The organism is Pedobacter mendelii (genome assembly GCF_014635725.1).
Classification (GTDB): domain Bacteria; phylum Bacteroidota; class Bacteroidia; order Sphingobacteriales; family Sphingobacteriaceae; genus Pedobacter; species Pedobacter mendelii.
The window spans coordinates 173,015-230,685 of sequence record NZ_BMDJ01000002.1 but is presented as its reverse complement, the minus strand read 5'-3'; the positions used below and the strand labels follow the sequence as shown (position 1 = coordinate 230,685).

Annotated in this window: 47 protein-coding genes (2 of these 47 running past the window's edge); 31 read left to right on the top strand and 16 right to left on the bottom strand. The window is 34.1% G+C overall.

Features of this window, described 5'->3' with window-relative positions:
• From IEV50_RS04480 to IEV50_RS04460, 5 genes are all read left to right on the top strand, one after another.
• Positions 1–2,734: the 3' portion of a SusC/RagA family TonB-linked outer membrane protein gene (locus IEV50_RS04480; RefSeq protein ID WP_188412048.1), read on the top strand. The gene continues 572 nt to the left of window position 1, outside the view; 2,734 of the gene's 3,306 nt are visible here — the last part of the coding sequence; its start codon lies beyond the left edge, outside the window; its stop codon occupies positions 2,732–2,734.
• A gap of 1 nt (position 2,735) precedes the next feature.
• On the top strand, positions 2,736–4,106 hold the full coding sequence (locus tag IEV50_RS04475; protein WP_188412047.1) for a RagB/SusD family nutrient uptake outer membrane protein: 1,371 nt from the start codon (positions 2,736–2,738) through the stop codon (positions 4,104–4,106).
• 70 nt (positions 4,107–4,176) lie between these two features.
• On the top strand, positions 4,177–5,109 hold the full coding sequence (locus IEV50_RS04470) for an ABC transporter ATP-binding protein (RefSeq protein WP_188412377.1): 933 nt from the start codon (positions 4,177–4,179) through the stop codon (positions 5,107–5,109).
• Positions 5,106–7,409, top strand: coding sequence for a Gldg family protein (locus IEV50_RS04465; protein WP_188412046.1), 2,304 nt, complete (start codon positions 5,106–5,108; stop codon positions 7,407–7,409). The genes IEV50_RS04470 and IEV50_RS04465 overlap by 4 nt, the downstream gene beginning before the upstream one ends.
• A gap of 83 nt (positions 7,410–7,492) precedes the next feature.
• Complete coding sequence (locus IEV50_RS04460) at positions 7,493–7,855, top strand: alpha/beta fold hydrolase (protein ID WP_188412045.1); 363 nt, start codon at positions 7,493–7,495, stop codon at positions 7,853–7,855.
• 194 nt (positions 7,856–8,049) lie between these two features.
• Here IEV50_RS04460 and map read toward each other — a convergent pair whose 3' ends face one another.
• Together map and IEV50_RS04450 are read right to left on the bottom strand one after the other, a co-directional pair.
• Complete coding sequence (gene map / locus IEV50_RS04455; RefSeq protein ID WP_188412044.1) at positions 8,050–8,847, bottom strand: type I methionyl aminopeptidase; 798 nt, start codon at positions 8,845–8,847, stop codon at positions 8,050–8,052.
• An 88-nt stretch (positions 8,848–8,935) separates the two neighbouring features.
• On the bottom strand, positions 8,936–9,325 hold the full coding sequence (locus tag IEV50_RS04450) for a DUF6680 family protein (protein WP_188412043.1): 390 nt from the start codon (positions 9,323–9,325) through the stop codon (positions 8,936–8,938).
• An 82-nt stretch (positions 9,326–9,407) separates the two neighbouring features.
• On the opposite strand from IEV50_RS04450, the gene IEV50_RS04445 reads away from it, so the two are divergent.
• Positions 9,408–9,581 (top strand): hypothetical protein, encoded by a 174-nt coding sequence (locus IEV50_RS04445; RefSeq protein WP_188412042.1) that lies wholly within the window; start codon positions 9,408–9,410, stop codon positions 9,579–9,581.
• 8 nt (positions 9,582–9,589) lie between these two features.
• Here IEV50_RS04445 and IEV50_RS04440 read toward each other — a convergent pair whose 3' ends face one another.
• From IEV50_RS04440 to IEV50_RS04430, 3 genes are all read right to left on the bottom strand, one after another.
• A complete protein-coding gene (locus IEV50_RS04440) occupies positions 9,590–9,874 on the bottom strand; it encodes a hypothetical protein (protein ID WP_188412041.1) in 285 nt (94 codons plus the stop codon).
• Positions 9,875–9,950: 76 nt separating this feature from the next.
• Positions 9,951–10,115 (bottom strand): hypothetical protein, encoded by a 165-nt coding sequence (locus IEV50_RS04435; RefSeq protein ID WP_188412040.1) that lies wholly within the window; start codon positions 10,113–10,115, stop codon positions 9,951–9,953.
• 4 nt (positions 10,116–10,119) lie between these two features.
• A complete protein-coding gene (locus IEV50_RS04430; protein WP_188412039.1) occupies positions 10,120–11,049 on the bottom strand; it encodes an IS1595 family transposase in 930 nt (309 codons plus the stop codon).
• Between the two features lie 197 nt (positions 11,050–11,246).
• On the opposite strand from IEV50_RS04430, the gene IEV50_RS04425 reads away from it, so the two are divergent.
• Together IEV50_RS04425 and IEV50_RS04420 are read left to right on the top strand one after the other, a co-directional pair.
• Positions 11,247–11,549: a hypothetical protein gene (locus IEV50_RS04425; RefSeq protein ID WP_188412038.1), complete on the top strand. Its 303-nt coding sequence runs from the start codon at positions 11,247–11,249 to the stop codon at positions 11,547–11,549.
• Positions 11,536–12,213, top strand: a complete 678-nt coding sequence (locus IEV50_RS04420; protein ID WP_188412037.1) for a hypothetical protein — start codon at positions 11,536–11,538, stop codon at positions 12,211–12,213. Before IEV50_RS04425 ends, IEV50_RS04420 begins: the two co-directional genes overlap by 14 nt.
• Positions 12,214–12,281: 68 nt before the next feature.
• On the opposite strand, the gene IEV50_RS04415 is transcribed toward IEV50_RS04420, so the two are convergent.
• Positions 12,282–12,503 (bottom strand): hypothetical protein, encoded by a 222-nt coding sequence (locus IEV50_RS04415; protein WP_188412036.1) that lies wholly within the window; start codon positions 12,501–12,503, stop codon positions 12,282–12,284.
• Positions 12,490–13,251 carry a TIR domain-containing protein gene (locus IEV50_RS04410; protein ID WP_188412035.1) on the bottom strand — a complete coding sequence of 254 codons (762 nt, stop codon included), beginning with the start codon at positions 13,249–13,251 and terminating at the stop codon, positions 12,490–12,492. Before IEV50_RS04410 ends, IEV50_RS04415 begins: the two co-directional genes overlap by 14 nt.
• A gap of 107 nt (positions 13,252–13,358) precedes the next feature.
• Between IEV50_RS04410 and IEV50_RS04405 the strand changes: the two genes are divergently transcribed.
• A complete protein-coding gene (locus tag IEV50_RS04405) occupies positions 13,359–13,697 on the top strand; it encodes a hypothetical protein (RefSeq protein WP_188412034.1) in 339 nt (112 codons plus the stop codon).
• 222 nt (positions 13,698–13,919) lie between these two features.
• Here the strand turns inward: IEV50_RS04405 and IEV50_RS04400 are convergent, their stop codons facing one another.
• A complete protein-coding gene (locus tag IEV50_RS04400) occupies positions 13,920–14,096 on the bottom strand; it encodes a helix-turn-helix domain-containing protein (RefSeq protein ID WP_188412033.1) in 177 nt (58 codons plus the stop codon).
• A 137-nt stretch (positions 14,097–14,233) separates the two neighbouring features.
• Here IEV50_RS04400 and IEV50_RS04395 point away from each other — a divergent pair, with 137 nt between their 5' ends.
• Both IEV50_RS04395 and IEV50_RS04390 read left to right on the top strand, forming a co-directional pair.
• On the top strand, positions 14,234–14,806 hold the full coding sequence (locus IEV50_RS04395) for a hypothetical protein (protein ID WP_188412032.1): 573 nt from the start codon (positions 14,234–14,236) through the stop codon (positions 14,804–14,806).
• 10 nt (positions 14,807–14,816) lie between these two features.
• On the top strand, positions 14,817–15,062 hold the full coding sequence (locus tag IEV50_RS04390; protein ID WP_188412031.1) for a hypothetical protein: 246 nt from the start codon (positions 14,817–14,819) through the stop codon (positions 15,060–15,062).
• Between the two features lie 83 nt (positions 15,063–15,145).
• Here IEV50_RS04390 and IEV50_RS19730 read toward each other — a convergent pair whose 3' ends face one another.
• Positions 15,146–15,274 carry a hypothetical protein gene (locus IEV50_RS19730; protein ID WP_262890400.1) on the bottom strand — a complete coding sequence of 43 codons (129 nt, stop codon included), beginning with the start codon at positions 15,272–15,274 and terminating at the stop codon, positions 15,146–15,148.
• A 330-nt stretch (positions 15,275–15,604) separates the two neighbouring features.
• Here IEV50_RS19730 and IEV50_RS04385 point away from each other — a divergent pair, with 330 nt between their 5' ends.
• Positions 15,605–15,751: a hypothetical protein gene (locus IEV50_RS04385; RefSeq protein WP_188412030.1), complete on the top strand. Its 147-nt coding sequence runs from the start codon at positions 15,605–15,607 to the stop codon at positions 15,749–15,751.
• Here IEV50_RS04385 and IEV50_RS04380 read toward each other — a convergent pair.
• Entirely contained in the window at positions 15,737–16,294 is a 558-nt protein-coding gene (locus IEV50_RS04380; RefSeq protein ID WP_188412029.1) for a hypothetical protein, read from the bottom strand. The two genes, IEV50_RS04385 and IEV50_RS04380, sit on opposite strands and share 15 nt — an antisense overlap.
• 287 nt (positions 16,295–16,581) lie before the next feature.
• Between IEV50_RS04380 and IEV50_RS04375 the strand changes: the two genes are divergently transcribed.
• The 18 genes from IEV50_RS04375 to IEV50_RS04290 all read left to right on the top strand — a co-directional run bounded on the left by IEV50_RS04375 (position 16,582) and on the right by IEV50_RS04290 (position 46,916).
• Positions 16,582–20,625 (top strand): hybrid sensor histidine kinase/response regulator transcription factor, encoded by a 4,044-nt coding sequence (locus tag IEV50_RS04375; RefSeq protein ID WP_188412028.1) that lies wholly within the window; start codon positions 16,582–16,584, stop codon positions 20,623–20,625.
• Between the two features lie 45 nt (positions 20,626–20,670).
• Complete coding sequence (locus IEV50_RS04370; RefSeq protein ID WP_229746624.1) at positions 20,671–21,039, top strand: family 43 glycosylhydrolase; 369 nt, start codon at positions 20,671–20,673, stop codon at positions 21,037–21,039.
• Between the two features lie 318 nt (positions 21,040–21,357).
• Entirely contained in the window at positions 21,358–22,704 is a 1,347-nt protein-coding gene (locus IEV50_RS04365; protein WP_229746623.1) for a BNR repeat-containing protein, read from the top strand.
• 1 nt (position 22,705) lies between these two features.
• Positions 22,706–24,880 (top strand): glycoside hydrolase family 43 protein, encoded by a 2,175-nt coding sequence (locus IEV50_RS04360; protein ID WP_188412026.1) that lies wholly within the window; start codon positions 22,706–22,708, stop codon positions 24,878–24,880.
• Positions 24,880–26,004 carry a glycoside hydrolase family 88/105 protein gene (locus IEV50_RS04355; RefSeq protein WP_188412025.1) on the top strand — a complete coding sequence of 375 codons (1,125 nt, stop codon included), beginning with the start codon at positions 24,880–24,882 and terminating at the stop codon, positions 26,002–26,004. The genes IEV50_RS04360 and IEV50_RS04355 overlap by 1 nt, the downstream gene beginning before the upstream one ends.
• Positions 26,005–26,020: 16 nt before the next feature.
• Entirely contained in the window at positions 26,021–27,274 is a 1,254-nt protein-coding gene (locus IEV50_RS04350) for a DUF2264 domain-containing protein (RefSeq protein ID WP_229746622.1), read from the top strand.
• A gap of 589 nt (positions 27,275–27,863) precedes the next feature.
• Entirely contained in the window at positions 27,864–30,872 is a 3,009-nt protein-coding gene (locus IEV50_RS04345) for a SusC/RagA family TonB-linked outer membrane protein (RefSeq protein ID WP_188412024.1), read from the top strand.
• Positions 30,873–30,883: 11 nt separating this feature from the next.
• Positions 30,884–32,587 (top strand): RagB/SusD family nutrient uptake outer membrane protein, encoded by a 1,704-nt coding sequence (locus IEV50_RS04340; RefSeq protein WP_188412023.1) that lies wholly within the window; start codon positions 30,884–30,886, stop codon positions 32,585–32,587.
• A 33-nt stretch (positions 32,588–32,620) separates the two neighbouring features.
• Entirely contained in the window at positions 32,621–35,719 is a 3,099-nt protein-coding gene (locus tag IEV50_RS04335) for a SusC/RagA family TonB-linked outer membrane protein (protein WP_188412022.1), read from the top strand.
• A 10-nt stretch (positions 35,720–35,729) separates the two neighbouring features.
• Positions 35,730–37,472, top strand: a complete 1,743-nt coding sequence (locus tag IEV50_RS04330; protein WP_188412021.1) for a RagB/SusD family nutrient uptake outer membrane protein — start codon at positions 35,730–35,732, stop codon at positions 37,470–37,472.
• A 106-nt stretch (positions 37,473–37,578) separates the two neighbouring features.
• Positions 37,579–38,694: a glycoside hydrolase family 43 protein gene (locus tag IEV50_RS04325; protein ID WP_188412020.1), complete on the top strand. Its 1,116-nt coding sequence runs from the start codon at positions 37,579–37,581 to the stop codon at positions 38,692–38,694.
• A gap of 104 nt (positions 38,695–38,798) precedes the next feature.
• Entirely contained in the window at positions 38,799–40,628 is a 1,830-nt protein-coding gene (locus IEV50_RS04320; RefSeq protein WP_188412019.1) for a glycoside hydrolase family 35 protein, read from the top strand.
• 10 nt (positions 40,629–40,638) lie between these two features.
• The gene (locus tag IEV50_RS04315; RefSeq protein WP_188412018.1) at positions 40,639–41,487 is read left to right on the top strand and encodes a glycoside hydrolase family 16 protein; all 849 of its coding nucleotides are present in this window, start codon (positions 40,639–40,641) and stop codon (positions 41,485–41,487) included.
• Between the two features lie 11 nt (positions 41,488–41,498).
• Positions 41,499–41,813: an L-rhamnose mutarotase gene (gene rhaM / locus IEV50_RS04310; protein ID WP_188412017.1), complete on the top strand. Its 315-nt coding sequence runs from the start codon at positions 41,499–41,501 to the stop codon at positions 41,811–41,813.
• Positions 41,814–41,846: 33 nt separating this feature from the next.
• Complete coding sequence (locus IEV50_RS04305) at positions 41,847–43,817, top strand: glycoside hydrolase family 127 protein (protein ID WP_188412016.1); 1,971 nt, start codon at positions 41,847–41,849, stop codon at positions 43,815–43,817.
• A gap of 158 nt (positions 43,818–43,975) precedes the next feature.
• Positions 43,976–45,019: an NAD(P)-dependent alcohol dehydrogenase gene (locus tag IEV50_RS04300; protein WP_188412015.1), complete on the top strand. Its 1,044-nt coding sequence runs from the start codon at positions 43,976–43,978 to the stop codon at positions 45,017–45,019.
• A gap of 174 nt (positions 45,020–45,193) precedes the next feature.
• Positions 45,194–45,397 carry a twin-arginine translocase TatA/TatE family subunit gene (gene tatA / locus IEV50_RS04295; protein ID WP_188412014.1) on the top strand — a complete coding sequence of 68 codons (204 nt, stop codon included), beginning with the start codon at positions 45,194–45,196 and terminating at the stop codon, positions 45,395–45,397.
• A gap of 454 nt (positions 45,398–45,851) precedes the next feature.
• Entirely contained in the window at positions 45,852–46,916 is a 1,065-nt protein-coding gene (locus tag IEV50_RS04290; protein WP_188412013.1) for a T6SS phospholipase effector Tle1-like catalytic domain-containing protein, read from the top strand.
• Positions 46,917–47,009: 93 nt separating this feature from the next.
• On the opposite strand, the gene IEV50_RS04285 is transcribed toward IEV50_RS04290, so the two are convergent.
• The 4 genes from IEV50_RS04285 to IEV50_RS04270 all read right to left on the bottom strand — a co-directional run bounded on the left by IEV50_RS04285 (position 47,010) and on the right by IEV50_RS04270 (position 51,888).
• Positions 47,010–47,729 carry a 3-keto-disaccharide hydrolase gene (locus IEV50_RS04285; RefSeq protein ID WP_188412012.1) on the bottom strand — a complete coding sequence of 240 codons (720 nt, stop codon included), beginning with the start codon at positions 47,727–47,729 and terminating at the stop codon, positions 47,010–47,012.
• Positions 47,730–47,830: 101 nt separating this feature from the next.
• Positions 47,831–50,188, bottom strand: a complete 2,358-nt coding sequence (locus IEV50_RS04280) for a hybrid sensor histidine kinase/response regulator (RefSeq protein WP_188412011.1) — start codon at positions 50,186–50,188, stop codon at positions 47,831–47,833.
• A 94-nt stretch (positions 50,189–50,282) separates the two neighbouring features.
• Positions 50,283–51,482: a sugar transferase gene (locus IEV50_RS19585; RefSeq protein ID WP_188412010.1), complete on the bottom strand. Its 1,200-nt coding sequence runs from the start codon at positions 51,480–51,482 to the stop codon at positions 50,283–50,285.
• 1 nt (position 51,483) lies between these two features.
• The gene (locus IEV50_RS04270) at positions 51,484–51,888 is read right to left on the bottom strand and encodes a response regulator transcription factor (RefSeq protein WP_188412009.1); all 405 of its coding nucleotides are present in this window, start codon (positions 51,886–51,888) and stop codon (positions 51,484–51,486) included.
• Positions 51,889–52,624: 736 nt separating this feature from the next.
• Here IEV50_RS04270 and IEV50_RS04265 point away from each other — a divergent pair.
• A complete protein-coding gene (locus IEV50_RS04265; RefSeq protein ID WP_188412008.1) occupies positions 52,625–56,065 on the top strand; it encodes a PAS domain-containing hybrid sensor histidine kinase/response regulator in 3,441 nt (1,146 codons plus the stop codon).
• Positions 56,066–56,140: 75 nt separating this feature from the next.
• Here the strand turns inward: IEV50_RS04265 and mgrA are convergent, their stop codons facing one another.
• Together mgrA and IEV50_RS04255 are read right to left on the bottom strand one after the other, a co-directional pair.
• Positions 56,141–57,139, bottom strand: coding sequence for an L-glyceraldehyde 3-phosphate reductase (gene mgrA / locus IEV50_RS04260; RefSeq protein ID WP_188412007.1), 999 nt, complete (start codon positions 57,137–57,139; stop codon positions 56,141–56,143).
• 112 nt (positions 57,140–57,251) lie between these two features.
• A protein-coding gene (locus IEV50_RS04255) for a metallophosphoesterase (RefSeq protein ID WP_188412006.1) crosses the window boundary here: on the bottom strand, positions 57,252–57,671 show its end. It continues 807 nt past the right edge of the window; 420 of the gene's 1,227 nt are visible here — the last part of the coding sequence; the start codon falls outside the window, past its right edge — the gene reads right to left on this strand; its stop codon occupies positions 57,252–57,254.

The window sequence follows — 57,671 nt, the reverse complement described above, 5'->3', positions numbered from 1 at the left end:
CAGACTTATTCCGAAGGCAAATGATTTGGAAGAAGTTAAAATTGTTATTGGTTATGGCACAACAACCAAAAGAACAAGTACAGGTAACTATTCGATGATAACTAGCGAAGATATCGAAAAGCAACCAGTTGTTAATGTACTTCAGGCTTTGCAAGGAATGGTGCCAGGTTTAACAGTTAACCAGGCTAGCGGTTTTGCAAGTGCATCTTTCAATGTTAAACTGAGGGGGCAAAATACAATTGCTGCCAATATTGGAGATGGTATTAATAACCTTAGTGAGCCATTATTTATATTGGATGGTGTGCCGATAATATCTTCAGGTAATTCGACGAATTTGAATTTTGGCGTTAACAAGGGCGGGTTAAGAGGGCCAAGTGAAGGGCAAAGTCCATTGTATGGCATCAATCCGGCTGATATAGAAAGTATATCCATTTTAAAAGATGCCGATGCAACTGCAATATATGGTGCCCGAGGCGCAAACGGAGTGGTACTAATTACAACAAAAAAGGGAAAGGCAGGTGTAACAACGGTTACCGCAAATGTATATTCAGGATTGAGTTTGCAAACCAGAAAATTGGATTTAATGAACACAGCCGAATACCTTGAAATGAGAAACAGGGCATTTGTTAATGATAACATTATACCAACAACTGGTAATGCTTACGACCTTAAAACATGGGATCAAACCAAGGATACCGATTGGCAGAAAGAATTACTTGGTACCGCTCATACAACAGATGCACAATTAAGTCTTTCTGGTGGCGATGAAAAGACAACATATAGGATAAGCGGTGGATTTAATAGTGCCTCACCTCCTTTTAAAGGTGATTATACAGAAAGGCGTTCATCCAGCTCGCTCGCATTAACCAATGTGGCATTTAATAATAAACTACATACCACAGTTACAGTAAACTTTTCTTCAACAAACAGTAACTTACCTGCAAGTGATTTAACCAGATTAATTTTTCTGGCACCAAATGCACCGGATTTGCTCAATGCAAATGGCAACTTAAATTTTGCTGCATATCCATCTTTTGGTTTTCCATCAGATGCAATAGCGCTAAAAAGAGTTTATTCTGCAAAAACTAAAAACCTGATTAGTAACCTTTCTTTAAAATACAATATAATCCCTGGCTTGGATTTTAGTTCTTCGTTTGGCTACAACATCAGTAAACAAGATCAACTTCAAACAGCTCCCTACGGCTCTTTTGATCCAAACTCAACCTCTACCGCTTTCTCCATCTTCGGAAATAACGATAGCCAATCATGGATAATTGAACCCAATTTAACTTATCAAAAAACCTTTGGGAAACACAATTTATCTACGCTGTTAGGTACTACATTTCAAGATACAGAAATAGAGGGAAACAGTATTACCGCAAATGGCTACGCAGATAATGCATTTTTGAGTTCATTAGCCTCAGCATCAACATATAGTAATCCGATTACTTTTTACACAAACACAAAATTTGAATCTGTTTTTGCCAGAATTAGCTACAACTACGATCAAAAGTATTTATTGAATTTAAACGGAAGACGGGATGGTTCTTCACGTTTTGCGGATGGTAAAAAGTTCGGAAATTTTGGTTCTGTTGGTGCAGCGTGGGTATTTTCTCAAGAAGAATTTATAAAAAATAAGCTAAGCTTTCTTTCTTTCGGGAAAATAAGAGCATCATACGGCTTAGTTGGTGGAGATAATTTGAGGGATTATCAATATCTGTCGAGCTTAACAACAGGGCAAAATACTTATCAAAGTACAACAGCATTTCAGTTAAGCAGGTTGGCCAATGATCAGTTCAGCTGGACAACCAATAAAAAGCTGGAAGCTGCCATTGCCTTAGGTTTTTTAAAGGATAGAATTACAACAGAGTTTTCTTGGTACCGCAATCGTTCTGGTAATCAACTTGTAAGTTCTCCATTACCAATTACTACAGGATTTACATCAATTGTAGAGAATTTGCCAGCAGTTGTTGAAAATAAAGGGGTGGAATTTACCTTACAAACACAGAATATAAAAGGCAAAAATTTTAGCTGGAGAACTGATTTTAATATTTCCAGAAACAGGAATAAACTCGTTTCATTTCCTGGTCTGGAAACTTCAACTTATGCTGGAAGATATGCAATAGGCAGATCGATTAATAGTTTGGGCCTTTATCAATATACAGGTGTTGATGCAGCCAATGGTCAATACACTTTTGCCGATGTTAATGGAAATGGCGTTGTAGATTTATTCGGTATTACTGACTTTGTTTATAAAGACAATACCCCTTCTTATTTTGGAGGATTAAGCAATAATTTCAATTATAAAGGTGTTCAGCTAAGTTTCTTTTTCACATTTACTAAACAAATGGGGATATTAAGACTATCTAATGTAGCACCTGGAGCACTTGGTAGCGGACTTGGAAATCAACTGATTTTAGCTGAACAATTAACCGGTAAGCCAGCCCTTGAAAATTTAACCACTAACGGATTCCGTAATGATAGATTTGCTTATTACGCTTCGGATGAGGTATTTGTAGATGCATCATACATCAGGTTACAAAATCTATTGCTTGCCTATAATTTACCATCTTCTTTACTACAAAAAGCGAAGCTGAAAAATCTAAAAGTTTATGTACAAGGTGAAAATTTATTAACCATTACCGGCTATAGGGGTACTGATCCGGCATCACCTGGTTCATTCTCCCTTCCCCCAAGAAAAATAATCACAGCAGGAATTCAAATCACACTTTAACATGAAACAGAAATTAATCATTATAAGTATACTCGTGGTAGGAATCACCACTATATTGAGCTGTAAAAAGTTTGTAGATGTAGATCCTCCAAAGACGGAAATTTTAACATCAGAGGCTTTTCTACAAGACAAATCAGCAACATCTGCTGTTCTAGGCATTTACGCTAACATGGTAAATGATAATAATTTCATCAATAGTGGTATTACTATCTATTCGGGTGTAGCTGCAGATGAATTTGCATCTGCTCAAGACCCTGAAGGACTCCAGTTTGAAAAGAATCAAATATTACCAACAAGTTCAATTATAAATTCGATGTGGACTGGCGCTTACAGAAATTTAGCGCAAATTAACACCTGCATAACTGGTTTAGAAGCCTCAAATACACTAACTCCAGCTGTGAAAGCACAATTACTTGGCGAGGCTAAGTTTAGTAGGGCTTATACTAATTTTTATCTGGTAAATCTGTTTGGTAATGTACCATTGGTTACCGGACTCGACTACAAACAAAATGCAATAATTGCTCAAAGTAATTCTACTGATGTTCATAAAGCTATTATCGCCGATTTATTAGATGCACAATCTCAACTAAGCAATACATATCCAACGAGTGGTAAAGTAAGACCAAATAAACTGGCGGCGACTGCCTTACTTGCAAGGGCTTATTTATATGTTAATGATTATGCAAATGCCGAAATTCAGGCATCCGCGGTTATTTCATCAGGAACTTATGGCCCATTGCCAACTTTAACCAACACATTTTTAAGGGGTAGTATTGAAACAATTTGGCAATTATTGCCGCTTAGTAATTATTCTGCTACGCAAGAAGGTTATATTTTTTTAAGACAGGCCACAACTGGTGGTGGTTATTATTTTACAAGTGATTTGTTAAATAGCTTTGAAACTGGCGACAATAGAAAAACGGCCTGGATTGGCACAGCAACTGCTTCGGGTGTAACTTATAATTATCCGTTTAAGTATAAAGATGTTGGCCAATACTTACCTGCAACGGTAACTGAAAACTATATTATGTTGCGCTTAAGCGAGCAATATTTAATCAGAGCAGAGGCGAGGGCACAGCAAGGTAATTTAACCAATGCTTTAAGCGATATAAATGTTATTCGCAGCCGTGCCGGATTACCCAACTTCAATACTACGGATAAGGTTACTTTGCTTACCGCAATTGCAAACGAAAACAGGCATGAATTTTTTGCAGAATGGGGACATCGCTGGTTGGATTTGAAGCGTACCGGAACTGTTAATGCCGTATTATCTGCAAAGAAACCAACCTGGAAAGCAAGTGCAGCACTTTTCCCTATACCCCAATCTGAAATTATTGTAAACAAAAGTTTAGTTCAGAACCCGGGATATTAATTATAAACATAAAGACACTGCTGGAGCGAATATTTTAAATTCGCCCAACCGTGTTATGCTTAAATTTCTTATGAACAACCCAATATTAAAAATCGAAAATTTGTCTCACAAGTACAGTCGTGCCTGGGCAATCCAAAATATTAACCTTGAAATTCGTCAAACCGGGATATTGGGTTTGCTTGGCTCTAATGGCGCAGGAAAATCAACAACGATGAACATTATGTGTGGGGTACTGAACCAAACAGAGGGTAAAGTATTAATTGATGGCATAGATATGCGATTAGACCCGGAAACTGCGAAAATGAAGATTGGTTTTCTGCCGCAAAACCCACCGCTATACATGGATCTTACGGTTGATGAATATTTAACCCATTGTGCATGGTTGCGCTTAATGGAAAAGCAAACAATAAAACCAGCACTCGAAGAGGTGAAAGAGCGTTGTGGTATTGCACATTTTAGCAACAGGCTGATCAGTAACCTTTCCGGAGGATACCGTCAGCGCGTTGGCATTGCCCAATCAATAATCCACCGCCCTCAGTTGGTGGTTTTGGATGAGCCGACTAATGGACTCGATCCAAACCAGATTATTGAAGTTCGTGCATTGATAAAAGAAATTGCTTTAGATAGGGCTGTAATATTTTCCTCTCACATCCTTTCCGAAGTGCAATTACTTTGCAAAGATATTGTGATGATTGAAGGTGGAGAAATTGTTTTCACCGATTCTATACAAGCCTTTAATAACTATGTAGAGCCACACAGTTCACTGGTAACATTAGCCAACCCACCGGAAAAAAGCGAGGTTATGAAAATAGCTGGCGTAACCAGTGTCGATTACCTGACCAATAACCAGCTACGGATATTTTTCAATAAAGCAGAAGGTATAACCGAACGTATTGTTGAAACAAGTGTGAAAAATGGCTGGCGCCTTACTGAAATTAATCTGGATAAAACTTCGGTAGATGAAATTTTTGCTCAATTATCAAACAAATCCAAATTTAAATGAAAACAACCTTAAAAATAGCTAAACTCGAACTTAGTATCCTGTTTTATTCACCCATTGCGTGGTTCTTATCCGTCGTTTTTGTTTTCCAATGCGGATTATTTTATACTTCTATTATCGAAACACACCTAACCAATCAGGAAATAGGTGGTGGTATGTTACGTAGTCTTAATTATTTAACTTCAGGTGTATTTGGTATGCAGAGAGGTTTGTATGGAGATGTACTAAAAAAAGTTTATTTGTATTTACCCTTGCTTACCATGGGTGTTATCAGCAGGGAAATTAGTAGCGGTACAATCAAACTGCTTTATTCGTCGCCTGTTAAGATTTCTCAAATTATTTTTGGCAAGTTCATGGCCTTAATGACGTATAATCTGATACTCATCTTTATCCTGCTAATTTTTGTATTTACAGGCATTTTAAACATTAAGCAAATTGATATCGGGCTTGTTTTTACCGGATTATTAGCCGTTTACCTTTTGCTGTGTACGTATGCGGCCATTGGTTTGTTTATGTCGTGCTTAAGTAGTTATCAAATTGTTGCAGCCATTAGCACCTTAGTTGTTTTTGCAATATTAGCTTATGTTGGCACAATTTGGCAAAGTAGTGCTTTTTTTAGGGAGATTAGTTATTTCCTTTCCATTAACGGCCGGGCAGAAAAAATTATTTATGGTTTAATCAATACTAAAGATGTGGCTTACTTTATCATTATCATAGCCTTGTTTCTTGGCTTCAGTATGATCAAACTTCAGTCTGCAAGGACACCTAAATCAGAGATTTTATTTACCATAGGGCAGTATTTGGGCTTAACGATAATCGCTTTCCTACTCGGATATATTACTTCGTTGCCAAGTTTTATTGCTTATTACGATCCAACTGTTAATGAAACGCAAACGCTTACTCCAACTACTCAAAAAGTATTGAAAGAACTGGGCGATGCGCCACTTGAAGTAACATCATACATTAACCTGGTTGATCAGCGTTTTGGGATGGGAAACCCTGCCAGCAGAAACTACGATCGGGAGCGTTGGGAACCTTATTTGAGGTTTAAACCAAACATTTCCTTTAAATATGTTTACTATTATGATGAACCCAGTAAAGATCAAACTTTAAGTAAATTTTACCCCGGGAAAACATTAAAGGAAATTGCACAACAAAGCGCAAAATCGTGGAAACTGGATTTTAACGATTTCAAATCGCCGGCAGAGATTAGAAAAATCATTAACCTGGTACCAGAACAAAACCGTTACGTAATGCAATTGAAATATAAAGATCGCACTACTTTTTTACGTTTGTTCGATGATCAGATTCAGTTTCCAACGGAGACTGAAACCAGTGCGGCATTGAAGCGTTTAACAGTTAAGCTACCAAAAATATTGTTTGTTGTAGGGCAGTTTGAAAGGAGTAAAGAAAAACTGGGCGATAGAGACTACGGCTTTTTTGTAAGCATGATTACCAATAGGAATGCGATGGTTAACCAGGGTTTCGATACAGATACCATTAACCTGGCCAGGCAGGATATTCCCAATGATATCACATTATTGGTCATCGCTGATCCTAAAATTTCGTTTAAGGGCGAGGCTTTGGAAAAAATACATAAATACATCGAAAAGGGTGGTAACTTATTTGTCGCCGGCGAACCCGGAAAACAAGCTGTTGTAAATCCAATCATCAAACCTTTGGGTGTTAGCCTGATGGAGGGGATGCTGGTTCAAAAAAGTGATGATGCTGCACCTGAATTTTTAAAAGCCAAGCTAACCAGGTACAGCGCAAGTTTGTCAACAAACCTGAATTTCAATTTTAAGGAAAATATACAAGTGCGGATGCCAGGTAGTTCGGCTTTACTTTATGAAAAAAATTCGGCATTTACCATTAAACCTTTATTAATTTCAGATCAAAAAACATCCTGGTTAACAAAAAAACAAATCATATCAGATTCAACAACCCTTAAGTTCTCTTCGGCAAATGGTGATGTAAGTGGGGCATTCCCTGTAGCTTTATCCCTTCAAAGAAATGTTCAGGGGAAAGAGCAGCGTATCATTGTATCGGGTGATGCGGATTTTCTAAGCTCGGCCGAAGTGAGGGGCTGGGGTTCTGCTAACCGAGATCTTTATATGCCGCTAACAGGTTGGTTTACCAATGGCCAATTTCCAATTGATACTTCCAGGCCATTATCACAAGATAAACGGTTAAATCTTACAGCTGGAGGATTAACCGCATTGAAAGTTATGTATTTGGGTTTATTTCCTGGCTTAATTGTGCTGATTGGAACAGTTCTTCTTATCAAACGTAAAAGAAAATAGGTAAAATTTAGATTTAGTTAATGATAGCGGTTAGGGTGGATGCTCTGCCGCTTAATTAAAATTTAGCTTAGTAGGATTATCAGGTGGCCGCACTAACAGATGCGGGATATAGATGTATTAGTTATGACAGAAGAGGTTTCGGGAAATCTGATAAACCATTAACCGGTTATGATTATGACACCCTTGCCATGCAGGCAACATTGAATTCTACATTAGGTTGTGCTACAGTATTTTCATCAACAGATCTTCGAAGCGATATGGCTTCTATAAATGTGCCTGTATTTGTTATCCATGGAGATGAAGATCAAACCGTTCCAATCAAAGCAACCGGAGAGCAGGCAGCAGCTATGATTACCAATGCTGAATATATTGTTTATCAGGGTGAGCCACATGGGCTTTTTATTACATCAAAAGATCAGTTGAATGCTGATTTGATTAGTAAATAATATTTAATAAACTACGCTTATTTTACTAAACTAATTAGAGGTTGTATCGTAAATAAGATATATTCTGAATATTTTCAATAATTGCCATTTAAGCATTTTATTAAGTTCCAGCTCAGAAAATCTGGAGATAAATTGATTTATGATACCGCCTATTTACTATTAAATATATTTTGATTTGTAGTTAAGCAATAATATTATGCACTAAATATCAAATTAACATTATTTTTTTCTGCAGCCTCAATTGGTGCATAATCTGATAAAATAAATGCTTTTCCTTTTTTAATACATACATCATGCTCAAAATGAACTGAAGGTTTACCATCTGCAGTTTTAACCGTCCATCCGTCTTTTTCGATAAATACATCTTTTTTTCCAAGATTAATCATCGGTTCGATGGCTAATACAAGGTTTTCTTTAAGTAGTAATCCAGATCCTCGTTTTCCATAATTAGGTACTTGTGGGTCTTCATGCATGCTTTTTCCTAATCCATGGCCTACGAAATCTCTTACCACGCTAAAACCCTGCTTTTCATTATGATTTTGAATAGCAAAACCAATATCTCCTAATCGTTTACCAACAATTGCTTCTTCTATCCCTATAAAAAGTGATTCTTTTGTTGTTTTAACAAGCTTTAAAACTTCTTCGCTCGCATCACCAATTACGAACGTGTAGGCATGGTCGCCGTGATATTCATTTTTAATTACGCCAACATCAACGGTAATAATATCGCCATCTTTTAACGTTTCACTACCAGGAAAGCCATGTACAACTACATCATTAACCGAAGTAATAATATGATGGGGGAAGCCATTATAATTATAGAATGATGGTACTGCACCATTATCTAAAATAAATTCATTCGCTAATTTGTCAATTTCGATAGTAGCTAAACCCGGGCGTAGTATTTTAGCGATTTCTGAAAGAGTTTCGCTTACCAAAAGTGCACTGATTCGCATCAGTTCTACTTGTTCATCAGTTTTGTAAAAAATCATTGGTGCAAAACTACTAATAAGTTTTTAAAAGCTTTTATAGTTGAATGGTTAGAAATATTTTTGGTAACTCTTACTGAAATGGGACAAGTTAATTTTTAGGATTGAAGGTTATTAGATAATATTTGTCATCAATATCTTTAACCTCCATATTTAGATGTTTAAGCATTGCTTTAATCACCATTAACAGATTTCGATTTGAGGTATCCAAATCACAATTTCTAGTCATAATGCAATCATTGAAAATACAAAATTTTTCTATAACAGCGTTGTCATCATTAAACGCAAAAATAATTGAGTTAAGAGCCTTTGTAAATTCATCACCTTTCAGGTCATTTCTGTTGGCTATTAATTGCAAACAAATGTCCCTTTTGAATTTTATTCTCTCATGTTTAATAAAAAATCTATTTGATATAATCACCCCAACTAAGCCTGATGCTAATGAAGTTACTACTATAAATAAAACATTTAGTGTTTCCATCTAAATAAAATTTCGCTATGAATTAAAAATAAGGTACATAAATCAACAGTTCTAATTTATCTTAAAGCTAAAAAGTATTAATATGAAAAAATTAGGACGAATAGAAGTAGAAAAAGAATGGAATAGAATTTATGATACATTTGTAGCAGAAATGCAAACGTTATATAAGAAAACTAAAAATAATGATGCATTTATCATACGAACAGATGCTGGACAGAGCATTGGAACATTAGATATTTATTTTGAAAAGAAATAGCTTTTTTTTTAAAATGGTTCTCCCGTTATTTCAGAATGATTATCTGATACTTCCGTAGCAAATAATCTTTCTATAGTTGCACTACACCTCACAGCAGCATTTAATAACTCCCCTTTTGCTTGTTCAGGAGTTATATCCTGTTTAAAAAGGCAGGTATTTGGTAAATAATGAGATATAGAATTAATATCATAGGTATCATAATAACCTATTTCTTTCATCGCATCTTTTACAGCCTTGTTTTTGCTGTCACCAATATATGGTGTTTTAATGTCATAAGTAATGAGAACAGTCATATTTATTTAATTTAGAAATACCAATATAGTGATTTCTATAAAAAAAATAAGTAATTCAACAAAAAAGGTTCAACGTTTATTCTGAACCTTTTCCTTTATCCTCTTTTTGTTGTTTAGGTTTAATTCCTAAACTCACTTTTACTAAATCTTCAAAAGAAGAATTTATGACTATTTTTTCATTATACTTTTCTTCAAGTTGCTTTTCTTTTTCCTCTCTATTCTTGCCCTTCTTCTTTGACATGATATTATGCAGCTATATCTCGATATGTAATTTGTCCTTGATAAGATAATTTTATAGATTGCTCTAATCGTTCTTTATCAGATAATTTCCTAGTATTATATCTGAAACTAATCTCATCACAATAAGCCTGTAAATGTTTTCTGCTCATGTAATGGTGTGTTCCCATGTAACCCCTTTTTACCCACGTCCAGAATCCTTCCATTCTATTCGTGTTATAAGTATTGGTTACAGCAAATTTGTAATCGCCATTCTCATTATGTTTAACTCTTATGTGATTATAATGTTTATTTAAACCAATATAAGATTTATAAGCATCTGAAACAAAGGTAGCACCTTCTTCAACATTTTCCTTTACAATTTTCTGTAAAGTATTAGCTTCTGTATCTTTAACTACAAATGTACGTACAGTACCTTCATTAGTAACAAGTCCTAAAACTGGGACTTTATCTTTAGCTGCTCTACCTTGAACTCCTTTGTACTTTTTATCAGCATGTCTATTTTTATTTTTTCCACCTACAAAAGTTTCATCAGCTTGAACATGAGAAGTTAATTTATCGTGAGTCATCACCATAAACATGTTTCTGATTTTTCTCAACATAAACCAAGCGGTTTTATCAGAAACACCAATCATTTTAGCGAGTTGCAAAGATGAGATACCCTTTTTAAAAGATGTAGTTAGATACATTGCCGACAACCATGTACGAAGACTTACTTTGGTATGCCTGTAAATTGTTCCAGAAGTTACGGTGAATTTTTTGTGGCAATGCTTATCTGAACATTTATATCCACGATTAGTTTTATAGGCGTTGGTGCAACCACAATGTGGGCAAGAAGGTGTATCACCCCATAGATGATATTCTAAATATTTAACACAAATTTGTTCATCTTTAAAATAATCTAAAAATTGAGAGTAAGATTTAAATTCATTAAACATGACACAAATATAGCAAAACTTTTAGGAAATTCAAAATAAAATTTATAAAGTTTTCCTGTATTTATGCAAAAATGCACAACTTATCGCAGCAAAACGAACTTTGTAAGTTTTCGTATTATTACACATATTAAATAGTAATGACATTTTATAAATGATTTATCCTATTTTAGATTAAATTTATTTGGAAAATTAATTCTATGGCTAGAAATAGCAATCAATCTTATTTTGGCATTATAGTAATTGGAGTCGAGAAATTTATCATGTCGATGATAGGCTTTTTAGGTTTTATTATAGTTGCCACTTTTTTTGTTGTAAAATTCTATTGTAGGCAGGAATTTTTGGAGGAACTACACACTAAAGAGAGGGAATGTGATAGTTCAAAGGCGGCACTACAATCAAAAATTGATGCTTATGAAAACACTAAAAATATCGTTACTAAAGATGAACTAAAACAGTTTGAAGAAAATTTAATTAAAACTATAAGCAATGGAAAGAAATAAAAAGATGAGCAAAGCGAAGCTCATTGAGCTTATTACATTCCTTATATTTATTGGTTTTTTTATTTATTTCGGAATTTCAGTAATAAACGATTATGAAGATAGAATTACAAGGAGAGACCAAACGATTGACAGTCTGCAAAACGAAAACATTAAAACCTATAATTTTTATTCAAAGAAACTGGATTCAATTGTAACAATTGACAAAAAATATTCATACGTTCGAGGTAACAAAGAAGTAAGTATAGCATCTATTGTAAAATCTGCCAATGTGTGGTTCAATGAGAGAGAAAGATTTAAGTTAGAACGGGATGCTTATAAAGCTGATTTGATTAATGCTAATAAGGATTATAACCTTTTACACGAACAATATAATCAGCTAGTCAAAAATTATAACGAAGCCATTAGTAAAGCAAATTCTAATATAAAGGGTCTTAATTCTACTATTGATAAATATCACCCATATAAATATCAAGAATTAGACGCTTTTCGGTCTCAAATAGCGAAATACTATGGTATTGAATATAAGGTTACTAAAAATGTCGATTCTACGGTCACAATTCATCTTATTGGTAATTCGAAAATTGACACTGCACTAAGTATTTATGAGAATTTGAAGCATGATAAAAACTTCCGTATTGATAAAAAGAAAAAGACAATTGACTAATTTTAACCCCTTTACACATCTTCTAATATTCGACAAGATTCAATATATCTATTATTGAATCTTGGAAGCTATATAGATATCTGTCTTATCTTGGGTCGCAAATCATCCTTCTTACCCAATTCCTCTGCTAAAAAGGTATCAATTTGCTTCTCGCCAGATTTAGTAAGCCACCGGCATTCAACCTCATTAATGTGCATATATCTGTCAATGACTACCATCATAATCAAAGTATTGCTTAAATGATAAACCGTATCGCCAATTGCGAAATCTTCTATTTTATATTTCCCCATTTTGTTTATTGAATATTGGTGACAGTTCTCGTGATAAAGCTCCAAACGTAGCTTCAATCATACCCCTTGTGAAGGGTATATAAACTAATCCATGTATATTACTTGGAAGACTAGTGTTTTCTTCATATAACAAACATACATTTCTGAAACCGTATTTTCCCTGAAAAAATCCGATTTCATGCATTACATTTTCTCTTGCTCTAGGCTTATCTTCACCTTGCTCATCATCGCCAGTCATAACTATAATAGCATATCTGCATTTATCAGATTCCTCACCCAACTTTTGCATGATAGTTCGTCCTTGATTAGCTTCCTGGGCTAACTCTAAAGTTTTATAATTCAGCGTTTTTTCGAGATATGCCTGTAACTTATACCATTCAGTACTTTTTCCATGACTAATAAAAATTCTATTTGGCTTATCAATTGTAGTTTCTCCTATTCGACTATTGCTTCTAACTTCAAAAATGTAAGATAAATCTTCCTTAATAGTCCTTAAATAGGAAGATTCTATATACCCTCTTCTTTGACCATCATTAAGGGTATATTGAGCAGTTGGTATTTTTCTCACAGGAAGTTCAGAATATAATTCTGGAATCTCTTTAATCAATTTAGCCCGCAAGAAAATATATAGATTATAATATTCAATGACAATATCAGAATCGTAAGAAAGATTCCTTCTGGATAAAGTTAAACTAACTTTTTTATCTAATCCTGCTAACTTGGCAAATGTTATAGATGAATTATTCATTAAAGCAATATATGCTTTTTCTAATATTATTTTCTAACAGTAACATTATGGTTAAGATTTTTTAAATAGCATTTATAAGTTTTTCATTATGGGCGATATTTATAATCATGAAGAACATGAAAGGATTAAAAGAATTTAATGAAACTTTAAAATCTTTTTTAAAGACTAGAAATTTTGGTGATGGATTTAACATGGATTATAGTAGACATGATGACCCACAAAGGTTTTTCATTTGGGTTCAGGTTCATTTAGATTCACTTGGAATAGAATCAGCAAGATTTGATTTGATTGATGGAGAAATTGTTGTTTCGGATATAAAATATGAATCCACGCTAGGAACAGGAAAATTTGATTTTCCTTACGAAATTAAATACAATTCAGATATACACCAACCACAAAATATCATCGAAATTAAGGTAAACTACGACCCTACTGGATGCGTTTAACGTTCTCTTTTAAATCCATGTCCAAATCTGTTGACTCACCATTGTTTTCAAATGAGCAGTATTGATTTTTGATGTGGTCAAAAATCACAAACAGTTTTTTATTAAAAGTAGAATAATACACTTGATAGCCTAATATCACTTTATACTTAATCAGTTTTGGTGGTTTCTCGGGTTTACATTTATTATTGACCAAGCGAAAATTGTTTACGTATTGATAATTAATCATTCTTCTAAAAGTTTATCGATTGATATATTCAATGCATTTGAAATCGCATAAGCTGTACTAATCGTACAATTGACTTTTCCTCGTTCCACGGTGCTGATTGCACCTAATTCTACATCACAAAGACCAGCCAGTTCATTCATGGTTAACCCCTTGGCTGTGCGGTATTTTCGCACGTTATAACCAAATCGAATAATGATTTGATTGTTCCTTGGATTTTTGGTCGCCATAGAAACAAAAATATTTATATCATATTTTGAAACATGCACGACATGTCATACTTTTGAATAATAAACTATTTAAACAAATCTGTATGAAGAAAATTCTATTTGCTCTTGCTCTCATTGGTATTATATCCTGCAAGAAATCCAATTCAAACTCTAATGGAACACAACCTGAGCCTAAGCCAATTGTATTACACAAAGTAGGCGATAGCTTTGGTGGAGGTATCATAATTAGGGTTATCAGTGAAACTGGTGAACATGGAACTATTGTTTCGCCACAAGACCAAACTACAAGTGGATGTCAATGGGCTGTTGTTGGTAAATCTGGAAAACCTGATGTAGTGGGTGCTAATGGTGCATTAATTAACACCAACAAAATATTAGCATTTTATGGAAATAATGCAAATATCGCTGCTAAAATTGCCAAAGATTATAAAGGTGGTGGTTATTCAGATTGGTGTCTCCCAATGAATGTTGATTTACAAGCGATGTATAAAAACAGAAACTTACTTGGTTCTTATACTAGTCAATATTGGAGTTGTCAGGAAGGTGCAGACCTTAATCCATCATCATCTCCATATTTCTATAGCATGATATATGGAAACTCCTTAACTGGCTCGGGTGGTGCAGTAATTAATGTTAGAGCAGTTAGAGAATACTAATTATAAAGCTATGGAAAATACAGAACAACAGAAAACATATAAATCCTGCGCCATTGTACTTTTATTATTTCTATCTATTTGGGGTGGATGTTACTATATGATGGGGACCAGTGCCGATTGTATCAAAACGTTACCAGATGGTGCGGTAAGGTGCGAATGTGATTTTAAATCCAGTGATGATTGGCAAAGATTTAAAGAAGATACTCATGGAGCATGGGAAGCAGTTGTATTAGATGAAGACCCTTGTAGAAAATAAAACAAATGATAAAGCCCTTGATTCATCATCAAGGGCAGTCATAAATTTTTCATAAAATAAAATTAAACATCAAACTAAATAGACTACTTCTTCTTTGGAGTAGGGTATTTAATCTTTTCTACTTCTGTAGTTCTGGGGTGTTTAATTGTTTCCTTAATAGGAACAAATTGTCCATTACCAGAATCTCTACCAACTTTTCTTACAGTTGCCATGGCATATTGTATAATTTCAGAGTTTATTCTCTGCAAGTACAAATATACATTCAGCTAATATATTTAGTTATATGAATTTATTAACATTCTATCGGTCAATACATTACTAACAATCATAGTAATGTCATAAGCCACCTAAAATTTTTTTAACTCATTGTTAAACAGCTATTTTAAAAATTAAAAGAGTGTTAACAAGTTATTTTAATTAGCTATTAATCAATACTTTACGGTTTCCCGTAATTATTGAAAATCCTGATAGTTACAAAACCATAATCTTTAAACCACAATTAGATAAAATTAACCTATCTTTAGATAACATAATCTAATAAAATGAATTTAAACTATCCAGACCCAGAAGAAAATCCAATTCCATCAGATGATAATGACTCTGGTTGGACAAGTATTCCTTCGGATGAACATGATTATATCGTAAAAGGTGATACGGAACCGAAAGGAATGTGCTTAGATGAAGACTAACACTAAATAAGTCAATAAAAATATTGCTGGTATGGCTGCTAGGATATATATACCATTCCTATAAATCAACCACTTTTTATTATTTATTATCATATTTTCTTCTATTCGTGTTTGATACCTTTCTATTTCGGAAGATAGTATAAATACGACTCTTTTTTCATCAGGTATATTCTTTTGGAAAAAATGGTCAACAAAAATTTTACGGGGTTGAGAACCTAATGCCATATAGGTTGTAGGTTTAATATTTTTTACCAAATAAATCCCACCTAAAATAAGGTATAAAATTAAAAACCAAACAGTATCACATATATTATTCTTTCCAAAACCTTCATCAATTTTAGAAATATTAAACCCAACCAATCCAGTTAAAATAGTAATTAAAAGAGCCAAAAGTGTGTTTGTTCTTTCAATTATGGTTTTATGAGCATCGATAACATCTACAAGAAATTTTTCTGCCTGTTCAAATATAAATCTTGCATCTTCTAATGTAAGCTTCTTTTTATTTTCAATATTTGCAACCCATGTTTGAGTTATTTCTGCCATAACTATTATTTTTATAAAAAACAATATAGTTATACCAGACCAGATATTCTATTACTTGAAATTTAATAATTACGGTATATCTTTATTTTGTCCCATTTCAGTAAGAGTTACCTTATTTTTTATTAAAATAACAAAAGCACTAAAAATTATGCACATCAATTTCGAACTTAAAAACAAAATAATTATTTTTATTAACGTTAATAATACGTTTATTGGTTTTAATCGGTTCCACTTCAATAAAAGTTGTATATTCGTTTATACCAAATATCTTCCTCTCTTATTATTTTATGCCTTTTGCTCACAAGATTTTAATTGGTTTTGCAACATATTTATGCCTGAGCGTAAGTTTCTGCTTTTCACAATTTCCAGTCTCAATAAAATATCTTGGCGTAGAAAGTGGTCTTTCTAACAATACGGTAAATTCACTTTATTTAGATAGTTTTGGGTTTATGTGGATGGGTACTTATGATGGCCTTAACCGATACGATGGCTACAATTTTAAGGTTTTCAGAAACAGCCATAATATCGAAAATTCTTTGATAAATAACCACATTACAGTTTTAAATGGAGATAATCAGAATAGAATTTGGATTGGTACTCAAAAGGGTATATGCTACTACAGTTACGCAGATTCGAAATTTCATAAATTGCTATTCTATGAAAACGGAAAGCAAAATACATTAACGGCATCAGTTAATTCCATCGCAATTAATCAAACCGGGTTGGTATATATATCAACAGATGAAAGTGGGCTTTTTGAATTTAAAAAAGGAACCAATATTGCCAATAAAATAATATTTAAGAAAAATAAAGATTATAATATAAAAGCGCTTTGTTTAGCTAAAGACGGAACATTATGGCTTTATATTAAAGATTTTGGCTTGTGCAGATACAATTCTGCAAAGGGTACAATGAAGCTTGTTAAGCCAGAATTAAAAAATGTAAGTAAAATTATCAGTGGTGAGGATAATATATTATGGATTGGTACCGAAAAAGGCCTTTATAAATATGATATTCTGGCTAATGCTTTAAATAAGCCTGAAGAATACCCAAATAGCGATAACATAATGAATTTGTTGCTGGACAGGCATAAGAAACTATGGATATCTACTGATGGCTCGGGGATTTATGTTTTTGATACTCAAAATAAAAAAATAAATCATTTATCGGCAGGTAAAGAGAAAGGTTTGCTCAGCAGTAATTCTGTGGCACAGGTTTACGAAGATAAAGAATCTAGAAAATGGATTGCTACTTTAAGAGGCGGTATAAATTTAATTGACCAGCAGAGTACGCAATTTCGAACCATTAAAAATGATGCAATAAAAAGTAATTCGTTAGTCAATAATTTTGTGCTTTCATTTAGCGAAGATGAAAATCAAAATATATGGATTGGAACAGATGGAGGAGGCTTAAGTCATTGGAATCGGAAACAGAATACATTTACTAATTATGTAAAAACTAACGATCCTACTTCACTTAAAAGTAACTTTATAACCAGTATTTTAAATGATGCGGAAAATAATATCTGGATTTCGAGTTTTAGCGGAGGTATCGATCGGTTTGATAAAAGAACTCAAAAATTCATTCACTACAACTGTTACAACAACATTAAAGGAGTAGAAGAAGCCAATATATGGAAGCTTTTTCAGGATAAAGATAAAAACTTGTGGGCAGGAACAACAAGAGGTGGAGCGCTTTACAAATACAATAAGCAAAGTGATAAATTTGATCTTTTTGATAATAACCTTAAAGATATTCATGCATTATTTCAGGATGGGGAAGGTAATTTTTGGGCAGGTAACTATACTCAATTAATTAAAATAGACCCCGTTAACAAGTTGCATGAATTTATAGAAGTTAATTTAGCCATAAGAACAATTAATCAAGACTCGAAGAAACGTTTATGGATAGGTACTGAAGGCGGTGGATTACTACAGTTTGATACAAGAACTAAAAAAATTAAAAAATATACCGAACGTGATGGATTGCCAAGCAGCTCAATTCTAAATATTTTAATCGATTCAAAAGATAATCTTTGGTGCAGCACCTATAACGGCTTATCTAAATTTGATATAAAAGAAAAAACTTTTAAAAATTACTTTACATCTGATGGTTTACAAAGTAATCAATTTAATTATAACGCGGCCTTAAAACTTAAAGATGGCGCATTTTTATTTGGTGGGATTAACGGGTTTAACCTATTTTATCCTGATAGCATAAAGGAAAATAAACGTATCCCAAAAATTGTGCTTACCGATTTCAGGATTAATAATATTCCGCTTGATCTGGATTCAAATTATAAAAACATATCAATCGTTAATCTGCAAAAAATTTCTGTTCCTTATAATTCTTCGATAACCATTAATTATGCCGCCATAGAATTTTCATTTCAAGAACAGATTTCTTATTCTTATTATTTAGAAGGATGGGATAGAGGTTGGAATGATGTAAATAAACTTACTACCGCATATTATTCTAGATTAAACGAGGGCGAATATAAGTTGCATATAAAAAGTACCGATACAGAGGGCTCCTGGAGTAATAATGAAAAGGTAATTATAATTAAAATTCTGCCTCCATGGTATCGAAGCTGGTGGGCATACGTAATTTATCTAATTGTATTTTCGGTAGGCTATTATGTTTTGCAAACTTATAGAAACAGACAGCGCAATCTTAAACACGAAGTTGAACTCACGAATCTAAAAATGGAGCGTGAAAAAGATTTAAATGAAAAGAAACTTAATTTTTTTACCAATATATCTCACGAATTAAGAACACCGCTGACGTTAATTGTAAACCCAATAAAGGATATTCTAAATAATAAAGAAGCAGGACAAGAAAAAAATGATTTAAATGTTGTTTATCGAAATTCTAGACGATTGCTTAGTTTGGTAGATCAATTGTTGCTTTTCAGAACAACAGAAAGTGAAAATGATATTTTGAATATAGTTAAAATTAACATTTATAAATTTTCTAAAGAGATTTTTCTCTGCTTTGGCTACCTGGCAAAAAATAATAATATTGAATATAGTTTTGAATGTGATAATGAAGAAGTAAACATTTATGCAGATAGAGATAAACTTGAAATTGTATTTTTTAATCTTTTATCAAATGCACTGAAATTTACGCCAAATGGTGGTTTTGTTAAGTTTAAAATAACAACACTTGATAGTCAGATAAAAATTGAGGTGAGTGATAGCGGACCAGGTATTCCCGATGGTGTTGGAGAAAAACTTTTCGATAAATTTTATAAAGTATTAAATAAAACCTCTTTGAAAATGGGTTTTGGAATCGGGCTTTATTTGGTTAAAAACTTTGTTGAATTACATAAAGGTAAAATTTACTTCTTATCTAATCATGGCTCAGGGACAAGCTTTTTTATCGAAATGCCTTTTGGTGAACCTTTAGAATTTGTTGATAATAAGGAAATGGAAAATGAACTCACCTATGTAAATGAATTGATTGCAAAGGAAGAGTTAGAAGAGGATTTAGCAGAAAAAGATAATATTGGAAATCTGGAGCTTTTAATATCTGATTTACATTCTATTCTTGTTGTAGATGATAATACTGAAATTGTAGATTACATTAACCAGATTTTTAAAGATAATTTTAAGATTTACAAAGCAGCTAATGGCGTTGAAGGTTTGAATACTTGCAAAGAATTTTTACCAGACGTTGTTATTTCTGATGTAAATATGGATGGACTTAATGGTATCGAGCTTTGTAGAGCCATTAAAGAAGATTCAGCTTTAAGCCATATTCCTGTTATTTTGTTAACAGCAGATCCGAATGATGAAATTAGATTAAAGGGTATAGAAGTTGGTGCTTATGATTTTATAAGTAAACCTTTTGATAAAGAGCTTTTTACTGCTAAAATCAATGGAATCATCAGAAACAGAACAAATCTGCAATCGTACTTTTATAATGAAATTACACTTAAATCTGATGCACATAAAGTTTCTCAGGAGGATAGCGGTTTCTTGCAGAAATGCATTAACATTATTGAAAGTAATTTAACAGAAGATAGCTTTAGTGTAAAAACGCTAGCTTCAGATTTAGGTATGAGCCATTCTAACTTGTATAAAAAAATTAAATCTACTTCGGGTCAATCTATAAATAGTTTTATTCGTTTTATAAGGTTAAGGAAAGCGGCTGAATTACTTATAAATACAAATCTTAACATTAACGAAGCCGCTTTTAGGGTTGGTATTAATGATATAAAGTATTTTAGAGAGCAGTTTCAAAAGCTATTTAAATTAACGCCATCTGAATTTGTAAAAAAACACCGCAGAACTTTTCATAAATATTACAACATCAATGCTCTGAATTAAACTTTTTTGCAACAATTAAATTGAAATCCTATTTAAATCATAAAAATGGTAAAACAATTAAAAGCATATAGCTTAGTTATACTTCTTTTCAATATTTACAGTAAGGCAAAAGCGCAGGAGAATATTATTGTTTCAAAAGGTAACCCTATAATAGCAGATAAATACACAGCTGATCCTGCTGCATTCGTTTATGGCGATTCAGTTTATCTATATACTGGGCGTGATGTAGCGCCGAAGACAAAAAATAGTTATGAAATGCACGAGTGGCTTTGTTACTCGTCAGCAGATATGATAACATGGAAAGTGCACAAATCACTGCTAAATGTAAAAGATTTTGCTTGGGATAAAGATGATGCCTGGGCTTCACAAGTAATAGAGCGAGATGGTAAATTTTATTGGTCTGTGGCCGTTTAACATGCAACAGTTAGTGGTAAATCAATTGGGGTTGCAGTATCTGATAATCCAAGAGGGCCATTTAAAGATACTTTGAGTAAGGCTTTACTGAAGGTGTAATAAAAATTAAATAACAAAATGATTTTCCAGTTTTCATTTTGTATGTTGTTTAGAAAATAAATTGAACAATTTCTTAAAAAAAAATCTAATTGTCCGCTGAATTATGTGGTTAGTTAGTATAATCGTATATCAATATCAAATCGTCCCCCTTCAAATATGATTTTCCCCCCTAAGCAAGTCTGTACAATTTCAGTACTTCGGTTAACCAAATATAAAAAATTGATTAATCCGAATTTCAAAACTAATTCTACTACCAGATATATTTTATTTTTATGTCTATCAGTGCTATTGGTTAATTTTACCTATGCACAGGAAAAAGAAATTACCACAATAGCCGAAAATGGCTGGGCAAAAAATTCCGTTAATGCTGTTGTTTTTCGTAAAAATTCATTGGTAACATTTAAAAATTACCAATATGCTGCTTATTATGATGCCGAACAATTTGTTGTTTTAGCAAAGCGAGCAACCGGAGCAAAGGTTTGGCAGTCCAAAAGAACACAATATACGGGTGATGCAACCGATGCACATAAATCGATAAGTATAATTATTGATGGTTCTGGTTTTTTGCATGTAGCCTGGGGTCAACATAATAACAGTTTAAATTACGCTAAAGGCATTTCTGTTGGTTCACTTGAGTTAGGTGAAAAATTATCAATGGTTGCTGAAAAAGAAAATAAAGTTAGTTACCCTGAATTTTATAAACTTCCAACTGGAGATTTACTTTTCTTTTATCGTGATGGTGGTTCGGGAAATGGTAATTTAATGATTAACCGTTATTCTGTTAAAAAAAAATCGTGGCAACGCATTCAGGATGGAATGATTGATGGTGAAGGAAAACGAAATGCTTACTGGCAGGTTGCAATTGATAAATCAGGTGCGCTTCATTTATCATGGGTTTGGAGAGAAAGCCCTGATGTAGCCAGTAACCATGATCTTTGTTATGCAAAATCTTTAGATGGCGGTTTAACCTGGCAAAAATCTACAGGAGAAAAATATCGTTTACCAATTATCGAATCAAATGCAGAATACGCTTTAAAAATTCCTCAAAAAAGTGAATTAATAAATCAAACATCAATGTATGCTGATGCATGTGGAAATGTATTTATTGCAGGTTATTGGAGAGATGTTCCTGATACAGTTCCGCAATATCATATTGTTTTTAATGATGGGCAAAGCTGGAAAGTAAATAACTTATCTTTCAGGAAAACAGCATTTAGTTTAAGTGGAGGCGGAACTAAGAAAATTCCGATTTCCCGACCGCAAATTATTGTTTGGCCAAATAATAAAAGGTATGCAGCCGGAATTTTGTTTAGAGATGCCGAAAGAGGCAATAAAGCTTCTATTGCCATAAATCAAGACATAAAAACAAATAAATGGCAAATTGAAGATTTAACAACGGAAAGTGCTGGCGATTGGGAGCCAAGTTACGATACCGAACTTTGGAAGGATAGAACAATTTTGAACCTTTACCTGCAAAATGTAATACAGGTAGATGGAGAAGGAAAAGCCGAATCTAAACCAACTGCGGTTAAAGTATTACAATGGAAACCGAAATTAAAAAATTAGAATGAAAAATTTTGGAATACAAAACCTGCTTAAAACAACTTGTTGTTTCTTGTTTTGGTTAAACCTGGCTTCAAATCAACTACTTGCTCAAGATAGTGTGGCTGGAAAAAATAAAAATGATGGCTATCTTTTTGTTTACTTCACCGGAAATGATAAAAAAGAAGAAGCAATACATTATGCCATAAGTAAAAATGGATATTCTTTTAATGCATTAAATAACGATGAGCCTGTTATATCATCAGAAAAAATAAGTTCTACTGGAGGTGTTCGCGATCCTCACATATTACGCGGTGCGGATGGTAAAACATTTTATATGGTTGTAACCGATATGGTTTCGGCCAAAGGATGGGATTCTAACCGGGCAATGGTTTTGCTAAAATCGACAGACTTAATCAACTGGTCTTCATCTATAATTAATATCCAAAAGAGATTTCCGGGTAATGAAAACTTACTGCGTGTTTGGGCACCTCAAACCATTTACGATAATGTAAAGCAAAAATATATGGTTTACTGGTCTATGAAACATGGAAAAGACCCCGACAAAATTTACTACGCCTATGCAAATGCAGATTTTACCGATTTGGAAACCGAACCAGAACAACTATTTTTTAGCCCTACAAATGGTTCTTGTATTGATGGCGATATCATTTACCATAACGGGAAATACAACCTCTTTTTCAAAACGGAAGGTAATGGCAATGGCATTAAAAAAGCCGTTTCGGATAAACTTACAGAGGGTTATGTATTACAGGATAAATATTTACAACAAACTACAGAAGCCGTTGAAGGTGCAGGTGTTTTTAAACTAAATAATAGTAGTGATTATATTCTTATGTATGATGTTTACATGAAAGGTAAATATCAGTTTACACGTAGTAAAGACTTAGAAAATTTTCAGGTAGTTGATCAGGCTGTTTCTATGGATTTCCACCCTCGGCATGGAACTGTTTTGCCTATTAACCAATTAGAAATGAAAAGTTTAGTGTCAAAGTGGTATACTGTTGAATCGGTTTTAAAATCGCCGCAATCTAAGTACATCAAAAAGAATAATATCGTTTTGGATAGTGCAGCTAAAAAGCTTTTTCTTCCTGTAGATTATGAAACAGACCTAAAAGATTTCGACCCTGAATTTCCAAGTTTTTCTGGGGTTAGTATAATGCCAAATGGAAAATCAGATTTTTCAAAAGGACCTAAAAAAATCTCAGTCAGCATTGCTGGAAAACCTGCTAAAACCTATGAAGTTAATTCAGGAATAAATAATAATCCGGTTTTAAAAGGTTATTATGCAGATCCGGAGATTTTATATGCCAATAAAACAAAAAAATATTACCTATATCCAACAAGCGACGGATTTACTGGATGGAGCGGAACCTATTTTAAAACTTTTTCATCTACAGATTTAGTAAACTGGAAAGATGAAGGTGTAGTATTAGATTTGGTAAAAGATGTAAGTTGGGGAAAAAGAAATGCCTGGGCACCTACAATTGCTGAAAAGATCATTAATGGAAAGTATAAATATTTCTATTACTTCACGTCTGCGCAGAAAATCGGTGTAGCATTTTCTGATAATCCTGCTGGGCCGTTTAAAGATAGCGGTAAAGCACTAATCGATAAAAAACCTTTAGGTATTAAAGGCGGTCAAGAAATCGATCCAGATGTTTTTACCGATCCAAAAACAGGGAAAAGCTATTTGTATTGGGGCAATAGCTATATGGCTGTTGCGGCTTTAAATCAGGATATGGTTTCCATTGATACCAATTCTATAAAAGTGATAACCATAAATAAAGATTTCCGTGAAGGTACAGAGGTATTTTATCGCAATGGCAAATACTATTTCTTATGGTCTGAAGATGATACTCGTAGTGAAAACTATCGTGTTCGGTATGGTTATTCTGATTCACCAACAGGAAAAATATCTATTCCTGAAAATAACCTGATTTTAGCTAAAGATACTCAGAATGGTATTTATGGAACCGGACATAATAGTGTAATTCAGATTCCTGGTAAAGATGAATGGTATATAGTTTACCATCGCTTTACCCTACCGGAAGGCATTACAATGGGTAGTGCTGCCGGTTATAATCGCGAAGTTTGTATCGATAAACTGGAATTCAATAAAGATGGAAGCATTAAAAAAGTAACACCAACACTAACCGGAATTAAACCTGTTAAATAATGAAGAATAAAACTTATATCAGTATTTGGATGCTACTTTTTATCGCAATCAATTTAAATGCGCAGAAACTACCATCAAAAAAAGAAGTCCTTAGCATTATTGATAAAGCGAATACCTATTGGCAAGCCAGTAATAAACCCGAAGTTCGTTCCTTTTGGGATAATGCGGCGTATCACACTGGAAATATGGAAGTAGTTACACTTACAAAAAATGAAACTTATCGCAAATATTCTGAAGATTGGGCTATTCACAATAAATGGATGGGTGCAAAATCTACAGATAAAAGCCAATGGAAATATAAATATGGCGAAACAGACGAGCATGTTTTATTTGGTGATTGGCAAATATGTTTTCAAACATATATCGATTTATACCACTTAATGCCCGAAGATTATAAAATTGCCAGAGCAAAAGAGGTAATGGAATATGAGATGAGTACTGCTCAAAGCGATTACTGGTGGTGGGCAGACGGTTTGTATATGGTAATGCCAGTAATGACAAAACTGTATAAAACAACTGGTAACACTAAATATTTAGATAAACTTTACGAGTATTTTACGTATGCCAATAGCATTATGTATGATGAGGAGGCTAAACTTTATTATCGTGATGCGAAGTATGTTTATCCGCAGCATAAAAGTTCAAATGGTAAAAAAGATTTCTGGGCCAGGGGCGATGGATGGGTGTTTGCTGGCTTAGCCAAGGTGCTTAAAGATTTGCCGAAAAATGATAAACACAGGCAGGAATATTTATCTAAATACAAAGGTATGGCTGAGGCTATTTTAAAAAGTCAGCAGGAGGAAGGCTACTGGACACGTAGCATGCTTGATGCTGAACATGCACCTGGTAGGGAAACCAGTGGAACGGCCTTTTTTACCTATGGCCTATTATGGGGAATTAACAATGGCTACCTGAATAAAAAAACTTATTTGCCTTCGGCATTAAAAGGTTGGAACTATTTAACCAAAACTGCATTGCAAGAAAGCGGTAAAGTTGGCTATGTGCAACCAATTGGCGAAAAAGCAATTCCAGGGCAAATTGTAGATGCAAACTCGACTGCAAACTTTGGGGTTGGTGCTTTCCTTTTGGCGAACTGCGAAATGTACAGGTACTTAAAAAAATAACCGAACTAAAATACTCATGAATATCCCTATAAAAAAATTATCGCTTACCGTATTGATGCTTGCATGCTTTTCAATAGCTGTATTTGCTCAGCAAAAGAAGACCAATAAAAAGACAGCAGTTTTAAGCGATAGACAATTCTGGCTGCAACAGATGGATAAAATGGTGAAACCGGTTTTGTATAATCTCGCAAAAGATAGTCTACGCATAAATATGCCAAAGGTTACCTCAATCCATATTGATAACAAAGAGCATAGAATTAAAGTTCAGTATGTTGAGGTTTTAGGTCGGGTTTTAAGCGGAATTGCACCCTGGTTACAGTTAGAAGGTGGAGATGCTGCTGAAGTTGCCTTAAGAAATAAATACAGACAGTGGGTAATTCAAGGTTTAAAAAATTCTTTGGATTCGAACGCAAAAGATTTTATGAACTATGATATTGGCGGTCAGCAGTTGGTAGATGCTTCTTATGTGGCATTGGCTTTTGTACGTGCGCCATGGTTATGGGAAAATCTTGATAAAAAACATCAGGAATTAATGATGAAATCTATAGTAACCACAAGAAGATTTAAGCCCGTGTTTTCGAACTGGTTATTGTTCTCCGCGATGAATGAAGCATTTTTAGCCAAATTCGGTTACCCCTGGGATTCCATGCGTGTTGACTATGCCTTACAACAAATGGAGCAATGGTATGTGGGCGACGGTATGTATAAAGATGGCAGCACTTATGCTTTTGATTACTACAATAGCTATGTTATTCATCCATATCTGGCAACGATATCAAGCATCATTGGTACAAAAACTAAGGATTACAACAACATGTTCGAAAAGATTAAAAAACGCAACGAACGTTATGCAATCATTCAAGAAAGATTAATAAATACGGATGGAACATATCCCGCAACTGGTCGTTCAATTGTATATCGTGGCGGCGCATTTCACCATCTGGCAGATATGGCTTTTAGAAAAGCTTTGCCAAAACAACTAAGTCCGGAGCAGGTTCGCTGTGCATTAACTGCTGTAATAAAAAAGACTTTAGAAAATACAACAACTTATAAAAATGGTTGGTTAACTATCGGTTTATATGGCGCTCAACCCGATTTAGGAGACTTTTACAATAACCAAGGTAGCCCTTATATATGTACTAACATTTTCTTGCCTTTAGGCCTACCATCTACAGATGCTTTTTGGGCAAATCCTCCAACAAAGTGGAGTTCACAAAAAATCTGGGCTGGCGAAGATTTCCCTAATGACCATAGTGCTGATTTAAGATAATTTAACTTTTCGGTTTTTACAATATCAAGTATTTTTTAATTAAATAAATAAACTTACTTTTTAAGTTTAAAATTTGCGACTTATTAATAAAAATTGTCTTTAAATATCTATTTCTGCTATAAAATAACAATTTATCCCCTATTAATTACCGTATTACCCCTCATAGGAAGTACTTTAATTATAGTTATTTGTTTTAACCAAATTTTAAAAAGCTTATGAGCAATAACCAAAACAGTAGGTTTATTTTATCTAACATGATATTATAAAGCAAATCGAAAGCACGAAACTAAATAAACTAACCAACGCCTTTTTACAGGCTTAACTTAACTAACCAAATTTGATATGATTAAAAATTTACTATTAAAGATTTTACACAAATCTTTAGCTACCCCAATTTCTATTTCTTACAGTTTCAAGTAAGCAGGAAAGCAAACTTTTTTTACGAAAAACTTAATTACAAGTTAATCTTGATTGAGCAACTGTATTGCTGCTAAATCAACAAGTCACAATCAATTTCATTTGATGTTATGCATGCTTACACCAAACTAAGCGTGTAATATACTGATGTAACTAACCTTTATAACTGATTATGAGTGAAAAAAAAATATTTAAGAATTTTAGGCTGTTCTTGGCCTTGTTATGCCTGAGCTACCCAGGTTTCGCAAATCAGGCTCCACAGCCCTCAAAACAAGACACTAGCCAGGTGAAGCTGATCAAGTTTCTTGTTTTAGATGAAAATGATATTCCCGTAAAAGGCGTAAGCCTTAATAACTTACGAATTAGTTCATCTGTTCAAACCGATAGTTTAGGTATGGCTCAATTAACCGGAACGATAAACGATGAAATTCAAGTTAGCCTTAATGAAACTTTCCTGAGAAAGTACTTAGTTGGTGCAAATCAATCGCAGATTATTCGTGTGAATGGAAAAAATCTGATGGTGATGCAACAGAAAGCAGTTGTATTAACAAATGATATCCTTATTTCGCCAAACATGACTACCGGATCTACCCAGTCTGTGTACAACTCCGATTTGGTGAAGTTCCCGGTAACCAGTATAAAAAATGCTTTGCCTGGAAGATTAACTGGTTTATACACTAATCAAACTACGGGAAGACCTTCAGTTGATGAAGCAAACGTACTTTTAAGGGGACAAAATCCAATTGTTTTAGTAGATGGAATTCCTAGAGATTTAACGAGGATAGATTTAGAAGAGATAGAATCGATAACTGTACTTAAGGATGCTGTTTCTACAGCTATGCTAGGCTTACGTTCTTCCGGTGGTGTTATAGCGATTACAACAAAAAAAGGAATAGTGGGAACTCAACAGATTACGTTAACCGCTCAAAATGGCTTACAAAGTAGCCTTAAAACACCAAAAACTTTAGATGCTTACAATTACGCTTTGTTGTATAATGAGGCTAGAGTTAACAGTGGTGATCTGCCAGTATATACACCGACAGACATAGAGGCTTTTCGAACAGGTTCTGATCCTATTGGACATCCAAATGTAAACTGGCAAGACGAAATTTTAAAAGAAAATACAAAATTTATGCGTTACGACTTGACCTTTAGGGGAGGAGGATCCGTTGCACGTTATTATGTTGGCGTTCAATATCAAAAACTAGGTGGCCAACTGGTAGAGAGTGACATAAATGCATATTCAACTAATAGTAGCATTAGTAACTATACAATCAGGTCTAATGTTGATATCAATTTAACTCCAAAAACTATACTTGGACTACATCTCTTTGGTAAAATTTCGAATAGCAATCATCCAGGGAATTTTGGTACAGATAATATTTTTAATTCAATATTGAACACACCAAACAACGCTTATCCAATTTTCAATGAAAATGGAAGTTACGGGGGAACAACTCAATTTCAGAATAATATTTACGCACAAACAGTAAGTTCTGGTTATAGTTTAAATTACCGGAGAGATATTATTACCGACTTAACACTTCGCAGAAGTTTAGATGAGGTTACTCCAGGGCTATGGGCGCAAGCTTTAGTATCATTTTATTCTGGAGTTTCGGAAAATACAAACCGATCTAAATCTTTTGCGGTTTATAAACAAACTGGAACGGGCGTAGCAGCTACCTATCAAATGTTTGGTACCAATGGAACTCAAGGTAACTCCACTGGAACAGATTTTCAAAATAGACAATCCTATCTAGAAGGTGCAATCGGCTATAAACGTAGTTTCGGTTTAAATAATTTTGATGCTCAAGTTAGGGTAACAAGTGATAATGTAAATAGTGGCAGTGAGTTGGGGTTAAATTATTATGGAGGTTCTGGTCGTGTATCCTACAATTTCGATGAACGTTACACTGCTGAATTTGTGGTAGGGCTTAACAAAACAAACAGGTATCCATCAAGCACACCAATGGGGTTTTTCCCAGCAGCAGGTTTGAGCTGGAACATTACGAAGGAAAAATTTATGCCGAAACTTTCCTGGTTAAATGATCTGAAATTGTTCGCGAGTTATGGAAGGACAGGTAACGATGCCTCAGGATATTTTGTATTTCAACAGTTTTATGTTGGTAGTCCTAGTTCCTATTTCTTTGGAACAAGTGTAGCGAGTAATGCTGCTTTGCGTCAGGATGTGTTGGCAAATCCAAACGTAACTTGGGAAAAAGGCGATAAGTTTAACTTAGGTATAAAAACTAATTTATTTAATAATAAGCTATTCATTCAGGCTGAATATTTCAATAATAAATATTCTGACTTGCTAACTTCTGCAAACTTGTCAACTATTGTAGGTACATCGATTCGTAACCTCAACGTCGGCGTAAATCGTTACAATGGCTTTGAATTACAAATGAATTGGCAACAATCGTTTGGTAAATTCAGTTATTTCTTATCGGGTAATGTCAGTACTTTACAATCTAAAGTTGTTTTTCAGAATGAAGTGTTCAGACAATTTGATTATCAAAGTCGCACAGGGTTACCGGTGGGTACACCATTCGGTTATATTGCTGATGGTTTATTCCAGTCGCAAACCGAAATCAATGCATCTGCTAAAATTGCGGGTTATTCGCCAGTACCTGGAGATATAAAATATAAAGATCTAAACAGTGATGGTATTATTGACCAATTTGACCAAGCTAAGTTAGGTACAGATAATCCGTTAGTTTATTATGGTGCTACAGTTGGTTTTTCTTATGGAGGCTTGGATTTAAGCGTTTTACTTCAGGGTGTGGCCAATAGAAACCTGTTGTTGACTGGTAACAGTGAATGGGAATTTCAAAATGGAGGATTTGGACAAGCTTACGAACATAATTTAAACCGTTGGACACCAGCGACTGCCGCTACAGCAACTTACCCAAGAGTAACTGTGGGCAACAATTTCAATAATAATATTGTGTCGTCATTTTGGATGCACAGTGGAAATTATTTGCGCCTTAAAAATGTAGAGCTGGGTTATACAATTGCATCAAAGTTTACTGAAAAACTTAAAGTATCGTCAATTCGGGTGTTTGTTAATGGAACTAATTTATTAACAACTTCAGCGTTTGATCGGGTAGATCCAGAAACGTATGGAGGTGTCTATCCTATTCAGCGTGTAGTAAACGGTGGTTTAAGTGTTAAATTTTAATCGTTAAATAAATGAAAGCGAGAATAATGATTTTCATGATTGCCCTGATATGTATGGCAGCGTGCAAGAAATATGAACAAACACCTCTACAGGGATTGAAAAAAAATAATGTTTATGATCCATTGGATAAAAATGGTGATTATGCAAGACAAGTACTGTCCGATTTATATACTTCACTGCCAGATGGCTTTAATCGTGTTAAAGTCGACGGTGATGTCGTAGCGGGAGATTTTTTAGATGCAGGAAGTGATGATGCATTACCATCAAGATTAAATAAGGTTGTAGAATATTTTACTAACGGCCGATTAAATTCAACCAATAATCCTGATGACAACTGGGAGAATGCCTATCGTTCCATAAGAGCGGCTAATGATTTTCTGGCAAATGTTGATGTGGTTCCTGTTGATGCAAATGCGCCAAACACAATTCAGTATTGGAAAGCAGAAGCGCGCTTTATCAGGGCAATGAATTATTTCGAAATGATTAAACGTTACGGAGGCGTTCCTCTAATAGGCGATAAAATATTAACCCCTGATGATAACTTGCAAATTCCCCGCAATACGTTTGCACAGTGTGTTGATTATATTGTTAGCGAGTGCGATGCAATTAAAACGCTGTTGCGTTTGGAACCAGTGGTAGATACCGACCTTGGAAGAATTACACGTGGTTGTGCTTTTGCCTTAAAAGCCAGAGTACTATTGTATGCAGCTAGTCCGCTATATAATGGCGGTGGTATTTCTAGCGATCCAGTAAAGAAAGCACTAGCTGGTTACACAACATATGACGCTACAAGATGGACAACAGCTTTAAATGCGACACAGGATCTAATTAATTTAAATGCTTACTCATTGGTATCTACATTTAACGGCGTATTTCTGGCAAGAAAAAATACAGAAATCATTTTGGCGAAACAACGTGCTAAAACATTTGATATAGAAACCAATAATGCCCCAATGGGTTATACTACGCCTTTGAGTAATGGTTTTACAAGTCCGACGCAGGAACTTGTAGATGCTTTTCCGATGGCAAATGGTTTAAGTATTACCGATCCGGCATCCGGATATATTGCAAGCAATCCGTACGTTGGCCGTGACAAAAGATTGGATAACACGGTTTTCTACAATGGAATGAAGTGGCTGAATACGAGGAACGTAGAAACGTTTGAGGGTGGAAGAGATAAACCAGGAGGGGTTACCGTGCAAACCAGAACTGGCTATTATGCGAAAAAATTTATGGCTGATTTCTCTACTGCTACAGCCTACAGCACGCAAGATCATAACTTTCCAATCTTCAGATATGGAGGTGTATTACTTGATTATGCCGAGTGTTTAAATGAAGCAGGTAGAACAACAGATGCTTATGCGCCACTTCGTAGCTTACGCGCCAGAGCTGGGATTGTAGTTGGAACGGGAAGCTATGGAATCGCTAATGGCATGACTCAAGAACAAATGCGTACGTTCATTCAGAACGAACGCAGAATAGAAATGGCTTTTGAAGAGCAACGTTTCTGGGATATTCGCAGATGGAAAATAGCAGGTCAACTGCTTAATGGTGCGCTGCATGGAAATAAAATTACCAATACTACACCAGGAACTTTAACCTATACACCCTTTACGGTGGTAAACACCACGTTTAGCCCGAAGTTCTATATAATGCCGATTCCATACGCTGAAATTGTCAGAAATAGGAATTTGGTACAGAATGAAGGTTGGTAAGTATTCGTCAATAAATTAGAACTGAAATTATTTATGAAAAAATATATATTCCTTTTCGCATTTACCATCTTATCGAAGATGCTCTTTGCACAAAATGTTAATATACAAGGACAGGTTACTGATAACGATGGCGGAATACCTGGAGCAAGTATCTTAGAAAAAGATGTGCCTGGAAACGGAGCGTCTACAGGAGTGGATGGTAGATTTACCATCACAATGCGTGGACAAAGCAAAATTTTAATCGTTAAAGCCTTGGGATTTCTTACAAAAGAGGTCAATGTTGGTCAAGCAACAAAAATCACCATAACGCTGGAAGCAGACGTAAAAGGTTTGGATGAAGTGGTGGTTATCGGCTATGGAACTACGAAGAAAGCAACACTTACCGGAGCAATCAGTTCCGTATCTGGTGCAGACATTAGGAGAAATCCATCAGCCAGTTTGCAAAACACATTGGCGGGCCGTTTACCAGGTTTTAGCTCACAGCAAACCAGTGGACAGCCTGGTTCTGATGGCGCAACATTCTTTATTCGCGGTACGGGATCTTATACAGGCTCAAATCAGCCACTCATTATCGTGGATGATATTGAGTTTACGTATGCACAGTTTGCACGTTTAGATGCCAATGAAATTGAGAGCGTAAGTATTTTAAAAGATGCTTCTACAACAGCAGTTTATGGCATAAAAGGCGCCAATGGTGTAGTTTTAGTAACCACACGTCGTGGTGTTGTTGGGCCGCCTGCCATCACTTTTCGTAGCGAATATGCTATATCTCAACCAACAAGGTTGCCTAAGTTTTTAAATTCTTATGAATCGGCTCTATTATACAATCAAGCATTAATCAATGATGGAGCATCACCAACAGCACCAGGAAATAAATTTTTCAGTGCTTCAGATCTTGAGCATTACCGTACCGGTGACGATCCTTATGGGTTTCCTGATGTAAATTGGAAAAAAGTATTGTTTCGTGATTATAGTTACCAGTTGCGTACCAACTTTGATATTAGTGGTGGTAACGATGTGATTAAGTACTTTGCATCTTTAGGCATGGTTAATCAAAATGGTATTCTCAATGATTTTGGTAAAGATGAAGACATTAACAATAATTTCTACTACAAGAGGTATAATTATCGTTCAAACTTAGACATCAAGGCTACAAAAACACTAAATGTTAAAATAGATTTGTTTGGTAATATCGGTGAAAGAAACAATCCGGTTATTCCGAACATCAATGGTATAACAAACGTTTTCTACTTTTATAACAGTTACTTAACCTTATCGCCTCTTGCTTATCCAATTTATAATCCAGATGGAAGTTATGGCTATAGTAATAGGCAACCAGACAGATACAGTTCTCCAAACCTGGTACAGGCGTTAAGTTTAGGTGGTTACAGCAGGGATTTCGAAAATAACATGAATGTAAATGCTTCGGCGACGCAACGTCTGGATTTTTTGACGAAAGGCCTATCCATTAGAGGTGCAATTGCTTACGGAAGCACCTATACGTATACGAGAGGCTTATCTAGAGGAACATTTCCGTCTTTCATATACAATTCAACAACAGGGACATATACACCTAGAGATGCCAATGTTTTCAGAGTTGGGCCCTATACGCTAAACTATAGTCCTGGTGCAACTACAAGAACTATTAACCCCCAAGCTTCACTAAATTACGACCGTACTTTTGGTTCACACCACTTTACCGGTTTGGCGTTATACAATAATCGTAGCTTTTTTGGGTTGAGGGACCCAAATAATACCAATAGAATATTGAACTTTATTCCGGTACCAACCAGTGGATTTTCTGGACGTATTGGGTATGATTATAAAGGGAAATATTTAGCGGATTTTAACGTCGGGTATAATAAATCGGAAGTTTTTGCAGATGGAAAGAAATACGGGTTTTTTCCCGCAGGTTCAGTTGGATATAACATATCAGAAGAGCAGTTTTTTAAAGATCATGTGAAATTTGTTGATCGATTAAAACTTAGAGCATCCTATGGTTTAGTAGGTACTGATGATATAGGAAATTTTGCATACGCTTATTTACAAACGTACAATAATAGCGGAAGTGCTTCCTTCGGTAACTCACATAATGCCTATACATCGATTTATGAGGGACGTTTAGCTAATGGGGATGTAACTTGGGAAAAGGTTAAAAAGCTAAATTTGGGTGCTGATATCAGTCTTTTCAAAGGTCGTATTACAGGTAGTGTAGACGTTTTTAACGAAGATAGATTCGATATCCTTACCAATAGAGGAACCGTATCATTTGTATTTGGTCAGTCGCTTCCACCTGTTAATTTAGGTAAAACTAATAATAAAGGTTATGAAGTAGAAATGGCATACAACGATAAAGTTGGAAAAGACTTCACTTACAGAGTAGGCGGAAATGTTTCCGTTGCAAAAAATAAGATTACTTTCCAAGATGAGGCATTGCCGCTTTTTCCATATCAAAAATATACAGGTAATGCAATTAACACCCCAAAGCAATATACTTTTCTAGGGTTTTACAAAGATGCTACTGATGTAACTAGTAGTGCTAAACCACTCAATGGCGCTAAACCCGGAGATATTAAATACGCAGATTTAAATGGCGATGGTGCCATAACAGATGCCGACCAATCTTATTTCGATTACTCTAATACCCCAAATACAATACTTGGAATAAATTTAAGTGCAAATTACAAAACCCTAAGTTTAAATGTACTTTTTCAGGGGGCATTGAATTTTAACGTGGCGGGAGTTCGTGAATCAATCCAGGCATTTGGATCAAACCTTCAGGCAATTCACCAACAAAGCTGGACACCAGAACTTGGCGATAATGCGAAATATCCAATTCTATCAACCTCACCAAACTCCATTTCAATCCCAACTTCACCATCCAATTTTTGGAATGTTAGAGGCGACTATGTAAGGTTAAAGTCTGTTGAGTTAAGCTACGGAATTCCGCAAGCTTGGGTAAATAAAGTTCACTTAAAAGGGGCTAGAATTTACGTAAATGGAACTAATTTAATTACCTGGACAAAACTTGGTTCATTGTACGAATATGATCCAGAAATATCGAATAATAATTCCAACACCAATTATCCGCCAGAAAGGCTCTATAATTTAGGTTTATCTGTAACTTTTTAAGCAATAGACAATGAAAAAATATTTTTTAATCATCCTCGCTTTAATAGGGTTATTCTCCTGTAAAAAAGCAACGAGTTATCTTGATCAAGCAAATGCAGGACAAGACGCAACTGTAGTATTCAGCGACAGTGTGAGAACATTAGGGTTCTTAAATGGAATTTATGCAGGCCGCGGATTTTCTTTTAACAAAGGTCGTTGGGATAGTCATGGAAATTTAGATGAAGCGACTGATGATGGAGAGTATCGGTATAGTGGCGCGGGCCAACAAGCTGTGATCATCTATTCGGGTAACGTTAGTCCGTTAAATATTGTTAAGGGAACCAGTACCGATATGTATGTTCAGCCTTATCTGGAAATCCGTGCAGTAAATTTATTGTTATCTAAACTATCAACAACACCACTTCATCCCTCAACACAAAGGCTAGTTGCCGCTGAAGCCAGATTTCTAAGGGCATGGTATTATCATTATTTAATTAGAACATTTGGTGGCATAGCTTTAATAGGGGATAAAGTTTATGATAAAGACGATATTATTGATATTCCTAGAAATACTTGGAAGGAATGTGTTGACTACATCGTTAGCGAATGTGATGCAACTGCAGCAATATTACCTTTAGATCAATTGGATCAAGATTATGGTCGAATTACCAAAGGAATGTGCCTCGCATTAAAATCGAGGGTTCTTTTAACCGCTGCAAGTCCGTTATTTAATGGTGGTGGTATTGTAAAAACCGGAGCAATCGCTTCTATAATTGCTTATCCAACTTTCGATGCTACACGTTGGACAGCTGCAGCCAACGCAGCAAAAGCGGTAATTGATATGAACAAATATAATTTGGTAATTGATAATACAACTGCTCCAGGTTTTGGGTTCTATAAATCTTTTCTTGCAAGAAAAAATGAAGAATTGATATTTACATTAACCCAAGCACCCAACAAAGATTTCGAAGGGCATTTTGGGCCGCCATCTCGCTCTGGAGGTTTTAATACACAGCCTACGCAAAATATTGTAGATGCATTTGACATGAGAAACGGGAAACAGATTACCGATCCAACTTCCGGATATAATCCAGCTAATCCATACATCAATCGTGATCCAAGGTTTGCATATACGATTATCTATAATGGCTCTTTGTATGCAAATAATGCAGGCGCACAAACTCCAGTTTTTACTTATTCGAATGCTCCAGGTGATGGAACTGGAATTGGTACAAATACAGGTTATTACGGAAGAAAAATGTGTGATGTAAATGTTGCATTCGGAGGCTCAGCTAACGTAGATAGAGGTTATCCGTTGATCAGATATGGTGAAATTATATTAAACTATGCAGAAGCGTTGAATGAAATGGGACAAATTACAGAAGCAACGACTTATCTTCTTAAACTAAGAGATCGTGCTGGTATTTTGCCAGGAACTGACGCTCGTTATGGAATTAAATCGGGCATTACTCAAGATGAACTTCGTTTAGTTATTCAAAAAGAACGCCGTACTGAAATGGCTTTCGAAGACATGAGGTTCTTTGATGAACGTCGTTGGAAAATTGCAGAGGTAACTGAAAATCAATTCAATAAAATAATGTTGATTTCACCTAAAACTGGAACTACTTCAACATCTACCGATCCAACTACTTATAATTATGCAATAGGTAATTCAATTCGTAGACATAATTTCCGGCCAGCAAATTATTTAATGCCTATTCCACAAAGTGAGATTTTAAAACTGCCTTCTTATTTACAAAACCCCGGTTATTAATAATATATTGGTTAGTTTTTCGGGTCGTCTTCGGATGGCCCGATTATTAATTTAAACACAATTGCTATCTTACAGTCTTAATTCAAAAAATATATATTTAAGTGTTATGTACAATCGTTTATCTCTTTTCGTTGGTCTTATTTTCATTAGTTGCTTAGCAAGTAATCAGGTTTTTGCGCAAGAATCCTATCAGGATTTTACACCGGGTAAAATCTGGAAAGATAATAATGGTATTCACATTAACGCTCATGGAGGTGGTATTGTTTATAGTAAAGGCGTTTATTATTGGTTTGGGGAGCATAAAATAGAAGGCGAAAAGGGAAATACAGCACAATTAGGTGTGCATTGTTATTCATCAAAAGATTTATACAACTGGAAAGATGAAGGGATTGCACTTTCAGTTTCTGAAGATTTAAAAAGTGATATTGCAAAGGGCTGCATTTTAGAACGTCCGAAAGTAGTTTACAATAAAAAAACCAAAAAATTTGTGATGTGGTTCCATCTTGAACTTTTGGGTAAAGGTTATGCAGCAGCCCGTACAGGTGTAGCCACCGCCGATAAAGCAACCGGGCCTTATACATTTATTAAAAGTTATCGTCCAAATCCAGGTATATTGCCTTTTTATGCTTCCGGAACACCTGAAAATGAAAAAGTAAACTGCGAAAGACCTGCAAATAAAAGTGACGGCTTCTTCTGTCGCGATTTACCTGGTGGACAAATGGCCAGAGACATGACGATTTTTGTTGACGATGATGGTAAAGCTTATCATATATTTTCTTCGGAAGAAAATTTCACATTACACCTTGCAGAATTAACACCAGATTACTTAGGCCACACAGGAAAGTTCATCAGGATTTACGTTGGGCAGCAAACCGAAGCACCAGCTTTATTTAAAAAAGATGGAATTTATTATATGATTGGTTCTGGATGTACAGGTTGGGCACCAAACCCAGCAAGGTGGTTTAAAGCAAAATCTATTTTTGGTCCATGGGAATATATGGGTAATCCATGTGTTGGTTCTGGTGCCGATAAAACCTTCGGCGGCCAAAGTACTTACGTACTTCCGGCCCCAGGAAAAAAGAATGCATTTATTTTTATGGCCGATAAATGGGAACCTAAAAATGCAATTGATGGTCGTTATTTATGGCTTCCAATTCAATTTGTAGATAATAAATTAAAAATCGAGTGGTCAGATAAATGGAATCTGAATTTCTTTAAATAAGAAAATAAAAATTAAAAAGGGACAAAGTTTATCTGCGTAATAAATATGCATTAGTAGATTCTTTTGTCGAAAAAAAGCCTTTAATCATCTACCCAAAATTAAAAATGAAAAAAAATCTAATACTCATAATTTGCTTTTGCTTTGCATTAAATGGTTTTAGTCAGCAAATTAAGCATACTTTCGAACTTGGTAAAAACAACTTTCTACTAGATGGAAAGCCATTTCAAATTATCTCCGGAGAAATTCATTATCCACGTGTACCAAAAGAAGCCTGGCGAGACCGTATGAAAATGGCTAAAGCCATGGGTTTAAATACCATTGGTACTTATGTTTTTTGGAATTTGCACGAGCCTCAAAAGGGCAAATTCGATTTTTCTGGAAATAACAACATTGCAGAATTCGTGAAAATTGCTAAAGAAGAGGGGCTATGGGTGATTTTAAGACCAAGCCCTTATGTGTGCGCCGAGTGGGAATTTGGTGGCTACCCATATTGGTTACAAACAGAAAAAGGTTTGGTGGTTCGCAGTAAAGAATCGCAATACCTTGAAGAATACAAAAAATACATTAATGAAGTTGGTAAGCAGTTGGCACCACTTCAAGTAAACCACGGCGGTAATGTACTTATGGTTCAGGTAGAAAATGAGTATGGTTCTTATGCAGCTGATAAAGAATATTTAGATATTAACCGAAAAATGTTCATTGCCGCGGGTTTTGATGGGTTATTATACACTTGCGACCCTGAAGCTGATATTAAAGGTGGCTATTTATCTGGCTTATTACCCGCAATAAATGGTCAGGATAATCCTGAAAGGGTTAAAAGCATGATTAATAAATATCACGATGGAAAAGGCCCTTATTTTATCGCAGAATGGTATCCGGCTTGGTTCGATTGGTGGGGAACACCACATCATACGGTTCCGGCAGAAAAATATACTGGTAAATTAGATTCTGTTCTAGCTGCGGGTATTTCTATCAATATGTATATGTTCCACGGTGGCACAACGAGAGCATTTATGAATGGTGCAAATTATAAAGATACTTCGCCTTATGAACCTCAAATAAGCAGTTACGATTACGATGCGCCATTAAATGAAGCTGGAAACTCAACTGAAAAATTTAGACAATTTAGGGAAGTAATTGGGAAATACCTTCCAAAAGGTAAAAGCTTGCCACCAATTCCAGCGGATAAACCAGCTATTGCGGTAAAACCATTTAAGCTAACTAATAAAATCAATTTATTTAATGCTTTACCAACTGCGGTTAAAAATGAAACCCCATTAACTTTTGAAGATTTAAAACAAGATTATGGATATGTGTTGTACCGAACTAAAATAGCAGGAGGAAGGAAAGGTTTGCTTCAGGTTAAGCAGTTAAGAGATTACGCTTTGGTGTTTATTAATCAAAAAAGAGTTGGCGTTCTAGATAGAAGAACACTTTTAGATAGCCTGGAATTACAATTACCCGAAGGAGAAGTTCAGCTTGATATTTTTGTAGAGAATATGGGTAGAATTAACTTTGGTAAATATCTGCTGGAAAACAAAAAAGGAATAACAGAAAAGGTTTTATTTCGGGGTGAAGAATTAAAAAACTGGGAAATGTTTAGTTTTCCATTTAATGATATTTCTGCCGTTACCTCAAAGGTTTCACCTTTACAGAAAACAGTAGATGGTCCGGTTGTTCAAAGTGGCACCTTTAATATTTCAAAAGTTGGCGATACCTATTTAAACATGACAAATTGGGGTAAAGGTGTTGTTTGGGTTAACGGGCGCAATTTAGGTAAATATTGGGGCATTGGTCCGCAACAAACACTTTACCTTCCTAAAGAATGGTTAAAAGTAGGCAAGAACGAAATTTCTGTTTTAGAATTATTAAAACCTCAGCAAGATATTTTAGAAGCAATTGCCACTCCAATTTTAAATAAGTTATCGAATTAATCGATTCCAAATGAAAAGTAATATATTTCTTCTATTTATTTTTTTTACTTTACTAATTGCAAATTCATTAAACGCCCGGCAATTCGAAAAAAAATATTCGAAAGAAGGTTATAAACTGGTTTGGTCTGATGAATTTAAAAAAGATGGGTTTCCTGATGCTTCAAACTGGACTTATGAAAAAGGTTTTGTTCGAAATGAAGAGTTGCAATGGTATCAGCCTGAAAATGCTTTCTGTAAAAATGGTTTCCTTATTATTGAAGCCCGAAAAGAGCAAAAACCTAATCCATTGTTTGAAGAAGGTAGCAACAACTGGCGTAAAAAACCGAATAACATAGAATATACATCTGCTTGTTTAATAACCAAAGATTTGCGAAGTTTTCAATATGGGAGGTTTGAAATGCGTGGTCGTATTGATATTTCGGATGGACTTTGGCCCGCTTTCTGGACACTTGGCGAAAAAGGCAATTGGCCCGCAAATGGTGAAATTGATATTATGGAATATTATCGTGGAAAATTACTGGCTAATATCGCTTCGCTTGGCACCAGTAAAAAACCAAAGTGGTTTAGCAATACGAAATCAACAGAAGAACTTGGGGGTAAGAAATGGGCTGCAAAGTTCCATATTTGGAGAATGGATTGGGATAGCGAAGCCATAAGTTTATATGTTGATGGTTTACTTCTAAATAAAACGACTTTGAAACAATTGAAAAATGATGATGGTACGGGTATCAATCCTTTTATGCAAAAACATTACATACTTTTAGATTTAGCGATGGGTGGTTTAAATGGTGGCGATTTAAAGGATACTAAATTTCCGAACCGGATGGAAGTAGACTACGTTAGGGTTTATCAAAAATAATTTAAATAAGCATGGTAAGGATAGCATTTAAAATGAAATTGTTTTCAGGTTACGAAAAGGAATACATAAAAAGGCATGATAAAATCTGGCCAGAATTAGTTGAATTACTAAGCGATACAGGAATAATGGACTATTCAATCTTTTATGATGAAACAACCAACGATTTATTTGCTGTTTTAAAGATGGCAAACCCTAAACTTATGGATAATTTACCGGCTCAACCCATTATGCAAAAGTGGTGGGCATTTATGGGCGATATTATGGAAAGCAATTCGGATAATTCACCAATTTCGATTCCACTAAAGGAAGTATTTTATTTACCTTAACTTGCAGTTTGTATTATTTTAATATTTTAGAATATGAAATACGCTATTTTATTACTCCTGCTGATCGGTAAAATTACATACGCTCAAAATCTTCAGGATTATAAAATAAATCCTATACAATTTAATAAAGTAAAACTGGCAGATAAATTTTGGCTTCCCCGAATTGAGACCAATAAAAATGTAACCATTCCTACTTCCTTTGCCCGTTGCGAAAATACTGGGAGAATTAAAAATTTTGAAATGGCTGCTGCTAAAAAAGGTAAGTTTTGCACAACTTATGTTTTTGATGATACCGATATTTATAAAACCATTGAAGGGGCATCATATTCATTGGCCGTTTATCCAGATGCTAAGTTAGATAATTACATAGATTCTTTAATTGTTGTCATTGCCAATGCTCAGGAGCCAGATGGTTATCTTTATACTGCCCGAACCATTAATCCTGAAAATCCACCTTCATGGTCAGGGAAAGAAAGATGGATTAATGAAGCGAACATGAGCCACGAATTATATAATGCTGGCCATTTGATAGAGGCTGCTGTAGCACATTATCAATCTACCGGGAAAAAGAATTTTCTAAATATTGCCATTAAAAATGCTAATCTGTTGGTAGCAACATTTGGAGAAAATAAGCGAAGTGTAGCACCTGGGCATGAAATTGTTGAGATGGCATTGGTAAGATTATATAGAATAACAGCTAATGAAAGTTATTTAAAACTGGCGAAATTCTTTATTGACCAGCGTGGAAAAAAGAAATATGATATTCAGGATAATAATCCTTGGAAAAATGGAAAATATTGGCAGGATAACGAAACTGTTATTGAACAAAATGAAGCTGTAGGACATGCGGTTAGAGCAATGTATTTGTATTCAGGAATGGCAGATGTGGCAGCATTAACAGGAGATCCAGGATATATAAAAGCCATCGACAAAATTTGGGATAATATGTGCAGTAAAAAAATGTACGTACAAGGTGGAATAGGTGCTGTGCCTGATGGAGAGCGCTTTGGGAATGATTATGAATTACCAAATGCAACAGCTTACAATGAAACTTGCGCAGCAGTTGGAAATGTGTACTGGAACCAGCGTATGTTTTTACTCCATGGCGATTCTAAATATATTGATGTGTTAGAGAAAATATTATATAATGCTTTACTTTCTGGTGTTGGTTTAGATGGGAAATCGTTTTTCTACACTAATGCTATGCAAATTATTGATGGTGTTAGCCATAAAGATGCAGAAGCAACAAGATCGGGTTGGTTTGAATGTTCATGCTGCCCTACCAACATCTCAAGATTTTTGCCTTCTCTGCCCGGGTATATTTATGCGCAGATGAATGATCAGATTTATATAAACCTATTTGTAGCGAGCATTACAGAATTAGAAATCAACAAAGAAAAAATTAAGATCACTCAAAATAATAACTATCCTTGGGATGGAAACTTAAATATAGCTGTCGATCCGGAACGTACGCTAAAGTTTAGCCTTAACTTGCGCTTACCCGGCTGGGTAAGAAATGAAGCAATACCGTCTGATTTATATAAATATGAAGAAAGTGGTAAGACGGGTTTTAAAGTAATGGTTAATGGCATAAATGTCAATTATCATGTAAAAAAGGGTTACGTAGTAATTAATCGCCAATGGAAAAAGGGAGATGCCGTAAAATTTGTACTGCCTATGCAATTAAAAAAAATTATTGCTAAAAAAAATCTTGTAGAGAACCAAGGAAAGATAAGCTTACAACGTGGGCCGATAATTTTTTGTGGCGAATCTGTTGACAATGTGGCAGCAATATCATCCATAAGGATTCCATCAACAGCTCAGTTTACAGGAGATTTTCATTCTGAAATTTTGAATGGAGTTATCAAACTTAAAGCGCCTGTTATCAGCCTCAAAGCTAATGGTGCTGAAAATAGAGTCCAACTTACTGTTATTCCATATTATGCATGGGCAAACCGAGGAAAAGGAGAGATGAGCGTGTGGTTTCCGGAAATGACAAAATAAAAATTAATTTTTGGTTAATAACTCAAAAATTGAAATTCTATCACGTCTTTGGCAAAAATAGCCATTGTTTGAATATCGTAAGCAATTCTTTGATTTGCGTAATATTTATTTAACAATTGGCTGTTATTTTTGTTGAAGTATAGTAAATTAAAATTATTATGATAACAACAAAAGGATATGCGGCACAAACTGCCGAAACAGACCTGGCACCTTGGAACTTTGAACGTAGAGAAGTAGGACCACATGATGTACAGTTCGAAATACTTTTCTGTGGCGTTTGCCACTCTGATCTTCATCAGATTAAAAATGATTGGTTCCCTGGTATTTTTCCAATGGTTCCAGGTCATGAAATTGTTGGTCGCGTGGTTAAAGTTGGCGACCATGTTAAGAAATTTAAAGTTGGCGATCTTGCTGGTACAGGTTGTATGGTAGATTCTTGCCAAGTGTGCGAAAATTGTAAGCAGGATTTAGAGCAATATTGTTTAGAAGGAAATACCCAAACTTATAATGGTTTAGAAAGGGATGGTAAAACGCCTACCTATGGTGGATACTCAGATAGTATTGTTGTTAGAGAAGAATTTGTTCTCAACATTTCTGATAAATTAGATTTGGCAGCTGTTGCTCCACTTCTATGTGCAGGAATTACAACATATTCGCCATTACGTCATTGGAAGGTAGGAAAAGGCCATAAATTAGCAGTATTAGGATTAGGCGGCTTAGGGCATATGGCTGTTAAATTTGGAGTTGCATTTGGTGCAGAAGTAACCGTATTGAGTACTTCGCCTAAGAAAGAAGAAGATTCAAAAAAACTCGGTGCTCACCATTTTGTTGTAACAACTGATCCAGCACAAATAAAAGCAGCAAAAGGAACATTCGATTTTATTTTGGATACTGTTTCTGCAGAGCATGATTTCAATATGTACCTTTCTTTACTTAGAACCAACGGAACGCATATTTGTGTAGGTGTACCACCAAAACCTGCAGAAATTGCTGCATTTAGTCTACTTGGTGGAAGAAAAAGTTTGGCTGGTTCTGGTATTGGCGGAATTAAAGAAACTCAAGAGATGCTGGATTTCTGTGCAGATAATAATATCGTTTCAGAAATTGAGATGATTGATATGAAAGATATTCACAATGCATACGATCGCATGCAAAAAGGTGATGTCCGTTATAGATTCGTGATTGATATGGCAACTTTATAAAATTTTCTCGAATATCAATAAAAAATGGCTGCTAAAAACATGTTTTAGTGGCCATTTTTTTTAGCTTATTATTTAAAAAAAATATGATAGGATGGAATAATTTGAATAAAAATATTCTTAGGGGAGAACCAACACTTAATTTAATCCGTAAGTACAATTATAAACTATAAAGAGATGTTAAATACAACAATTGCCGCCCTTCTTGGAGGCCCTGAAATGATTTTAGTAGCCTTAGCTGTGCTTTTACTTTTTGGTGGAAAGAAAATCCCTGAATTGATGAAAGGACTTGGAAAAGGAATAAAAGAATTTAAAAACGGTCAGGATGGTTCTGATGAACCAGAAGTTCAAAAAGAAGCAAAACCTGTATCAACACTGTAAAAAAGGTTTCTTTTTATATTAAACCGATTCTCGAATATTATTTTTTGTGGATTCGACCAATATTTTAATTTTGGTATTTTATATAAATGATACTATAAAATATATTCTTAATTAGCTATTAATCGGCGAAGTAACTATTAATTTTTTACTACGCCCGATTTTTACTCATCTATTTTTTAATGTGTTTTAAGTTAGACAAAACATAGTTAATCTATCTAAATATTTACTTTCTGTGCCTCCATCTAAAAACGTTTAGCTACTGATGAACAACTCTCAAAGTTGCAATGGTAAATCCAAATACAATATAGCTAAGTTTCGAGGTATTTAATTCATTTTTTTCTTTTTAGATAGATTTTAAGTTAGTAATAAATTTTTTATAATCTGTTGATTAACTTATATTTATACTAATTCTGATGCTGTTTTCAGAATTTTAATCATCCCTGATTAATTGCTCATGAAAAGAATAATAGTCTGTTGCGATGGGACATGGAACAGTCCTGGCGATACCGAAGACGGAGAACCTATAAAAACTAATGTGCAGAAACTTTTTGAAAGTGTTTGCAATGTTGATGAAAAAGGTGTTATCCAAATCAAACATTATATAGAAGGTGTTGGCACATCAGGCAGTAGATTCCGGCAAATTCTGGATGGTGCAACCGGACGAGGTTTGGATCATAATATTTTAAGTGCCTACAAATTTCTGGTTTGGAATTATATAAAAGGTGATGAAATCTACTTATTTGGTTTTAGCCGTGGTGCATATACGGCACGGAGTGTTGCTGGCCTTATTCGAAACTGTGGAATAATCAGAAATGATGATTTGGGTTTAATTAATGAAGCATACCATCATTATAGAAATCGAAAAGATCCAGGTTGGGCTCCAAACGGTAAAAATGCTACAGATTTTCGTAAAAAATATAGTACTGAAAGTATAATTAAGTTTATAGGTGTTTGGGATACTGTTGGTTCATTAGGCATTCCTTTAAGTATTTTCAGAATTTTTAATAGTAATAAGTATAAATTTCATGATACAACATTAAGCAGTTTTGTTGATTATGCCTATCATGGATTAGCTATTGATGAACGCCGCAAAAGTTTTAAGCCCACATTATGGAATGAAAGCCGATACGCGTCTTCTAGAAAAGTGCCGCAGATTATGGAGCAGCGCTGGTTTACCGGTGTGCATTCGAGCGTTGGTGGTGGCTATCCCGATGCAAGGTTAAGTGATATTGCTTTGAGTTGGATGCTGGAAAAAGCTATGGATACAGATTTGGGAATTGATAAAAAGTATGTTTCAGACTATTTAAGTCAAAGTATTGATGGAAAAATATATAATTCATTTGTATTTCCTTTCAACTGCTTCGGGCCATTAAAGCGAATAATCAGCTCACGAAATGAATATAACGCCTCAATTGACCCAACAGCAATCAAACGGTGGAATAGAGATGAAAGATATCGACCTGAAAATCTTCGTCACGTAGTAGAGCAAATAGAAAAAACAGGTAAATGGCCAAAATAACTTTAAAATGAAAAGAATCTGTGTATTGGCAAAATTCGAAGATAAATTAATTTATAACACAGTCTCTTTTCCTTTTGAGTTAAACTTTCTAACTTATAATACTCTGATTTTAATATTTCTCCATTGGCTTGAACCAGGATGCTCTTGTAAAGCAATTTTGCCTTTAGCAACTTTAGCAAAATTAGCGAAAGCTTTATCTTTAAACTTGCTGTTTTCCACTAATTTATTCCATTCCTCGGTACCAATTTGCCCGTCAAAAGTTTTTATTCCGTTAAGGTAAAAAGTTAAATGTCCTTTGTTTTGGATTAACCTAACCATGTTCCATTCGCCAACAGGTTTTGGCTTAGAAATGGTTGCATCTCCAGACATATCATATAAGCAACCTGCAAGGTGATTTTCTTTTTTATTATCAGCAGCATCAACATTATCTAAAACCTGCATTTCAGGTCCTGTTAAATAAGTAGCACGATATTGCGGATCTTCCTGAATGTCGAAAATAATACCACTATTTCCACCTTTTGATATTTTCCACTCCAGGTTTAGTTCATAGTTTTCATAAACCTCATTTGTAACAATATCACCGCCACCATTTTTTGGTTTAGTTGGATCAAAAACAATTGCTCCATCCTGAACAGTCCATTTTGAGCCAACAGTATCTCTTAAATAAGTATGCCATCCTTTGGTAGTTTTGCCATCAAATAATAGTTTCCAACCTTTTTTTAACTCCTTTTTGGTTAAAGTATTTGGCGTTTGCGCCATACTTACGCTGCAAAATATTACAAATACCGCAAAAATAATTAGTGTTCTTCTCATCCGTTTTTATTTTTTTGTTTCTAAAGTAATAAATAGTTTTTGAATTTATCACATTATGATAATTGCGTTGAAACTGTTACAAATCGATTTAGTAGTCATTTTTAGCCAATTAATGCAGAAGTCACTTTTTGATATATTAGTTTGTCATCAATAGGTTTGTTCATGTAGTCATTTGCTCCCAACATAAAAACTCTATCTTTTGTTTCTTTGGTTATATCTGCTGTGATAACAATAATTGGTATATTGATTTTATTATTGCCAATTTTATTATTTCTTATAGCCATTATCGCTTCATAACCATCCATAACAGGCATCTGCAAATCCATCAATATAAGGTCAAAATTTTTATTTTTCATCAATTCGAGACATTCTGCGCCATCGTTCGCTAAACTTACTACTGTATTTTTCCAATCTTCAAGTATCATCTGAATAATCATTTGATTCATCGGATTATCTTCAACAATTAATATTTCCTTTCCAAATAAATCATAATCGCTTTCAGAATATATGCTTAATGGCCTTTCCTTTTTGATTATTACTGGATAATTTATTGAAATTTCACAGATTGTACCCTCATTTAGCTTGCTTTTGATGTTGATTTTACCCTTATGTAAATCGACTAAAGATTTAACAATACTTAAACCGATCCCAAATCCCCCAAATTTACGTTTATTATCTAGGCTAGTTTGTGAAAACAAATCAAATATTGATTCTAATTTTTGTGTAGGAATTCCAACTCCTGTATCCGATATAATAATAGATAAATTAAGAGTATCATTCTCCAACGTAAATTTAATTTCGAAAGATATCTCACCATTTTGCGTAAATTTTATAGCATTACCTAAAACATTGTAAACAATTTGCTGCAGTCTTATCGGGTCGCCCAGCACTAAAGTATCCGAATCCAGAGATGTACGAAAATTAAATGATAAGCCTTTCTCTTCAATTTGTCTTTTCGATCCGAGTGCAAGTTTACTTAAGATTTCTAAAGGTTTAAACTCTGATTTTTCTAGTTCTATTTGTCCTTTTTCTATTTTTGAAAAATCAAGAATGTCATTTATAGAAGATATTAAACCATAAGAAGTATATTTGATTACTTCGCAGTTTGCTCTGAATTTTGAATCCTTACTTTCATTTTCCATTACACCAGCTAAACCCAAAATCACATTCAGAGGTGTTCGTAATTCATGGCTCATATTCGATAAAAAATAAGATTTTATATCATTCATTTCTTGCGATTTTTGAAGAGCAATGAATTGAAGTTCTTCTTCTTTTGTTTTAAGTAAACGAATTCTATTTGCCATAGAAAGTGACAACGCAATGATTTCCAAAGCTATACCTGGTTTTGTAATATTATCAATAGAAAAACGGTCATCAAAAACTCCAAAATTCATTAAAATGGCAAGGATGATGCAAAAGAATAGAATGGCAATTCCTGCAGTATAAAATAAATCAATAGATTGTTTTCTTTTTAAAATAAAAAAAATTGCCATTAAAATTAGCAACATGCCAACAAATGTGAGAATATTTACTATAGGGTAAGAATATTTTAAAAAATCTGGAATAATTATAATGCCTATCAATACTAAAGCTAAAAGGAAATACAATATTCTGAATAATCTATATGATGTGTAGTTTTTTACTTTGAGATCTAATATAATTTCACTGTATTTGCCAAAAAAATAGCAGCTAAGAATCGCAAAAATGATCACCGCATGTCTGTTTATCCAAGAGTTATCCTTACCAATATATTGATGATAAAAGCCATCTAAAGCAAATTGGCAAAGGCCAACGAAAATTACGTATATAGCATAGTAGAGAAAAGAACGCTCTTTTATTGCAAAATAAAAGAAGAAATAAGTAATTGCAATTATGGATAAGATGCCATAAAAAAAACCCATCACGAGTTGGTCTGTATATGTAGTTTTTAGTAATTGTTCCTGGCTAATTAACCGAAGAGGAAGATTGTTTTTCTCTCCATCATTTTTAATTTCTATGTAGGCAGTTTTGGTTTCACCTGGGTCAAGTTCAATTTTAAAAATAGTTTTTCGAGAAACAACTGTTCTCATATTAAAATCTAAATTGTCTCCGTTAAATTGCTTTTGTATTTTTCCGTTTTTATTAATCAGGTATAAATTCGTGTTATTAGTAACAGGTTCTGCGGTTTCTAAATAATATAATATTGGTGTAGATAGTTCGTTTTTTATAGCAAACGTTAGCCAATAATTATTGCTGGTAAAACCTAAGCTAGAAAGCTTGCCGCTCTGTTTCTTAAATTTTATCTTATTTTTGTTGGTAAGTATCTGTTGGATAGATAAGTTTTTAGTGCCTACATCTGCTAAAGAAGCATATTGAAGGATAGAAATTTCTTCTTGAAGTTTTTTTTGTTTAAAGATATATTGAGTTTTTGCTGAATAAAAGCAAAATAGAAATCCAGTTACAATGAGTAAAGTTTTCAAAAAGAGTAGGATTAACTTTGGTTATTTTAACTATTTATGTGGTGAGAGTATTTATAGTTTTCTATTTGAAATTTTTTACTAAATAACCTAAGTTCTAAACATTTTCTTTTTGCAGCAATGCAGGAATTGTTTTAAGAATTAATTTTATATCATTAACAAAACTTTGGTTTTTGGCATAAGTGTTATCAAGCATTAAGCGCTCCTCTTCGCTCATATCACCTTTACCGCGTTTCTCTACCTGCCATAAACCTGTAATTCCGGCGGGAGCAGCAAAACGTAATACATATTTATCAGTAGTTAACTTTTCTGCTTCGTATAAAGGAAGCGGTCTGTTACCAACGATACTCATATCGCCAATAATAACATTCCAAAGTTGTGGTAATTCATCAATACTGGTATTTCTTATAAAATTACCCACTTTGGTAATTCTTGGATCGTTTTTAATTTTAAAAAATGCAGAACCTGAGCTTGCCATTTTCGAATACTTAAAATCTTTTTCGCACCATTGAATATTATCTGCATAAAGTGGGTATTGGCATTTTCCTTCAGTAGCACATTGGCTGCAATGGCTTTCTTTTATCGTTTCTTTAACCTCTTTATTTCCGGCATCAATATCATATTGATTTAAATGTTTTAAATCTTTAATTCGCTGATCGGCATTAACAAACATTGATCTGAATTTGTAAAATTTAAATACCTTAAAACCTGTTCCTGCTCTTAATGAATAATAAAAAACAGGACCCTTTGATTCTAGCTTAATCAGAATATATATAATTAAAAACAGAGGAGAAAACATAAACAAAGCTATACCTGCAAAAAATACATCAAATGCCCGTTTGGCAAAACCAATATTTTTTAATTGCCGTACTTCAGATTTTATGTTATCTTTTAATTGATCCCAGTTATCGATTAAAAAATTTACTCTTTTTTCTATTCGTGTTGTTTTTAATGGAATTCGGAACACGTCAGAAACCCCAGAAGAAAGTGCAAGTTTTCTTAAGTTGGGATTAAAATAATTTACAACAAGAAAGAAAGGAACTAATGGGAGTTCTTTCTTTTTTAAGGTTTCTACAAGCGCCAGTCCTGCGGGTGCCATTATTTCACTGTAAGAAATTATAGCAACAATATTAAGATTTTGATCTGCCCATGCAGATGCCATCTTCATTCCATTTTCGAAATGAGCAACTTCTTTATTTCCGAAATTACAATCTGCAAACATATTTGAGAAAGTATTTTCAAAACCTACCAACGCAATTATTGGTGCACCATGAGTAGCATAAATTTTTTCACTCATATTAAGCTGTCAATTTACCCATTCTTCTTAAAACTACTCTAATTCTGGCTTCAAGTTCTGCAGGATTAAATGGTTTTACAATAAAGTCATCAGCACCTGCATCTAAACACTTAATTCTTTTGTCAGAACTTTCTTCACCAGAAAGAATTATAATTGGTATAGAATTGAAAAAATCGCTCACTTTTACTTGTTCGATTAATTCCAAGCCACTAAGTTTTGGGGTGTTTAAATCAGCAATAACTAAATCGGGGATGTTTCCATTTTGTAAAAAAGATAAAGCATCCATTCCGTTAGATCTCATTTCGATAGTGTATGTAGAGCTTAAAATTTCTTCAAGTATAGCCTGCATAAAAACATCATCTTCAACGATTAGAATTTTAATTATTCTTGTGCCTGATAGATTCATTTTTGGGATGTGGTTTTAAAAATATGCATTGTACTAACCTAAAAACACGTAGAAGGATTTTGGTGAAAAAAATTGATTGTAATATACAGAATGTAATCACTTTAAAAAGTTTTCTAATAAATTTAAATACAGATACTTAATAAAGGCCTTTGGTGAAACTTAATGATCGAAAGTTGCAAAGATTTTTTAAACCGTAATTTAAGCGTCCGAACAAAGGTGGGTTTCATTTATTTGTTGAGTTTAATAAATACTAAATCTCGCCTAAAATATCGCTATGGTCGTTCAAACACACCTAAAGTAATTGTGTGCACAATTCTCATTAAGAAATAAATTTTAGATAATGACATTTGTGCAATTATAGTAAAAAGCCTTCTAATTACAAACTCATTTTAGGGAATTTAATGTTAATTTTTTTTTTATTTGATGAAAATTAGTATTGCATCTTAAATTTCAATTATTTCAAAGCTAATCTGATATTTTTTTTGACAAAACATACAAAACATTAATTGCAAGGTTAATGTTAGCTTTAAATAAAAAAGCTAATATATATTTTTAAAAATTAAACACATATCTTTAATTTTTAGTTAGGTACGTAACATTTTTTTTTTCATAAGAATAAAAAAAAATAGCTTTAGCAAAAAACCTTTTAAATCATGTAAAAGGTTAAATTATTAACTAAATATTAAACTCTCTTCAAAGGTTAAAAACTTTGAATAACTAAATTATCATTTAAAATATGAGCAAATCCTTGTTTTTATTTAATCAAAATCAATTAAATCGTTTATTACCATTTTATATTTTAATTAATAGTGACTTAATTGTTAAATCGAGTGGGACTAATTTCGAACAATTAAGTTTAGAAATTGATAACAAGCATTTTACCTCAAATTTTAAAGTAGAAAACTTTGAGGATGATTTAATCACTTTTGATTTCTTAAAATTTAATAAAAAGGAAACTACGAATATCTTTATTAAATCAGATTCAAATAAATCTATTGTTGGTTATTTCGAGTTTTTAGAAGAAGATAACCTTATATTATTTGCAGGGAAAAATATTACAGAGCAATTTATAACTGAAAAATCGAATAATCAGCTTTCAATCCGTGCACAGCAAAAGCAACTTCTTATTTTATCTCAAATTGCTGAGGTTAATACCAATACCGTAATTATAACTGATAGTAATGATGAAATTACCTGGGTTAATCAGAGTTTTACCGAATTAACGGGTTATTCTTTTGATGAAGCAATTGGGAAAAAGCCAGAACATTTGCTTCATGGGGCAGGTACAAATCAGAAAACTTTAAATTATTTAAACGAACAGGTTCAAAATGGTCAATCTTTTAATGCCGATATATATAACTATTCAAAATCGGGCAAACCTTATTGGGGGAAAATAAAAGGTCAGCCGGTTCATAATCAAGAAGGAGAAATAACAGGTTTTTTTGCATTGATAGAGGATATTACAAACGAAAAAGAAGTACAAGAGCAGTTAAAGGATTCAGAAAACCGATTTAGAATAGCACTCGAAAAAATAGGGAATGTTTGGGAGCATGATTTTACAACAGGAAAAACTTTTTTTTCTAAAACTAATAATGAATTTTGGGGCTATGACGAAGATGAACTGGAACGAAAAGAATTAAATTGGTGGGATAGTGTCCATAAAGATGATTTTCATTTGTTACTTAAAAATTTTAAAGATTATAGAAGAGGTAAAATAGATTCTCATAATGAAGAATACCGAATAATACATAAAAATGGAGATGTAAAATGGGTATTAGACAGGGGTGTGGTTATTGAGAAAGATGAAGATGGTAGACCACTTCGAATTGTTGGCACACATACAGATGTAACGCCAATTAAGCATACCGCTCAGGAATTAGAACAAAGAGTGAAACAATTTAAATCTCTTTCAGAAAATATACCGGGTGTAATTTATGAATACGAGTACAGAGAAGATGGTACAGATGGTTTAAGATATATCAGCCCGGCTATTGTGCGTGTTTTTGGAATAACTCCAGATGAATTTTGGAATCAGAAATATATTGCTCCCGAAGACCAGGAAAGAATTAATCAGAAGCAACAGCATAGCAAGAATACATTAGAGCCATTTTATGATGAATCTGAAATCACAATTCCCGGATTAAGTACCAGATGGTATGCTGTACATTCATCTTATTCTTATACTGATCAGAATAATGCTAAAGTTTTTACCGGTTTCATGTCTGATATTACGGAGCGAAAAGCCATAGAAGAATCTTTAAGAATTAATGAAGAGAAATACCGGAGCATTTTAGCAAATATGAAACTTGGCTTGCTAGAAGTTGATAATGATGGCAAAATTACATACGCTAATAATAGTTTTTGCTACATGAGCGGTTATACAATGCCCGAATTGATAGGGAAGTATACCGATAAATTATTTCTTTCGGAAGAAAGGTCTGAAGCTGATCGTGAAAAATGGAGAAATAGAGAAAAAGGTCTTGGTGATGCTTATGAAGTTGAAACTAAGGATAAAAAGGGTAATAAAAAATGGTGGTTAATTAGTGGAGCACCACGTTATAATGATAAAGCAGAGCTAGTGGGTTCCATTGGTATACACCTCGATATTACAGATCAGAAGGTTCAGGAGACTGATCTTGTTGAGGCAAGAATAGAGGCTGAACAATCGGCCCATTCAAAGGAGATTTTTCTGGCAAATATGAGTCATGAAATTAGAACGCCAATGAATGCAATTATGAGCATGTCTAATCAACTCGCTAAAACTAATCTCGAACCTCAGCAGGAGTTTTATCTTGAGACTATCCATACGGCATCAAAAAATTTACTTGTTATTATCAATGATATACTTGATTTATCAAAAATTGATGCCGGAAAATTAAGTTTGGAAAATATTGGGTTTAATCTAATTGATGTTCTTCAAAATGCAATGCAAGTTATTACCCACAAAGGTGAAGAAAAAGGCTTAGACCTCAATAATTTCTATTTTGATGGTAACATTGCCAAGGTTTTAATGGGAGATCCCTATCGGTTAAATCAAGTTTTACTTAATCTGATGACTAATGCGGTCAAATTTACTGAAAAAGGTTCTGTAGATTTAATTTGCAAGGTGATTACTGATAAGCCAAATTCACAAGTAATTCATTTATCGGTTGTTGATACGGGAATTGGAATGGAAGAATCTTTTGTAAAGCATTTGTTTGAAAAGTTTAGTCAGGAATATGAATCTGTTAGTCGTAAATATGGTGGTACTGGTTTAGGTATGAGTATTTGCAAAGAGCTTGTAGAGCAAATGGGCGGGCAGATTTTTGTTGAAAGTAAAAAGGGTATTGGTTCTACCATATCATTTGTTATCGAATTTCAAAAAGGCGTATCAGAAGATATGCCTGAAAAAACTGAAACCAAATTTAGCGAAGATTTTCTTGTAGGTAAAAAAGTTCTGGTTACAGATGATAATGATTTAAATCGTCTTGTTGCATCAATTCTTCTTTTAGATTATGGAGCAACTGTAATGGTTGCTGAAAATGGAGAAACTGCGATTGATATGATCTCCAAAGAGAATTTCGACATTATTTTAATGGATATTCAAATGCCTGTGATGAATGGATATGAAACCACCAGAAAGATAAGGAAAATGGGAAATACAATTCCTATAATTGCATTAACTGCATCGGCCATTAAAGGTGAACGCGAAAAATGTTTGGCTTGCGGAATGAATGATTATATAACCAAACCAATTAATGAAGAGGAATTTTTAAATACAATAGATAAATGGATTATTACAGAGCAAGAAAGCGAGGAAGATAATGATATGGCAGAAGCAATCGAAGGAGAAGAGCTTTATAATTTATCAGGCTTAAGAACCATAAGTAAGGGTAGGGAGGCATTTGTAAAAAAAATGGTAGATATGTTTTGTGAACAAACTCCAATAACCGTAAAAGAAATGATTGATGCTTATCATGCCAATGATTTGGAGCAGATGGGAGCAATTGCACATAAGTTGAAATCAAATATTGATAATTTAAACATTACATCACTTCAAAAAATTATTAGAGATATTGAAAACATAGGCAGGGAAAGATTAGAAGATCCCTCATTACCAACTGCTTTGAAAGATACTGAAACTATTATTTTAAAAGTTGTAAATGAACTAAAAAAAGAATTTCCTGATGAGGTATAAACTAAAAAATTAAAAAACTTAAATTAAGTTAAATATCAATAATTAAGGCCATCTACTAAGGATGACCTTAATTATTTATGCTTCGTCTGATAGTATGGAATCTATTTTTTCGAGTTCGTCAGTGCTGAAATTAACATTGTCTAAAGCTTTAATGGAATCCGTAATTTGTTCTGGCTTACTTGCTCCAATTAAAACAGAAGTTACGCGTTCATCTTTAAGTAACCAGGCAATTGCCATTTGTGCCAGTTTTTGATTTCTTGATTTCGCAACATCATTAAGTTTAGCGATTATCGAGAGTTTTTCAGGCGTTAAGTTGCTTTCATTCAAAAATACACCACTTGTCGCTACTCTCGAATCTGATGGAATGCCATTCAAATATTTATCCGTTAGTAAACCTTGTGCCAGTGGAGAAAAGGGAATACAGCCAACTTCATTTTCTTTTAAAACATCCATTAACCCATCTTCAACCCAACGCTCAAACATCGAATATTTAGGCTGATGAATTAAACAAGCAGTACCCATTTCCTTTAATATTTTAAATGCTTTTTCAGCATCATTTGCTTGATAATTTGAAATTCCGACATATAATGCCTTCCCTTGCTGAACAATTAAACTTAATGCAGCCATAGTTTCTTCTAACGGCGTATCCGGATCAGGGCGATGGTGATAAAAAATATCAACATAATCTAGTTGCATGCGTTTTAAACTCTGGTCTAAACTAGAAACCAAATATTTTTTCGAACCCCATTCGCCGTAAGGCCCGTCCCACATTTTGTAACCTGCTTTAGATGATATTATCATTTCATCGCGATAGCTTTTAAAGTTTTCTTTTAAGATTTTACCAAAAGTTTCTTCTGCTGAGCCCGGCGGCGGGCCATAATTATTTGCTAAATCAAAATGTGTAATTCCCTTACTAAATGCAGTTGCAATTAAATTTTTACTGTTTTCGTAAACATTTACATGCCCGAAGTTGTGCCACAAACCAAGTGATAGAGCAGGTAATTTTAAACCGCTATTGCCGCAACGGCGATAAATCATCGATTCGTATCGGTTTGTTAAATCTATATTATTCATAAATTTTTATTAACTGGATATTTGGGCGTAAATTAAGATAATTATCTTTTGAATCGAGACAAATTTAAAATGTGAATACGAAGCCAGCCAATAGATAAACTTTCCCCAATATTTATTCTTTCCTTTTCAACTCTATAACCGTAATTTCTGGCCATATACCAATGCGGCCAGAGAAGCCTAAAAATCCAAAGCCCCTGTTAATATTTAAAAATCTGCTATTTTCTGATTTCAATCCTGCCCAATGTTTATACCTATATTTCACAGGACTCCATTTTATACCAAAAGCTTCAATTCCAAATTGCATACCATGAGTATGCCCTGCAAGTGTGAGCTGAATTTTTGAAGGAAATTGTTTCACCTGTGCATCCCAATGAGATGGATCGTGAGAGAGTAAGATTTTGAAATCATTTGTTTGTGTATTTTGAAGTGCTTTCTTCAAATCACCTCGTTCACCAAAACCTACACCCCAGTTTTCTACACCTGCAAGAATTATTGTTTGTCCGTTTTTATTAATTTGAACATGCTCATCAAG

Excerpts from the sequence above, each read along its gene's own strand:
- IEV50_RS04475 (WP_188412047.1), top strand. The coding sequence starts at position 2,736 with ATGAAACAGAAATTAATCATTATAAGTATACTCGTGGTAGGAATCACC.
- IEV50_RS04470 (WP_188412377.1), top strand. The coding sequence starts at position 4,177 with ATGAACAACCCAATATTAAAAATCGAAAATTTGTCTCACAAGTACAGT.
- IEV50_RS04465 (WP_188412046.1), top strand. The coding sequence starts at position 5,106 with ATGAAAACAACCTTAAAAATAGCTAAACTCGAACTTAGTATCCTGTTT.
- map (WP_188412044.1), bottom strand. The coding sequence starts at position 8,847 with ATGATTTTTTACAAAACTGATGAACAAGTAGAACTGATGCGAATCAGT.
- IEV50_RS04450 (WP_188412043.1), bottom strand. The coding sequence starts at position 9,325 with ATGGAAACACTAAATGTTTTATTTATAGTAGTAACTTCATTAGCATCA.
- IEV50_RS04445 (WP_188412042.1), top strand. The coding sequence starts at position 9,408 with ATGAAAAAATTAGGACGAATAGAAGTAGAAAAAGAATGGAATAGAATT.
- IEV50_RS04440 (WP_188412041.1), bottom strand. The coding sequence starts at position 9,874 with ATGACTGTTCTCATTACTTATGACATTAAAACACCATATATTGGTGAC.
- IEV50_RS04435 (WP_188412040.1), bottom strand. The coding sequence starts at position 10,115 with ATGTCAAAGAAGAAGGGCAAGAATAGAGAGGAAAAAGAAAAGCAACTT.
- IEV50_RS04430 (WP_188412039.1), bottom strand. The coding sequence starts at position 11,049 with ATGTTTAATGAATTTAAATCTTACTCTCAATTTTTAGATTATTTTAAA.
- IEV50_RS04425 (WP_188412038.1), top strand. The coding sequence starts at position 11,247 with ATGGCTAGAAATAGCAATCAATCTTATTTTGGCATTATAGTAATTGGA.
- IEV50_RS04420 (WP_188412037.1), top strand. The coding sequence starts at position 11,536 with ATGGAAAGAAATAAAAAGATGAGCAAAGCGAAGCTCATTGAGCTTATT.
- IEV50_RS04415 (WP_188412036.1), bottom strand. The coding sequence starts at position 12,503 with ATGGGGAAATATAAAATAGAAGATTTCGCAATTGGCGATACGGTTTAT.
- IEV50_RS04410 (WP_188412035.1), bottom strand. The coding sequence starts at position 13,251 with ATGAATAATTCATCTATAACATTTGCCAAGTTAGCAGGATTAGATAAA.
- IEV50_RS04405 (WP_188412034.1), top strand. The coding sequence starts at position 13,359 with ATGAAGAACATGAAAGGATTAAAAGAATTTAATGAAACTTTAAAATCT.
- IEV50_RS04395 (WP_188412032.1), top strand. The coding sequence starts at position 14,234 with ATGAAGAAAATTCTATTTGCTCTTGCTCTCATTGGTATTATATCCTGC.
- IEV50_RS04390 (WP_188412031.1), top strand. The coding sequence starts at position 14,817 with ATGGAAAATACAGAACAACAGAAAACATATAAATCCTGCGCCATTGTA.
- IEV50_RS19730 (WP_262890400.1), bottom strand. The coding sequence starts at position 15,274 with ATGGCAACTGTAAGAAAAGTTGGTAGAGATTCTGGTAATGGACAATTT.
- IEV50_RS04385 (WP_188412030.1), top strand. The coding sequence starts at position 15,605 with ATGAATTTAAACTATCCAGACCCAGAAGAAAATCCAATTCCATCAGAT.
- IEV50_RS04380 (WP_188412029.1), bottom strand. The coding sequence starts at position 16,294 with ATGGCAGAAATAACTCAAACATGGGTTGCAAATATTGAAAATAAAAAG.
- IEV50_RS04375 (WP_188412028.1), top strand. The coding sequence starts at position 16,582 with ATGCCTTTTGCTCACAAGATTTTAATTGGTTTTGCAACATATTTATGC.
- IEV50_RS04370 (WP_229746624.1), top strand. The coding sequence starts at position 20,671 with ATGGTAAAACAATTAAAAGCATATAGCTTAGTTATACTTCTTTTCAAT.
- IEV50_RS04360 (WP_188412026.1), top strand. The coding sequence starts at position 22,706 with ATGAAAAATTTTGGAATACAAAACCTGCTTAAAACAACTTGTTGTTTC.
- IEV50_RS04355 (WP_188412025.1), top strand. The coding sequence starts at position 24,880 with ATGAAGAATAAAACTTATATCAGTATTTGGATGCTACTTTTTATCGCA.
- IEV50_RS04350 (WP_229746622.1), top strand. The coding sequence starts at position 26,021 with ATGAATATCCCTATAAAAAAATTATCGCTTACCGTATTGATGCTTGCA.
- IEV50_RS04345 (WP_188412024.1), top strand. The coding sequence starts at position 27,864 with ATGAGTGAAAAAAAAATATTTAAGAATTTTAGGCTGTTCTTGGCCTTG.
- IEV50_RS04340 (WP_188412023.1), top strand. The coding sequence starts at position 30,884 with ATGAAAGCGAGAATAATGATTTTCATGATTGCCCTGATATGTATGGCA.
- IEV50_RS04335 (WP_188412022.1), top strand. The coding sequence starts at position 32,621 with ATGAAAAAATATATATTCCTTTTCGCATTTACCATCTTATCGAAGATG.
- IEV50_RS04330 (WP_188412021.1), top strand. The coding sequence starts at position 35,730 with ATGAAAAAATATTTTTTAATCATCCTCGCTTTAATAGGGTTATTCTCC.
- IEV50_RS04325 (WP_188412020.1), top strand. The coding sequence starts at position 37,579 with ATGTACAATCGTTTATCTCTTTTCGTTGGTCTTATTTTCATTAGTTGC.
- IEV50_RS04320 (WP_188412019.1), top strand. The coding sequence starts at position 38,799 with ATGAAAAAAAATCTAATACTCATAATTTGCTTTTGCTTTGCATTAAAT.
- IEV50_RS04315 (WP_188412018.1), top strand. The coding sequence starts at position 40,639 with ATGAAAAGTAATATATTTCTTCTATTTATTTTTTTTACTTTACTAATT.
- rhaM (WP_188412017.1), top strand. The coding sequence starts at position 41,499 with ATGGTAAGGATAGCATTTAAAATGAAATTGTTTTCAGGTTACGAAAAG.
- IEV50_RS04305 (WP_188412016.1), top strand. The coding sequence starts at position 41,847 with ATGAAATACGCTATTTTATTACTCCTGCTGATCGGTAAAATTACATAC.
- IEV50_RS04300 (WP_188412015.1), top strand. The coding sequence starts at position 43,976 with ATGATAACAACAAAAGGATATGCGGCACAAACTGCCGAAACAGACCTG.
- tatA (WP_188412014.1), top strand. The coding sequence starts at position 45,194 with ATGTTAAATACAACAATTGCCGCCCTTCTTGGAGGCCCTGAAATGATT.
- IEV50_RS04290 (WP_188412013.1), top strand. The coding sequence starts at position 45,852 with ATGAAAAGAATAATAGTCTGTTGCGATGGGACATGGAACAGTCCTGGC.
- IEV50_RS04285 (WP_188412012.1), bottom strand. The coding sequence starts at position 47,729 with ATGAGAAGAACACTAATTATTTTTGCGGTATTTGTAATATTTTGCAGC.
- IEV50_RS19585 (WP_188412010.1), bottom strand. The coding sequence starts at position 51,482 with ATGAGTGAAAAAATTTATGCTACTCATGGTGCACCAATAATTGCGTTG.
- IEV50_RS04270 (WP_188412009.1), bottom strand. The coding sequence starts at position 51,888 with ATGAATCTATCAGGCACAAGAATAATTAAAATTCTAATCGTTGAAGAT.
- IEV50_RS04265 (WP_188412008.1), top strand. The coding sequence starts at position 52,625 with ATGAGCAAATCCTTGTTTTTATTTAATCAAAATCAATTAAATCGTTTA.
- mgrA (WP_188412007.1), bottom strand. The coding sequence starts at position 57,139 with ATGAATAATATAGATTTAACAAACCGATACGAATCGATGATTTATCGC.